General features: G+C 54.9%; 36 protein-coding genes, 5 tRNA genes, 2 rRNA genes, 1 pseudogene and 2 other annotated features. Of the genes and pseudogenes, 35 read left to right on the top strand and 9 right to left on the bottom strand.

Translation table 11 applies throughout. The annotated features are described in order from the left end of the window. Positions 1-423 (top strand) — a sequence feature (16S ribosomal RNA rRNA prediction is too short). A gap of 13 nt (positions 424-436) precedes the next feature. Then, positions 437-569: a sequence feature (16S ribosomal RNA rRNA prediction is too short), on the top strand. Between the two features lie 83 nt (positions 570-652). The 6 genes from L383_RS01165 (at position 653) to dkgB (ending at position 5,209) form a co-directional block, all read left to right on the top strand. Continuing rightward, positions 653-729 (top strand) — tRNA-Ile (locus L383_RS01165). A gap of 42 nt (positions 730-771) precedes the next feature. Continuing rightward, positions 772-847, top strand: a tRNA-Ala gene (locus L383_RS01160). Positions 848-1,028: 181 nt separating this feature from the next. Further along, positions 1,029-3,932: ribosomal RNA gene (locus L383_RS01155) — 23S ribosomal RNA — on the top strand. 64 nt (positions 3,933-3,996) lie between these two features. Beyond that, positions 3,997-4,112 (top strand): 5S ribosomal RNA (rrf, locus tag L383_RS01150). 56 nt (positions 4,113-4,168) lie between these two features. Next, a tRNA-Asp gene (locus L383_RS01145) sits at positions 4,169-4,245 on the top strand. Between the two features lie 160 nt (positions 4,246-4,405). Continuing rightward, complete coding sequence (dkgB, locus tag L383_RS01140; RefSeq protein ID WP_023332147.1) at positions 4,406-5,209, top strand: 2,5-didehydrogluconate reductase DkgB; 804 nt, start codon at positions 4,406-4,408, stop codon at positions 5,207-5,209. A gap of 29 nt (positions 5,210-5,238) precedes the next feature. Here dkgB and yafC read toward each other — a convergent pair whose 3' ends face one another. Further along, positions 5,239-6,144: a DNA-binding transcriptional regulator YafC gene (gene yafC / locus L383_RS01135; protein WP_023332148.1), complete on the bottom strand. Its 906-nt coding sequence runs from the start codon at positions 6,142-6,144 to the stop codon at positions 5,239-5,241. 104 nt (positions 6,145-6,248) lie between these two features. Here yafC and L383_RS01130 point away from each other — a divergent pair, with 104 nt between their 5' ends. The 3 genes from L383_RS01130 (at position 6,249) to L383_RS01120 (ending at position 9,210) form a co-directional block, all read left to right on the top strand. Further along, positions 6,249-7,424 carry an MFS transporter gene (locus L383_RS01130; RefSeq protein WP_023332149.1) on the top strand — a complete coding sequence of 392 codons (1,176 nt, stop codon included), beginning with the start codon at positions 6,249-6,251 and terminating at the stop codon, positions 7,422-7,424. A 135-nt stretch (positions 7,425-7,559) separates the two neighbouring features. Beyond that, entirely contained in the window at positions 7,560-8,360 is an 801-nt protein-coding gene (locus L383_RS01125) for an endonuclease/exonuclease/phosphatase family protein (protein WP_014882655.1), read from the top strand. Between the two features lie 76 nt (positions 8,361-8,436). Beyond that, complete coding sequence (locus L383_RS01120) at positions 8,437-9,210, top strand: class I SAM-dependent methyltransferase (RefSeq protein WP_023332151.1); 774 nt, start codon at positions 8,437-8,439, stop codon at positions 9,208-9,210. Positions 9,211-9,262: 52 nt separating this feature from the next. Here L383_RS01120 and mltD read toward each other — a convergent pair whose 3' ends face one another. Continuing rightward, positions 9,263-10,627 (bottom strand): murein transglycosylase D, encoded by a 1,365-nt coding sequence (mltD, locus tag L383_RS01115; protein WP_023332152.1) that lies wholly within the window; start codon positions 10,625-10,627, stop codon positions 9,263-9,265. Positions 10,628-10,695: 68 nt separating this feature from the next. Continuing rightward, positions 10,696-11,454, bottom strand: coding sequence for a hydroxyacylglutathione hydrolase (gene gloB, locus L383_RS01110; RefSeq protein WP_023332153.1), 759 nt, complete (start codon positions 11,452-11,454; stop codon positions 10,696-10,698). A gap of 32 nt (positions 11,455-11,486) precedes the next feature. On the opposite strand from gloB, the gene L383_RS01105 reads away from it, so the two are divergent. Further along, positions 11,487-12,203, top strand: a complete 717-nt coding sequence (locus L383_RS01105) for a class I SAM-dependent methyltransferase (RefSeq protein WP_014882659.1) — start codon at positions 11,487-11,489, stop codon at positions 12,201-12,203. On the opposite strand, the pseudogene rnhA reads toward L383_RS01105, so the two are convergent. Next, positions 12,204-12,781, bottom strand: a pseudogene (gene rnhA / locus L383_RS01100) (ribonuclease HI). It lies immediately after the preceding gene. Here rnhA and dnaQ point away from each other — a divergent pair. The 9 genes from dnaQ to L383_RS01055 all read left to right on the top strand — a co-directional run bounded on the left by dnaQ (position 12,735) and on the right by L383_RS01055 (position 21,832). Then, positions 12,735-13,466, top strand: coding sequence for a DNA polymerase III subunit epsilon (dnaQ, locus tag L383_RS01095; RefSeq protein WP_032629739.1), 732 nt, complete (start codon positions 12,735-12,737; stop codon positions 13,464-13,466). The pseudogene rnhA and the gene dnaQ sit on opposite strands and share 47 nt — an antisense overlap. Positions 13,467-13,598: 132 nt before the next feature. Further along, a tRNA-Asp gene (locus L383_RS01090) sits at positions 13,599-13,675 on the top strand. Between the two features lie 382 nt (positions 13,676-14,057). Beyond that, positions 14,058-14,777 carry a FadR/GntR family transcriptional regulator gene (locus L383_RS01085; RefSeq protein ID WP_014882662.1) on the top strand — a complete coding sequence of 240 codons (720 nt, stop codon included), beginning with the start codon at positions 14,058-14,060 and terminating at the stop codon, positions 14,775-14,777. Next, positions 14,774-15,787, top strand: coding sequence for an ABC transporter ATP-binding protein (locus tag L383_RS01080; RefSeq protein ID WP_023332155.1), 1,014 nt, complete (start codon positions 14,774-14,776; stop codon positions 15,785-15,787). Before L383_RS01085 ends, L383_RS01080 begins: the two co-directional genes overlap by 4 nt. Then, positions 15,784-16,866 carry an ABC transporter ATP-binding protein gene (locus L383_RS01075; RefSeq protein ID WP_023332156.1) on the top strand — a complete coding sequence of 361 codons (1,083 nt, stop codon included), beginning with the start codon at positions 15,784-15,786 and terminating at the stop codon, positions 16,864-16,866. The genes L383_RS01080 and L383_RS01075 overlap by 4 nt, the downstream gene beginning before the upstream one ends. A 2-nt stretch (positions 16,867-16,868) precedes the next feature. Next, entirely contained in the window at positions 16,869-18,383 is a 1,515-nt protein-coding gene (locus L383_RS01070) for an ABC transporter substrate-binding protein (RefSeq protein ID WP_014882665.1), read from the top strand. An 18-nt stretch (positions 18,384-18,401) separates the two neighbouring features. Next, entirely contained in the window at positions 18,402-19,343 is a 942-nt protein-coding gene (locus L383_RS01065) for an ABC transporter permease (protein WP_014882666.1), read from the top strand. A gap of 2 nt (positions 19,344-19,345) precedes the next feature. After that, on the top strand, positions 19,346-20,221 hold the full coding sequence (locus L383_RS01060; RefSeq protein ID WP_023332157.1) for an ABC transporter permease: 876 nt from the start codon (positions 19,346-19,348) through the stop codon (positions 20,219-20,221). 9 nt (positions 20,222-20,230) lie between these two features. After that, positions 20,231-21,832 (top strand): gamma-glutamyltransferase family protein, encoded by a 1,602-nt coding sequence (locus tag L383_RS01055; RefSeq protein ID WP_023332158.1) that lies wholly within the window; start codon positions 20,231-20,233, stop codon positions 21,830-21,832. A gap of 53 nt (positions 21,833-21,885) precedes the next feature. Here L383_RS01055 and L383_RS01050 read toward each other — a convergent pair whose 3' ends face one another. Further along, the gene (locus L383_RS01050) at positions 21,886-22,656 is read right to left on the bottom strand and encodes an amidohydrolase (protein ID WP_014882669.1); all 771 of its coding nucleotides are present in this window, start codon (positions 22,654-22,656) and stop codon (positions 21,886-21,888) included. A 108-nt stretch (positions 22,657-22,764) separates the two neighbouring features. Further along, positions 22,765-25,209 (bottom strand): acyl-CoA dehydrogenase FadE, encoded by a 2,445-nt coding sequence (gene fadE, locus L383_RS01045; protein ID WP_014882670.1) that lies wholly within the window; start codon positions 25,207-25,209, stop codon positions 22,765-22,767. Positions 25,210-25,448: 239 nt separating this feature from the next. Between fadE and lpcA the strand changes: the two genes are divergently transcribed. Further along, positions 25,449-26,027: a D-sedoheptulose 7-phosphate isomerase gene (gene lpcA / locus L383_RS01040; RefSeq protein WP_010427884.1), complete on the top strand. Its 579-nt coding sequence runs from the start codon at positions 25,449-25,451 to the stop codon at positions 26,025-26,027. Between the two features lie 46 nt (positions 26,028-26,073). Beyond that, positions 26,074-26,841, top strand: coding sequence for a class II glutamine amidotransferase (locus L383_RS01035; protein WP_014882671.1), 768 nt, complete (start codon positions 26,074-26,076; stop codon positions 26,839-26,841). Here L383_RS01035 and dpaA read toward each other — a convergent pair. Beyond that, a complete protein-coding gene (dpaA, locus tag L383_RS01030) occupies positions 26,812-27,552 on the bottom strand; it encodes a peptidoglycan meso-diaminopimelic acid protein amidase (protein WP_014882672.1) in 741 nt (246 codons plus the stop codon). The genes L383_RS01035 and dpaA overlap by 30 nt on opposite strands. 299 nt (positions 27,553-27,851) lie before the next feature. On the opposite strand from dpaA, the gene L383_RS01025 reads away from it, so the two are divergent. The 8 genes from L383_RS01025 to dinB all read left to right on the top strand — a co-directional run bounded on the left by L383_RS01025 (position 27,852) and on the right by dinB (position 35,057). After that, entirely contained in the window at positions 27,852-29,195 is a 1,344-nt protein-coding gene (locus tag L383_RS01025; RefSeq protein ID WP_023332159.1) for a Na(+)-translocating NADH-quinone reductase subunit A, read from the top strand. A 2-nt stretch (positions 29,196-29,197) separates the two neighbouring features. After that, complete coding sequence (locus tag L383_RS01020; RefSeq protein WP_014882674.1) at positions 29,198-30,433, top strand: NADH:ubiquinone reductase (Na(+)-transporting) subunit B; 1,236 nt, start codon at positions 29,198-29,200, stop codon at positions 30,431-30,433. Continuing rightward, positions 30,426-31,220, top strand: coding sequence for a Na(+)-translocating NADH-quinone reductase subunit C (locus tag L383_RS01015; RefSeq protein WP_014882675.1), 795 nt, complete (start codon positions 30,426-30,428; stop codon positions 31,218-31,220). The genes L383_RS01020 and L383_RS01015 overlap by 8 nt, the downstream gene beginning before the upstream one ends. Then, complete coding sequence (locus tag L383_RS01010) at positions 31,213-31,851, top strand: NADH:ubiquinone reductase (Na(+)-transporting) subunit D (protein WP_014882676.1); 639 nt, start codon at positions 31,213-31,215, stop codon at positions 31,849-31,851. Before L383_RS01015 ends, L383_RS01010 begins: the two co-directional genes overlap by 8 nt. Positions 31,852-31,857: 6 nt before the next feature. Beyond that, a complete protein-coding gene (nqrE, locus tag L383_RS01005; protein WP_006810004.1) occupies positions 31,858-32,454 on the top strand; it encodes an NADH:ubiquinone reductase (Na(+)-transporting) subunit E in 597 nt (198 codons plus the stop codon). Between the two features lie 10 nt (positions 32,455-32,464). Further along, positions 32,465-33,688: an NADH:ubiquinone reductase (Na(+)-transporting) subunit F gene (nqrF, locus tag L383_RS01000; RefSeq protein WP_014882677.1), complete on the top strand. Its 1,224-nt coding sequence runs from the start codon at positions 32,465-32,467 to the stop codon at positions 33,686-33,688. Positions 33,689-33,690: 2 nt separating this feature from the next. Continuing rightward, positions 33,691-33,891, top strand: a complete 201-nt coding sequence (nqrM, locus tag L383_RS00995) for a (Na+)-NQR maturation NqrM (protein ID WP_014882678.1) — start codon at positions 33,691-33,693, stop codon at positions 33,889-33,891. A gap of 107 nt (positions 33,892-33,998) precedes the next feature. Beyond that, positions 33,999-35,057 (top strand): DNA polymerase IV, encoded by a 1,059-nt coding sequence (gene dinB, locus L383_RS00990; protein WP_023332160.1) that lies wholly within the window; start codon positions 33,999-34,001, stop codon positions 35,055-35,057. Positions 35,058-35,112: 55 nt separating this feature from the next. Here dinB and pepD read toward each other — a convergent pair whose 3' ends face one another. Further along, positions 35,113-36,570 (bottom strand): cytosol nonspecific dipeptidase, encoded by a 1,458-nt coding sequence (gene pepD, locus L383_RS00985; protein WP_023332161.1) that lies wholly within the window; start codon positions 36,568-36,570, stop codon positions 35,113-35,115. A gap of 260 nt (positions 36,571-36,830) precedes the next feature. On the opposite strand from pepD, the gene gpt reads away from it, so the two are divergent. The 3 genes from gpt to crl all read left to right on the top strand — a co-directional run bounded on the left by gpt (position 36,831) and on the right by crl (position 39,097). Continuing rightward, entirely contained in the window at positions 36,831-37,289 is a 459-nt protein-coding gene (gpt, locus tag L383_RS00980; protein WP_003863205.1) for a xanthine phosphoribosyltransferase, read from the top strand. Positions 37,290-37,393: 104 nt separating this feature from the next. Continuing rightward, on the top strand, positions 37,394-38,638 hold the full coding sequence (gene frsA / locus L383_RS00975) for an esterase FrsA (protein WP_014882681.1): 1,245 nt from the start codon (positions 37,394-37,396) through the stop codon (positions 38,636-38,638). 57 nt (positions 38,639-38,695) lie between these two features. Beyond that, entirely contained in the window at positions 38,696-39,097 is a 402-nt protein-coding gene (gene crl, locus L383_RS00970) for a sigma factor-binding protein Crl (protein ID WP_014882682.1), read from the top strand. A 112-nt stretch (positions 39,098-39,209) separates the two neighbouring features. On the opposite strand, the gene phoE is transcribed toward crl, so the two are convergent. Further along, entirely contained in the window at positions 39,210-40,262 is a 1,053-nt protein-coding gene (gene phoE, locus L383_RS00965; RefSeq protein ID WP_014882683.1) for a phosphoporin PhoE, read from the bottom strand. Between the two features lie 305 nt (positions 40,263-40,567). On the opposite strand from phoE, the gene proB reads away from it, so the two are divergent. From proB to L383_RS00950, 3 genes are all read left to right on the top strand, one after another. Next, positions 40,568-41,671 (top strand): glutamate 5-kinase, encoded by a 1,104-nt coding sequence (proB, locus tag L383_RS00960; RefSeq protein ID WP_014882684.1) that lies wholly within the window; start codon positions 40,568-40,570, stop codon positions 41,669-41,671. An 11-nt stretch (positions 41,672-41,682) separates the two neighbouring features. Next, the gene (proA, locus tag L383_RS00955; protein WP_023332162.1) at positions 41,683-42,936 is read left to right on the top strand and encodes a glutamate-5-semialdehyde dehydrogenase; all 1,254 of its coding nucleotides are present in this window, start codon (positions 41,683-41,685) and stop codon (positions 42,934-42,936) included. A 111-nt stretch (positions 42,937-43,047) separates the two neighbouring features. Next, a tRNA-Thr gene (locus L383_RS00950) sits at positions 43,048-43,123 on the top strand. Positions 43,124-43,199 lie beyond the last annotated feature (76 nt).

Consider the following 43,199-nt stretch of genomic DNA (forward strand, 5'->3'; position numbering starts at 1 on the left):
TCGATGCAACGCGAAGAACCTTACCTACTCTTGACATCCAGAGAACTTTCCAGAGATGGATTGGTGCCTTCGGGAACTCTGAGACAGGTGCTGCATGGCTGTCGTCAGCTCGTGTTGTGAAATGTTGGGTTAAGTCCCGCAACGAGCGCAACCCTTATCCTTTGTTGCCAGCGGTCCGGCCGGGAACTCAAAGGAGACTGCCAGTGATAAACTGGAGGAAGGTGGGGATGACGTCAAGTCATCATGGCCCTTACGAGTAGGGCTACACACGTGCTACAATGGCGCATACAAAGAGAAGCGACCTCGCGAGAGCAAGCGGACCTCATAAAGTGCGTCGTAGTCCGGATTGGAGTCTGCAACTCGACTCCATGAAGTCGGAATCGCTAGTAATCGTAGATCAGAATGCTACGGTGAATACGTTCCCGGGCCTTGTACACACCGCCCGTCACACCATGGGAGTGGGTTGCAAAAGAAGTAGGTAGCTTAACCTTCGGGAGGGCGCTTACCACTTTGTGATTCATGACTGGGGTGAAGTCGTAACAAGGTAACCGTAGGGGAACCTGCGGTTGGATCACCTCCTTACCTTAAAGAACCTGCCTTTGCAGTGCTCACACAGATTGTCTGATGAAAAAACAGCAGTAAAAATCTCTGCAGGCTTGTAGCTCAGGTGGTTAGAGCGCACCCCTGATAAGGGTGAGGTCGGTGGTTCAAGTCCACTCAGGCCTACCAAACTCCTTTTAAAGGATGAGCGGTACAGAGATTACAAACGATGGGGCTATAGCTCAGCTGGGAGAGCGCCTGCTTTGCACGCAGGAGGTCTGCGGTTCGATCCCGCATAGCTCCACCATCTTTTACTGCGAACACAAGAAAACTTCAGAGTGAACCTGAAAAGGTGCACTGCGAAGTTTTGCTCTTTAAAAATCTGGATCAAGCTGAAAATTGAAACGACACACATGTTATGTGTGTTCGAGTCTCTCAAATTTTCGCAAGCCGATGGTGAATCGAAAAGAAACATCTTCGGGTTGTGAGGTTAAGCGACTAAGCGTACACGGTGGATGCCCTGGCAGTCAGAGGCGATGAAGGACGTGCTAATCTGCGAAAAGCGCCGGCGAGGTGATATGAACCTTTGACCCGGCGATGTCCGAATGGGGAAACCCAGTGCAATTCGTTGCACTATCGTTAACTGAATACATAGGTTAACGAGGCGAACCGGGGGAACTGAAACATCTAAGTACCCCGAGGAAAAGAAATCAACCGAGATTCCCCCAGTAGCGGCGAGCGAACGGGGAGCAGCCCGGAGTCTGAATCAGCTTGTGTGTTAGTGGAACGGTCTGGAAAGTCCGACGGTACAGGGTGATAGTCCCGTACACGAAAATGCACAGGTTGTGAACTCGAAGAGTAGGGCGGGACACGTGGTATCCTGTCTGAATATGGGGGGACCATCCTCCAAGGCTAAATACTCCTGACTGACCGATAGTGAACCAGTACCGTGAGGGAAAGGCGAAAAGAACCCCGGCGAGGGGAGTGAAAAAGAACCTGAAACCGTGTACGTACAAGCAGTGGGAGCCTACTTGTTAGGTGACTGCGTACCTTTTGTATAATGGGTCAGCGACTTATATTCTGTAGCAAGGTTAACCGAATAGGGGAGCCGAAGGGAAACCGAGTCTTAACTGGGCGTTAAGTTGCAGGGTATAGACCCGAAACCCGGTGATCTAGCCATGGGCAGGTTGAAGGTTGGGTAACACTAACTGGAGGACCGAACCGACTAATGTTGAAAAATTAGCGGATGACCTGTGGCTGGGGGTGAAAGGCCAATCAAACCGGGAGATAGCTGGTTCTCCCCGAAAGCTATTTAGGTAGCGCCTCGTGAACTCATCTTCGGGGGTAGAGCACTGTTTCGGCTAGGGGGCCATCCCGGCTTACCAACCCGATGCAAACTACGAATACCGAAGAATGTTATCACGGGAGACACACGGCGGGTGCTAACGTCCGTCGTGAAGAGGGAAACAACCCAGACCGCCAGCTAAGGTCCCAAAGTCATGGTTAAGTGGGAAACGATGTGGGAAGGCACAGACAGCCAGGATGTTGGCTTAGAAGCAGCCATCATTTAAAGAAAGCGTAATAGCTCACTGGTCGAGTCGGCCTGCGCGGAAGATGTAACGGGGCTAAACCATGCACCGAAGCTGCGGCAGCGACACTATGTGTTGTTGGGTAGGGGAGCGTTCTGTAAGCCGTTGAAGGTGGCCTGTGAGGGTTGCTGGAGGTATCAGAAGTGCGAATGCTGACATAAGTAACGATAAAGCGGGTGAAAAGCCCGCTCGCCGGAAGACCAAGGGTTCCTGTCCAACGTTAATCGGGGCAGGGTGAGTCGACCCCTAAGGCGAGGCCGAAAGGCGTAGTCGATGGGAAACAGGTTAATATTCCTGTACTTGGTGTTACTGCGAAGGGGGGACGGAGAAGGCTATGTTAGCCGGGCGACGGTTGTCCCGGTTTAAGCATGTAGGCGGAGGTTCCAGGTAAATCCGGTACCTTTTAACGCTGAGGTGTGATGACGAGGCACTACGGTGCTGAAGTAACAAATGCCCTGCTTCCAGGAAAAGCCTCTAAGCATCAGGTAACACGAAATCGTACCCCAAACCGACACAGGTGGTCAGGTAGAGAATACCAAGGCGCTTGAGAGAACTCGGGTGAAGGAACTAGGCAAAATGGTGCCGTAACTTCGGGAGAAGGCACGCTGATATGTAGGTGAAGCCCCTGCGGGTGGAGCTGAAATCAGTCGAAGATACCAGCTGGCTGCAACTGTTTATTAAAAACACAGCACTGTGCAAACACGAAAGTGGACGTATACGGTGTGACGCCTGCCCGGTGCCGGAAGGTTAATTGATGGGGTTAGCGGCAACGCGAAGCTCTTGATCGAAGCCCCGGTAAACGGCGGCCGTAACTATAACGGTCCTAAGGTAGCGAAATTCCTTGTCGGGTAAGTTCCGACCTGCACGAATGGCGTAATGATGGCCAGGCTGTCTCCACCCGAGACTCAGTGAAATTGAACTCGCTGTGAAGATGCAGTGTACCCGCGGCAAGACGGAAAGACCCCGTGAACCTTTACTATAGCTTGACACTGAACACTGGTCCTTGATGTGTAGGATAGGTGGGAGGCTTTGAAGCGTGGACGCCAGTCTGCGTGGAGCCGCCCTTGAAATACCACCCTTTAATGGCTGGTGTTCTAACGTAGACCCGTGATCCGGGTTGCGGACAGTGTCTGGTGGGTAGTTTGACTGGGGCGGTCTCCTCCCAAAGAGTAACGGAGGAGCACGAAGGTTAGCTAATCCTGGTCGGACATCAGGAGGTTAGTGCAATGGCATAAGCTAGCTTGACTGCGAGAGTGACGGCTCGAGCAGGTGCGAAAGCAGGTCATAGTGATCCGGTGGTTCTGAATGGAAGGGCCATCGCTCAACGGATAAAAGGTACTCCGGGGATAACAGGCTGATACCGCCCAAGAGTTCATATCGACGGCGGTGTTTGGCACCTCGATGTCGGCTCATCACATCCTGGGGCTGAAGTAGGTCCCAAGGGTATGGCTGTTCGCCATTTAAAGTGGTACGCGAGCTGGGTTTAGAACGTCGTGAGACAGTTCGGTCCCTATCTGCCGTGGGCGCTGGAGAATTGAGGGGGGCTGCTCCTAGTACGAGAGGACCGGAGTGGACGCATCACTGGTGTTCGGGTTGTCATGCCAATGGCACTGCCCGGTAGCTAAATGCGGAAGAGATAAGTGCTGAAAGCATCTAAGCACGAAACTTGCCCCGAGATGAGTTCTCCCTGAGACTTTAAGTCTCCTGAAGGAACGTTGAAGACGACGACGTTGATAGGTCGGGTGTGTAAGCGCAGCGATGCGTTGAGCTAACCGATACTAATGAACCGTGAGGCTTAACCTTACAACGCCGAAGGTGTTTTGGCGGTGAGAGACGATTTTCAGCCTGATACAGATAACAGAATTTGCCTGGCGGCTTTAGCGCGGTGGTCCCACCTGACCCCATGCCGAACTCAGAAGTGAAACGCCGTAGCGCCGATGGTAGTGTGGGGTCTCCCCATGTGAGAGTAGGGAACTGCCAGGCATCAAATTTAGTAGTAAGCCGGTGCATAAATCCGGTGGTTACAAGCAGTCTTCGGTGGAGCGGTAGTTCAGTCGGTTAGAATACCTGCCTGTCACGCAGGGGGTCGCGGGTTCGAGTCCCGTCCGTTCCGCCACTTATTGAAAGCCCTGAGTTAACGCTCAGGGCTTTTTTCTTATCTGCTGTTTAATTATTGCGAAATGAGCAAAAATCCTCTGCGTTTTACGATCTTTTTCAATATAACAACGCCAGCGATAATCCTCCTCAGTTTACGAACATAATGATTGAGGAATACTATGACTCTCCCTGCATTTGGTCTGGGCACTTTCCGCCTGAAAGACGACGTTGTTATCGCATCTGTTAAAACGGCACTCGAGTTAGGCTATCGCGCAATTGATACGGCACAGATCTATGAAAATGAAGCTGCCGTTGGACAGGCCATTGAAGAGAGTGGCGTACCGCGTAACGAGCTATTCATCACCACCAAAATCTGGATTGAAAACCTCAGTAAAGACAAACTGATCCCGAGCCTGAAAGAGAGTCTGAAAAAGCTGCGTACTGACTACGTGGATCTGACGCTGATCCACTGGCCATCACCAAACGATGCCGTTTCTGTAGAAGAGTTCATGCAGGCGCTGATGGAAGCGAAAAAGCAGGGATTAACGCGTGAAATCGGTATTTCAAACTTCACCATTCCGCTGATGGAAAAAGCCATTGCCGCAGTAGGTGCAGAAAATATCGCGACCAACCAGATTGAACTTTCACCTTACCTGCAAAACCATAAAGTCGTGGACTGGGCAAAGCAGCACGGTATCCACATCACGTCATACATGACGCTGGCTTATGGTAAGGCACTGAAAGATGAGGCGATTATACGTATTGCTGAAAAACATAACGCGACCCCGGCACAGGTCATTCTGGCATGGGCAATGGGCGAAGGTTATGCCGTGATCCCATCGTCAACCAAACGTGTAAACCTGGCCAGCAACCTGTCAGCGGTCGACCTTCATCTGGATGATGACGATAAAAAAGCGATCGCAGCACTGGAGTGCAACGATCGCCTGGTCAGCCCGGAAGGTTTAGCGCCTGACTGGGATTAAGTTTCACTAACCCTCTGTCACCTTAACCCTCATACAGCTCCTCCGGGAGCTGTTTTTATATGTTCACTCAGGAAGTCAATAAAAGCGCGAATCCGCGTACTCACCGCTCTGTCACTGTAATACACTGCGCTAAAAGGCATCTCGACCGGCAAACGTTTATCCGCCATCAGTTCCACCAGTTCACCTCGTGCAATCTCCTTATCTATCATATAGTCAGAGAGGCACGCGATGCCGTTCCCTTCAAGACACAGTTGCTTTAGCGTTTCTCCACTGTTTGACGATAACCCACTGGTAATTTCATGAAGCTGACCATCACGACAGGCGACAGGCCAGGTGTTCAGTGATACCGGTTCCGTAAAGCCCAGACAAAGATGCTGCTTCAACTCTTCAACGGTCTCCGGTTTACCGTGCTCAGCAATGTACTGCGGCGACGCGATAATTTTTCGGTAGCTGGCAAACAGCGGGCGGGCGCGCAAGCTTGAATCGGTCAGTGTACCGGCCCGGATAGCCACATCCACTTTACGCTCGATGAGGTTGATAAACGTCTCTGATGAGACCAAAGAAAGCGTCATCTCCGGATAGCGTTCACGAAAAGGTTTGATCAGCGGCATCAGAAAGTGCAGTACTACCGGCGTGGCCGCATCAATGCGCAGCAATCCCCGCGGCGTGCTGCGGCTTTCCATAATTTCTGTCTCTGCTGCAGCCATCTCCTGCAGCACCGACTGCACGCGGCGGAAATAACGCTCTCCTTCTTCCGTCAGGCTCAGTTGCCGCGTCGTCCGGTTGAGCAGGCTCACCCCAAGCTTCATCTCCAGCTTTTTCACTGAGCGGCTGATGGCCGAGTTAGCCTGTCCCAGCTGTTCGGCTGCCCGGCTAAAGCTACCGCTTTCAACAACGGCGACAAAGATTGTCAGCTCTTCTGACGTTGCTTTCATTGTTGCACCACCTGCAAAATTCTATTGATATTTTGACCATTTTTGTTATTTAAGCACTGGCGCATACTGCCTGTCATCTTAATCCTGATGATACGGAGTATTTTATGCCACTGGCGCTACTTGCCCTGACGATCAGTGCCTTTGCAATTGGCACGACCGAATTTGTTATCGTGGGACTGGTTCCCACCATTGCTAACCAGCTTGCGATCTCGCTGCCTTCCGCCGGATTGCTGGTGTCAATCTACGCCCTGGGCGTCGCCGTCGGTGCGCCTGTGCTGACGGCTCTGACCGGACGTTTTCCGCGTAAGCAGCTGTTAGTTGCGTTGATGGTGTTGTTCACCGCCGGTAATATTCTGGCCTGGCAGGCACCGGACTACACCACCCTGGTGATTGCCCGTCTGTTGACCGGCCTTGCACACGGCGTGTTCTTCTCAATTGGTTCCACCATTGCAACCAGCCTGGTCCCCAAAGAGAAAGCAGCCTCAGCTATTGCGATCATGTTTGGTGGACTGACCGTCGCACTCGTTACGGGTGTTCCGCTAGGCACGTTTATCGGACAGCACTTCGGCTGGCGTGAGACGTTTCTGGCCGTCTCCTTATTGGGGGTTATTGCCCTTGTTGCTAGCCTGCTGCTGGTACCGTCGACTATTCCAGGCCGGGCCAGCGCCAGCCTGAGCGATCAGCTAAAGGTGCTTACCCATCCGCGTTTGCTGATCATCTACGCGGTCACGGCTCTGGGCTATGGAGGCGTATTTACCGCCTTCACCTTCCTGGCACCGATGATGCAGGACCTGGCAGGCTTCTCCCCGAGTGCCGTGAGCTGGATTTTGCTGGGATACGGTATTTCCGTGGCGATTGGCAATATCTGGGGCGGCAAGCTTGCAGATAAACATGGTGCGGTTCCGGCGCTGAAATTTATCTTCGCCGCCCTGGTGGTTCTGCTGTTGATATTCCAGTTCACGGCGTCCATGCAATACGCCGCACTGATCACGGTACTGGTAATGGGTGTCTTCGCTTTTGGCAACGTGCCCGGGCTTCAGGTTTATGTTGTTCAGAAAGCGGAGCTCTATACGCCAAACGCCGTGGATGTGGCATCCGGACTGAACATTGCCGCGTTCAATATTGGGATCGCGCTGGGCTCCATTATTGGCGGACAAACCGTCGAACACTTTGGATTAACCCAGACTCCCTGGATTGGTGCGGTGATCGTCCTTGTCGCTTTCCTGCTGATAGGGCTGAGTGGCCGCCTCGATAAACCTACTCGCGTAGCACTGGGATAACATCAGTAAGTGCTTGCTTACAAAACTGGAAAGCGGTTTCTCAGAAATTGCGTTGAAAGTGTGACCTAAAGTCCCTATAACATTAGAACCAGTCCGTTTTCGGGCTGGTTCATGTTACAGAGGCCGTTTCCAAAAGTGCGAAAAAATACCTATGCCATGCGTTATGTTGCCGGAATGCCCGCGGAGAGGATCTTGCCTCCGGGGTCGTTTGCGAGCATAAGCCAGGCATTACCCGCAGGGACACCGTTAAGCAGCGATGACAAAATTCGGGTACTGGTCTGGAATATCTTTAAGCAGCAGCGTGCGGAGTGGTTATCGGTACTCAAGAATTTTGGTAAAGATGCTCATCTGGTTCTGCTTCAGGAGGCGCAAACCACACCTGAACTGGTTCGGTTTGCCACAACGAACTATCTTGCTGCCGACCAGGTGCCGGCGTTTGTCCTGCCGCAACATCCTTCAGGCGTGATGACCCTCTCTTCAGCACACCCGGTCTACTGCTGCCCGCTGCGTGAGCGCGAGCCTATACTGCGTCTGGCGAAATCGGCGCTGGTGACCGTCTATCCGCTGCCGGATACCCGGATGCTGATGGTGGTGAACATCCACGCGGTAAATTTCAGCCTGGGCGTGGATGTGTACAGTAAGCAGTTACTTCCCATTGGCGATCAAATTGCCCACCACAGCGGGCCTATCATTATGGCCGGTGATTTCAATGCCTGGAGTCGTCCGCGCATGAATGCGCTGTATCGCTTTGCGCGTGAAATGTCTTTGCGTGAAGTCCGTTTTAGTGACGATCAGCGTAAAAAAGCCTTTGGTCGACCTCTCGATTTTGTCTTCTATCGTGGTCTGAGCGTGCATGATGCCTCTGTTCTGGTCACGCGCGCCTCCGATCACAACCCTCTACTAGTCGAATTCAGTCCCGGCAAACCTGATAAATAATGGTGTGTCAGGTCTGCCGTGGGGCAGGCCTGCGCGGGTGCTGCCCTTTTATTTTTAACCAACAAAGGACAGTACGATGACAACAACACACTCCCATCATGACAACGTAGAAAAACAGTTTGGCTCCCAGGCAAATGCCTATCTGACCAGCGCCGTGCATGCTTCAGGTCGTGACCTGCTGCGTCTCGGCGAACGTCTGGCAGCATTCCCGCAGGCGCACGTGCTGGATTTAGGCTGTGGGGCAGGGCATGCCAGCTTTACGGCTGCGCAGCAGGTGGCGAAGGTCACCGCGTATGACTTATCCAGTCAGATGCTGGATGTTGTTACTGAGGCGGCGAAGGCGAAAGGGTTGAGCAACGTGGATACGCGCCAGGGGTACGCCGAGTCCTTACCGTTTGATGATGCCTCGTTTGAGGTGGTGATTAGCCGTTATTCCGCGCACCACTGGCATGATGTCGGCCAGGCGTTACGTGAAGTCAAACGTGTCCTGAAGCCGGGCGGGATCTTCATTATTATGGATGTGATGTCTCCCGGGCATCCGGTGCGCGATATCTGGCTGCAGACAGTAGAAGCGCTGCGTGATACTTCCCACGTACAAAACTACTCCAGCGGAGAGTGGTTATCGCTTATCACTGAAGCGGGGTTGATTACCCGAACGTTAACAACAGACCGTTTGCCGCTGGAATACCCTTCGTGGATTGCCCGTATGCGTACCCCGGAAGCATTAAGTCAGGCGATTCGCCTCTATCAGGAGAGTGCCTCTGCTGAGGTAAAAGCGTACTTTGAATTGCAGGAGGATGGATCGTTTACCAGCGATACCATCATGGCTGAAGCGCAAAAAGCGGGATAAACAAAAAAGGCACCGAGGGGAATCGGTGCCTTTTTATCTTTCGATCGTGTAATCAGGAGTCTGGCGTAGCGCTGTTCTTCACAAACAACGTCAACTGGTCGCCTGGTTTCAGATTGTCAGTATCATTGTTCCAGCGCATTACATCTTTGATGTTCACGCCATGTCGTTTTGCGATACTGGACAGTGAATCGCCTTTACGTACGCGATAAGTGATGCTATCGCTGTTGCTGGCGAGACGCTGTGCGCTGCTACCTGCGCCTACCGTCAGAGTTTGACCCACTTTCAGACCTGAGCTGCGCAGATTATTCCACTGCTGCAGATCTTTCGCCGTCACGCCAAGACGTGATGCAATGCCAGAAAGCGTATCACCTGAACGCACCTTATAGCTGCGGCTGTTAACGGATGAAGCATCGGCGATCAGCGTTGACTCAACGGCGGCAATCTCACCCGATGCTAAAGACTCACGCAATTGCTCAGCATGTTTCTGCGGAACCATCACATACTGCGGGCCGCTAGCCCCCAGCGTTGAGCCTTTAACGCCTGCATTAAAGGTTTTAAGTTTACTTACCGACATACCCGTCATATCAGCAACCTGTTGAATATCCACAGGGTTGTTGAGGCGAACGCGCGCCAGTGCACGACTTTCGTCTGGTGTTGGCAGTTGTACACCGTAACGCTTGCTGTTCTTGAGAATATCGCTCAAGGCCAGCATCTTCGGTACGTAAATCTTCGTTTCCTGTGGCAGTGAGAGCGACCAAAAATCGGTGGATTTACCCCGTGCTTTATTCGCTTTCATTGCCTTCAGTACACGACCCTCGCCACTATTATACGCCGCGACCGTTAACAGCCAGTCGCCGTCAAACATCTTATTCAGACGTTGCATCATGTCGAGAGCGGCTGTCGTTGAAGCGACAACATCCCGACGCGCATCATAGTTGCGGGTCTGTTTCAGACCATAGTTTCGCCCGGTGCTCGGAATGATCTGCCAAATGCCTGCGGCATTGGCGCCAGACGTCGCGTGTGGGTCAAAAGCGCTCTCCACTATGGGTAGGAGTACCAGCTCCATAGGCATGTTACGTTTCTTAACTTGCCCGGCTATCCAGTACATATACGGCTCTGCCCGTAACGTTACATCGTGGAGATAGCTCTTATTTCTTAAATACTTCTGCTTCTGTTCGCGAATCCGGCTGTTTTCCGGAATTCCCATCTTTAGCTCGTCGCCAATAGAGGTCCACAAGTCTTGCTCCTGCGCGAAAGATGTCCCATCGTCCATCCAGCGCGCCGAACTTGTAAACTTCCCTGCTTCCCCTTGACCAGCTGCAGAAAGGCTCTGTGCGTGCTGTTGTACGTTGCTGCCGTTCTGCGACTGGCAACCTACAAGCAGGACAGAGGCGAGTAATATCGCTTTTGCCTTCATGTGTGTGTCAATAGTTGCTTAAAAGACGAGCGATGATAACGGCGAAATTTTGAAAAGGCAACCCGCATTTATCTGAAGTTATCTTTCTTTGACCTTAACCATGCAAATCGCTGTTCTGGTTGTTGCAAATTTGTTTCTTGGTTAATTTTATTAATTAAATCAATATCATCTGTTCGCAGAAATAAATTAATTCGGCGCTCATTTTTCAGAATTGCGGGTAGTGTATTTTGGTTTTTTGCACGTAACTCCTTCACTTTGTGATAATAATCCTGAATCGCCCGATCCTCGGGTAAGAGGCTCTCCGCAAACTTCATATTCCCTAATGTATACTCATGGGCACAACAAATAAGTGTGTCATCGGGTAAAGCACTAATCTTTTGTAAAGACTGATACATCTGTTCTGGTGTGCCTTCAAAAAGTCTTCCGCAACCGCCTGAGAAGAGGGTGTCGCCACAAAAAAGATAAGGTTTACTGTAGAAACACAGATGTCCCAAAGTGTGACCTGGCGTAGCAAATACGGAAAACTCCCACTCACGGATGTGGATATTTTCGCCCTCCTGGACTACTTGCGTCGTTCCCTTATCTTGTGTCTCAGCCGGTCCGTAAACCACAAGATGCGGAAAATGAGCGCGCAGTTCCGGCACGCCGCCAGTGTGATCGTTATGATGGTGCGTCAACAGAATGGCTTCTGGCTGCCAGGCGTTCTCCTTTATTGCATCAAGCACAGGGGCGGATTCGCCGGGATCGACAATGACGCATCGACGATCGTTATCGACCAAAACCCAGATGTAATTGTCCTGAAAAGCAGGAATACTGATAAGATTCATACATTACCTCTTATAGCGTGGCGGGTGTTTTGATGAAACCGGCAAGGATACCTCAGACTGTCGCAGCACCGGAACGTTGGGCGGAATTGCCCTGGGGTGAATACTATCGCGAGGCGCTTGAGCAACAGCTGAAGCCCTGGCTCGCGAAAATGTATGGCTTTCACCTGCTTAAGATTGGCAATCTCAGCGCAGAAATCAATACCGAAAGCTGCGCCATCTCACATCAGGTCAATGTCTCTCTCGGCGGATCGCCGGTTCAGGTGAAGGCTGACCCATTGCATCTGCCGTTTGCGGAAAAATCCGTAGATGCGTGTCTTCTTGCCCACGCGCTGCCCTGGTGCAGCGATCCTCATCGTATGCTGCGTGAAGCCGATCGCGTGCTGATTGATGACGGCTGGCTGATACTCAGCGGTTTTAATCCGCTGAGTCTGATGGGGTTACGTAAGCTGGTGCCTGTATTGCGCCGAACGCCACCCTATAACAGCCGGATGTTCACCATGATGCGCCAGCTCGACTGGCTGTCACTGCTCAACTTTGAAGTGCTCAACTATGGCGGTTTTCAGGTACTGCCGTGGGCACGTCAGGGGGGAGTTTTATTGAGTACGCATTTGCCCGCATTAGGCTGCATGCAGTTTATCGTCGCGCGTAAGCGAACCATCCCTCTGACGCTTAACCCCATGAAGCAGAGCAAATCGAAAACGCCCATCCGCCAGACCGTTGGCGCAACGCGGCAGTACAGAAAACCCTGATCAGGATTCAGGCTGGTAGCCAGTATCCTCATGGGCCGGATTTGAGGCCGCCGCGCGCGCCAGTTCATCGCAGCGTTCGTTTTCCGGGTGGCCGGCGTGGCCTTTAACCCACTCCCACTTAATCTCGTGCTGGCCCAGTGCCGCATCAAGGCGCTTCCAGAGATCGACGTTCTTCACGGGCTTCTTGTCTGCAGTTTTCCAGCCGCGTTTTTTCCAGTTGTGGATCCACTGGGTGATACCCTGTCGCACGTACTGGCTATCCGTACTCAACACCACGTCGCAGTGTTCTTTTAAGGCTTCCAGCGCCACAATGGCCGCCATCAACTCCATACGGTTGTTGGTGGTCAGGAAATACCCTTCGCTAAAAGTTTTCTCATGCTGACGATAGCGCATAATCGCGCCGTAGCCGCCGGGTCCTGGGTTCCCGAGACAAGATCCATCGGTGAAAATTTCTACCTGTTTACGCATCTCTGGTAGACTTCCTGTATTGAAACGTTCAGTTAAACGATAAGTCTGACATAAATGACCGCTATGAGCACTGCAATTACTCGCCAGATTGTCCTCGATACCGAAACCACCGGTATGAACCAGATCGGTGCGCACTACGAAGGGCACAAGATCATTGAGATCGGTGCCGTTGAAGTGGTGAACCGTCGTCTCACGGGGAACAACTTCCACGTCTACCTCAAACCCGATCGGCTGGTGGATCCAGAAGCGTTTGGCGTTCACGGTATTGCCGATGAGTTCTTGCTGGATAAACCGACCTTCGCTGAGGTGGCAGACGAGTTTCTCGACTACATCAAAGGCGCTGAGTTAATCATCCATAACGCGTCGTTCGATATCGGCTTTATGGACTATGAGTTTAGTAAGCTCCATCGCGATATTCCGAAAACCAATACCTTCTGCAAAGTGACCGATAGCCTGGCGCTGGCGAGGAAGATGTTTCCCGGCAAGCGTAACAGCCTCGATGCACTCTGTTCACGTTATGAAATAGACAACACCAAGCGAACGCTGCACGGGGCACTTCTCGATGCCCAGATTCTGGCTGATGTCTATCTGGCGATGACCGGCGGTCAGACGTCGATGAAATTCAGCATGGAAAATGAGTCGCAGCAGGCGCAGGGCGAAGCGGGCATCCAGCGCGTGGTTCGTCAGGCAAGTCGTTTACGGGTTGTTTTAGCCAGTGATGAAGAGTTACTTAACCATGAATCCCGTCTCGATCTGGTACAGAAGAAGGGCGGCAGCTGTATGTGGCGCGCCTGAAAAAACGCCATAATGTCTGTAAAATCATCGGTTGGGCGATTTTTGCAGCAAACGATTCAAAGCGTGAGAAAAAGCGTTGACGAGATCGGAGGCACACCGTAATATGCGCCTCGTTCCCCAAACGGGAACAGTGGAGCGGTAGTTCAGTCGGTTAGAATACCTGCCTGTCACGCAGGGGGTCGCGGGTTCGAGTCCCGTCCGTTCCGCCACTATTCAGAAGGCCTGAATCAGAAATGATTCAGGCCTTCGTCGTTTCAACAGCCTGTGTCTTTTATCCCCCCCTTTCTTTTCATTAACAAAATGTTAATTTATGTGGTGCAATTAATTAACATTTGCACAACATTAGTGCGTGATTTGCACTGTGTTTGTGCATTCTTTCGCCCTGCCACTTTCCTGGCCTTCATCAGACTGTGTCGCATTGTAAAAATAATTTTCATGAAATCATTCGCTTACAGTGGATATCGTGAAAGTTTTTGAACCAATAAATAATTGGTTCGGTTATTGCTTAATCATTAGCACGATAAGGTTCATTCCATATCAATAACTTATCGTTAATAAAAAGAAAATAATGATGATAGCGAGCGAACCAATATGGAAAAACCGTCACGGTTTCTGGCCAATTCCAGTACCGCGCTTGAGCAATTGCGCGGGCTTATCAACCAGCATGAGTCAACACCAGGCACTCCGCTGCCCACGGAACGTGAGCTGTCGGAAACTCTCGGCGTAGGACGACGCGAAGTGCGTCGCGCGCTGGATGTGCTGGAAGAGGAAGGACGGATCTGGCGTAAACAGGGTAAAGGCACCTTTATTGGTCCCGCAGCCCCTGTTGAACCGCTGGCGCTTCAGGGATTGGTTCAGCAAACCAACCTGCTGGAAGTCATGGAAGCTCGTCTACAGCTCGAACCCGGCTTAGCCCGGCTTGCGGCACTGCGTGCCACCAGGGAAAACCTCGCGCTCATGCAGCGCATGCTGGAACGCATCGACAAGGTCAGCCCGGATGACCGCGATCTCAACGAACTGTGGGATAGCGCCTTTCACCGCGCTATTGCCGAGGCTGCGGGCAACCGCCTGATGCTCGGCCTGTTTGACGCGATTGATGCCGTGCGGCGCGAACCGGGCTGGCAGCATCTGCGCGAATTAGCCCGCACGCCCGAACGTGTCGACAGCTATAACGACCACCATCACAAGATCATGTCTGCGATTATCCATCGCCAGCCTAATGAAGCAGCTGCCGCCATGCGCGAACACCTGCTTAGCCTGCAAACCGCCCTGATTCAGGCGATCCACCTTGAGGACGACTTCACGCTATGACGACGATCCCGCTTAAGGACACCACGCCTGTACTTCGGCTGAATAATCTCAACGTTAAATTTTCCGGCTCGCCGGTTAGCGTACTGGACGGCATTTCACTAACGGTCAAAGCAGGCGAGACGCTGGCGCTGGTGGGAGAGTCCGGCTGCGGGAAAAGTATCACCTCACTGGCGCTGATGGGGTTACTGCCCGCCAGCGCGCAGATTGTCAGCGGAGAAATGCGGTTTCGCCGTCACGATCTGCGAAAGCTCTCGCCGCGGGACTATGCCGATTTGCGCGGCAGCGAGCTGGCGATGATTTTCCAGGAGCCGATGACCTCGCTCAATCCCGCTTTCACATTAGGCGATCAGCTCAGTGAAGCGGTCATGCGTCACCAGAGCGTTTCCCGCACAGAGGCGATGAAGGTCGCGCTGCAGATCCTGGAGAAGGTGCAGATCCCCGCGGCGGAGATGCGCCTCAAGGCTTACCCGCATCAGCTTTCCGGCGGTATGCGCCAGCGTGTGATGATTGCCATGGCGCTGATCAACCATCCTAAATTACTGATTGCCGATGAACCGACTACCGCGCTCGACGTCACCATCCAGGCGCAAATCCTCACCTTGCTCAACACCCTCAAAGAAGAAACCGGCACGGCGGTCCTGATGATCACCCACGATTTAGGCGTGGTGGCCGAAGTCGCCCAGCAGGTGGCGGTAATGTATGCCGGGCAGGTGGTGGAGCAGGGGAGCGTCGAGGCCATCTTTGCCGACCCGCAGCACCCGTACACCATCGGCCTGATGGGCTCAATCCCTTCGCTGGGTGCACGTAAAGGCCAGCTCTCCACTATTCCCGGGTCGGTCCCGCTCCCGGAATCCATGCCGAAAGGCTGTCGTTTTGCGACGCGCTGCCCGTTTGCGCAGTCTCGCTGCCATGATGAAAAACCGCCGCTCAACACGCTCGGCGCGGGTCATCAGGTCGCCTGCTTCCGCGTGCCGCTCGAACACCACATTGCCCTGGGAGAGACCACATGACTACGCCAATTCTTGAAGCCCGCGACCTCAGCAAGCGCTTCCCTGGTCCGAAAAAACTCTTTTCACCGGCCCGGTTTGTTACGGCGGTCGATCGCGTTTCGCTTGCCGTGATGCCGGGTGAAACGCTGGCAATTGTCGGCGAGTCTGGCTCCGGCAAATCCACCCTTGGGCGTCTGCTGCTGCGCCTGCTCGCCGCCAGTGAAGGGCGCGTGTTTTACCAGGGTGAGGAGATTACCGACGCCTCGGGCGCCCGTCTGAACCAGCTCCGGCGTGAGCTGCAAATTATTTTCCAGGATCCGTTTGCCTCGCTGAACCCGCGCATGACGGTGGAGCAGATCGTCGGTGAGCCGCTGTGGCTGCACCAGAATATGAAGAAAGCCGATCGTCAGTACCGCGTCGCCGAACTCCTCAAAACCGTTGGCCTGCCTGCCGCCTGGTCCGGGCGCTATCCGCATGAGTTTTCCGGCGGCCAGCGCCAGCGTATCGGCATTGCGCGCGCGCTGGCCTCGGGACCAAAACTGTTGCTTGGCGATGAACCCGTCTCTGCGCTGGATGTTTCCGTCCAGGCCCAGGTCGTCAATTTGCTGGAAAGCCTGAAGCACCAGTTGGGGCTGACGATGGTGATCGTTGCCCACGGCCTGGCGGTGATTCGCCATATGAGCGACCGCGTGGCGGTCATGTATCTCGGGCAAATCGTTGAACTTGCGACCGTCGACGAGATCTTTGACGCCCCGCTGCACCCTTATACCCAGGCACTGATCGCCTCGGCACCACAGATGCAGCCGGGCATTGAACGCGACGCACCGCTGCTGCAGGGGGATCTGCCGAACCCGGCGAGCCCTCCATCCGGCTGCCGTTTCCATACCCGCTGCCCGTATGTTACCGATGAATGCCGTCAGGTTGAGCCGATTAATCAGGTGCTGGACGGTGGACGTCAGGTTGCCTGTCACCGCTGGCAGGACATCAATCGCGATCGCAGTGTTATTCAGATAGCACCGCCATCCGCAGCTTTTCTGCGCCGCCGCGCGCTGTTTGAACACGCGGCCACTCACTCCTCCCTTCCTTCAAGGAACTCATGATAATGACAATGCGTAATTCTCTTTTGACCGTACTGGGAAGTGTTATGTTGCTTGGCGCGGCGCTGCCCGCCCATTCTGAAAGCGTGCTGCGAATTGGTCTGGGAGCTGACCCGGACATGCTCGACCCGCATCTGGCGCGCACCTACTATGGCCGCTTTGTCTTTGCTTCCCTGTGCGACAGGCTGGTGGATGTCGACGAGCATCTGAAAGTGGTGCCAGGTCTGGCGAAGTCTTGGGCCTGGAGCGATGACGGCAAAACGCTGACCATGGATCTCCGTGAGGGGGTGACCTTCCATGACGGCGAGAAATTCGACGCCGCTGCTGCGAAATACAACCTCGACCGTGCGTTGACCCTAAAAGGCTCCCTGCGCAAAAGCGAGATCTCCTCGGTGGAATCGGTTGAGGTCACCGGTCCGATGCAGATTGCGCTGCACCTGAAAACCCCTGACGCCGCGCTGCTGATGCAGCTGACTGACCGCGCGGGCGCGATGATGGCACCCGACGCGGCGAAAAAGCCTGACTTTGCCGCCCATCCGGTCTGTTCCGGTCCTTATAAGTTTGACAGCCGCGTGTCCCAGGACCGCATTGTTCTGACTCGCTTCGACAATTACTGGAATAAAGACGCCTACCACTTCGACAAAATTATCTATCTGCCGATCCCGGACGCCTCCGTGCGCCTCGCGAACCTGCGGGCAGGCGATCTCGACCTGACCGAAGGCATTGCGGCCAGCGACGTTAAAACCGTTGAAGCCGACAGCAAGCTGGCGCTGGCGAAGGTAACGGGTCTGGGTTACCAGGGTATTACCTTCAACATCAATAACGGCAAGGTCCCTGCGAACGATCCGTTCAGAGATGCCCGCGTACGCGAGGCATTTTCGCAGGCCATCGACCGTGATGCACTAAATCAGGTGGTCTTTGAAGGGCTATACACGCCGGCAAACCAGGCGTTTTCCACGGTGAGCCCGTATCACGTCAATTTGCCGGTTCCGCCCCGTGACGTCGATAAAGCCAAAGCGCTGCTCAAAGCGGCAGGCGTCACCACGCCGCTGACCGTCAACCTGCTGGTGCCGAACAACCCGACCTCGCAGCAGGTGGGCCAGGTTCTGCAGGCGATGGTTGCCGAGGCCGGCTTCACGCTCAACCTGCAGATGACCGAATTCGCGACGCTGCTGGATCGTCAGCAGAGTGGTGATTATCAGCTCAGTTTCTCCGGCTGGTCGGGCCGCCCGGACCCGGACGGCAGCATCTACGGCTTTGTCCATAGCAAAGGCACTCTGAATGACGGACGCTACAGCAACGCGCAGGTCGACGAATGGCTGACTCAGGCGCGCCAGAGCACCGACCAGGCCGCACGCCAGCCGCTGTATGACAAGGTGGTGAAACAGCTGCAAACCGACATGCCGATTGCCTACCTCTACTTCGAGCCGCGCATTTTTGGTCTGAACAAGCGCGTGCAGGGCTTTAAGCCTTACCCGGACGGCATCGTGCGTCTGGCGGGTTTGACGCTGGCGAAATAAACGTCCTGAGGAGAACCCATGCTGGAATTGATTTGCAAACGTCTGCTGCTGGCCATCCCGACCCTGCTGCTGGTGAGCATGATGGTGTTTGGCCTGCAAAAACTGCTGCCCGGCGACCCGCTGATCGCCATGGCCGGGGAGGAGCGCGATCCGGCGGTTATCGCCCAGCTGCGTGCTGAGCTCAATCTGGATGCGCCCATTCCTGTGCAGTATTTCAACTGGTTAACGCGCGCATTGCAGGGCGACCTGGGGGTCTCCTTACGCACGCACGAACCAGTGACGCAGCTGATTGCCAGTAAGCTGCCTGTGACGCTGGAGCTGTCGCTGCTGGCGATGATTATCGCGCTGGTATTTGGCATTAGCATGGGGATCCTCGCGGCAGTGAACAAAAACAGTTGGGTCGATCACGGGGCGAACTTTGTGGCGATCTCGGGGATCTCGATCCCCCATTTCTGGCTGGGGATCCTGCTGATTCTGGTCTTCTCGGTGAACCTGCAGTGGCTTCCCGCGTCCGGCTATGTACCGTTCAGTGAGGATCCGGTGCAAAACCTGCGCACGCTGCTGCTGCCCGCAGCCGTTCTCGGAACAGGGCTGGCGGCGACGCTGATGCGCCATACCCGAGCATCGATGATTGCGGTCCTGAAAGCGGATTACATCCGCACCGCGCGCGCGAAAGGATTACTGCCGAAAGCGGTGATCTTAAAGCACGCGTTTCGCAATGCGCTGGTGCCGGTGATCACCCTTACGACGCTGCTGTTTGGTGAGCTTCTGGGCGGTGCGGTGCTGACCGAGCAGGTCTTCACCATTCCCGGCTTCGGCAAGATGATCGTCGATTCGGTATTTAACCGAGACTACGCGGTGGTGCAGGGCGTGGTGCTGATCGTGGCGATCGGCTTCCTGCTGCTCAACCTGCTGGCTGACGTGCTCTACGTTCTTATCAACCCGAAAATGCGAGGTTAACCATGGCGGAACTGACGACGCAAACCGCTGTGCCCGCGCTGCCGCGCGCGCAAAACCGGGTGCTAAAGAAATTCCTCGCCAATAAAAGCGCGGTGATTGGCGCGGTGGTGGTGGGCTTCTTTGTGCTGGTGGCGCTGCTGGCGCCGTGGATTGCCCCGTTCGACCCGGTCAAAGCCAACTTCCTGGCGGTGCGTAAAGCGCCGTCGGCAATGTACTGGTTCGGCACCGACGAGCTGGGGCGCGACATTTTATCCCGCATTATCTGGGGGGCGCGAACCTCGCTGATGGCGGGCTGTATGTCGGTCGTTATCGCGGTAGCGATCGGCGTGCCGCTGGGGCTGGTAGCGGGGTATTTCCAGAAGATGTGGGATGGGGTGATCTCGCGCTTCATTGAAGCGCTGCTGGCCTGCCCGTTTCTGATCATGGCGATCGCGCTGGGGGCATTTTTAGGCCCAAGCCTGACCAACGCGATGATCGCCATTGGCCTTTCCGCGATGCCGATATTCGCCCGTCTGACGCGTGGGCAGGTGATCGCCATCCGCAACGAAGAGTACATCGACGGCGCGCGGGCGATTGGCCTGCCGGATCGCTGGATCATCATCAAATACGTGCTGCCCAACGTGATGTCACCGATCCTGGTACAGGCCACGCTGGCGATTGCCTCGGCGATTATCGCCGAAGCCAGCCTGTCGTTTTTAGGGTTGGGGCAGCAGCCGCCCAATCCGTCCTGGGGGTCAATGCTCAACATCGCGAAAGGTTTTCTTGAGCAGGCGCCGTGGATGTCCGTTTTCCCCGGCGTGGCAATTTTCCTTGCCGTGCAGGGCTTCAATTTACTTGGCGACGGGCTGCGCGATGCGCTCGATCCGCGCCACGACTAAGGAGTCATGATGACTAAAGCGCTTGATTTTACGTCCGGTTACGAATCACGACGCCCGCCGATGATGGGCCATAACGCCGTTGCCACTTCGCAACCGCTGGCGGCGCAGGCAGGAATGAAAATGCTGCAGCTGGGCGGTAATGCCGTTGATGCGGCGATCGCCACCGCGATGGCGCTGACAGTAGTCGAGCCGACCGGTAACGGGATCGGCAGTGATGCCTTTGCCATCGTCTGGGACGGTGAAAAACTTCACGGTCTGAACGCGTCGGGGCGCTCACCGGCCAGCTGGCATGCGGATCTCTTTGCCGGAAAAACGGCGGTACCCGAAATCGGCTGGGACGCCGTGACCGTGCCCGGTGCGGTATCCGGCTGGGTCGCACTGGCAGAGCGTTTCGGCACGCTGCCGCTGACCACGCTGGCGCAGCCAGCCATTGACTATGCGCGAAACGGTTTCCCGGTTTCGCCGCTGATTGGCCATCTCTGGCAGCGCGGCTACAACAAGCTGAAAGATCAGCCTGGCTTCAGCGCCTGCTTCGCGCCGGAAGGCCGCGCGCCGCGAGTGGGGGAGATCTTCCGTAATCCGGCGCAGGCGAATTCGCTGGAACTGATAGCGAAAACCAACGGCGACGCGTTTTACCGCGGCGAGCTGGCGCAGAAAATTGCCGCCTTCGCCAAAGAACACGGCGCGCATTTGACGGCTGAAGATCTCGCCAGCCACCGCGTGGACTGGGTAGACCTGCTGTCACGCGACTTCGCGGGTGGTTCGGTGCAGGAGCTGCCGCCAAACGGCCAGGGGATCGCCACGCTGATTGCGCTGGGTATTCTGGAGCAGTGCGGCATCGAGCAGCATCATCCGGACTCCGTGCAGTCTCTGCATTTGTCCATTGAAGCGATGAAGCTGGCGCTGGCGGATCTCGACCGCTACGTGGCGGATGAAGATCATATGGTGTTCGCGGCCAAAGAGCTGCTGAGCGATCATTACCTGAAATCGCGTGCGGCGCTGATCAACCACGAAAGCGCCTCTGATTTTGTCTACGGTTCACCCACCCAGAGCGGTACGGTCTACATCAGCACTGCGGATGCCAGCGGGATGATGGTCTCCTTTATTCAGTCCAACTATATGGGGTTTGGTTCAGGGATCGTGGTGCCAGATACCGGGATTAGCCTGCAAAACCGGGGCTGTGGTTTTTCGCTGGATCCTAATCATCCGAACGCGCTGGCGGGCAGCAAGCGTCCGTTCCACACCATCATTCCGGGCTTTGCGATGGACGGCAACGGCAAGCCGTTGATGTCCTTCGGCGTGATGGGCGGCCCGATGCAGGCGCAAGGACACATGCAGATGGCGCTGCGCATTATGCTGCACGGGCAAAACCCGCAGGCGGCGATTGACGCTCCGCGCTGGCGCGTGGTGCAGGGCAGGGAAGTGATCGTCGAATCAACGTTCGATCGCAATACTATCGCCGCGCTGCGCGAACGCGGACACCAGATCGTGGTGGAAGATCCGCTGCAGGATTATAACTTCGGCGGTGCGCAGGTGATTTATCGCCTTCCGGAAGGGCATTACGTGGCTGCGACGGAGAGCCGTAAAGACGGACAGGCGTTGGTGAGTTAAACGCTCGAGCAACATTTGTAGGCCGGGTAAGGCGTAGCCGCCACCCGGCTTTTTTACCCGATGCTAAACGGATCCGCATCCTGCCAGGCCGGAAACTTCTCCCGATACTCCTTCAGCGCGGTCAACGATAGCTCCGCATCAATTCGCGTTGCCTGATGCGGCTCGGCAGTCGCAATAATCTCGCCCTGCGGATTTACCACCCGGCTGTCGCCGCGGTAGTGATGCCCGTTGCCATCCGTCCCCACACGGTTACAGCCCACCACATACGCCTGGTTCTCAATGGCGCGCGCCACCAGCAGCGACTGCCAGTGCAGCGAGCGCGGTGCTGGCCAGTTGGCGACATACAGCGCCAGGTCATAATCGTTGCGGTTGCGCGACCACACCGGGAAGCGCAGGTCGTAGCAGACCAGCGGCAGAATGCGCCAGCCGCGCCACTCGAATACCACGCGCTCGTTACCCGCTTCATAGTGATGATGCTCATCCGCCATGCGGAACAGGTGGCGTTTATCGTAAAAATGCACTTTCCCTTCCGGCTCAACCAGCAGAAAACGGTTCACTGGCCCGCGCTCGGTTTGCAGGGCGGCACTACCCGCGATCAGCGCGTTTGTTTGCTGCGCTTTGGTATGCATCCAGGCGACCACGTCATCCTGAGGCATTGATTGTTTAGCTGCTTCCATGGCGAAGCCGGTGGTGAACATCTCCGGCAGGACAATCACATCTCGTCCGGTAATCTCTTCCAGTTGACGATCAAAGTGGCGCAGGTTGGCAGGGCCATCCATCCACACTAAAGGTTGCTGCAAAATCGAAATCTTCAAACCCGGCACGATACAGACTCCTCAAACGACCCCTTTTTGACACTGTAGCACGTCATTACGAGAAAATGTGGCAATAAAAAACCCCGCGCGCGGCGGGGTTTGTCAGAACGAAACGGGTTATGCCGCTTCAGGTTTACGGTGCTTCTCTGGCAGCTTTACCGGCTGTGTTGCCAGCTCGTCCGGTTCGAAATCATCGACGTTAATACTGCGCAGACGGCTCTCTTCGGCTTTTACCAGAATTGCTGCTTCAGCATTATCGATAATGCCACCTGACAGCGCCTGTTTCGCCAGTTCATCCAGACGGGTGAACGGCAGGTTTTTGCCCAGTTGTTTGCAGATCTTCTGATGAATTGGGTCGGCGGCCATTACATCAAGCAGCGCCTCTTCCAGCAGACCCACCGGGTTATGTGGCGTAGGGGCCAGGTACTGACCACGGCCGATACGGGAGCGTGTCGCGCTCGGTACCTGCAGGATTTTCGCCACTTTGTGGTCCAGCTTGTCGGACGGTGCCAGGTGGTGACGACCGGTCGGGAAGATCACCACGCGCAGGGCGCCCGCAACAAAGCGGTTCGGGAAGTTCGCCAGCAGATCGTCAATCGCCTGTTCTGCCTGATACATCGCATCCTGAACGCCCCAGTGTACCAGCGGCAGATCCGCTTCCTGACGCCCTTCGTCGTCGTAACGCTTCAGGACCGCAGACGCCAGGAAGATCTGGCTCAGCACATCCCCCAGACGGGCAGATATACGCTCGCGACGCTTCAGGCTACCGCCGAGAACGGCCATGGAAACATCCGACAGCAGAGCCAGGTTGGCGCTCAGACGGTTCAGATGCTGATAATAGCGTTTGGTCGCATCACCGGTTGGCGTCGCGCTGGTAAGACCGCGCGTCAGGCCGAGCCAGAAGCTACGCACCTTGTTGCTACCCACATGACCGATATGTTTGAACAGCAGCTTATCGAAAGCATCCACGTCATTATTCTGCGCAGCGGCCATCTCTTCCAGCACGTACGGATGGCAGCGAATCGCCCCCTGACCGAAGATCATCATGCTGCGGGTCAGGATGTTTGCCCCTTCCACGGTGATGGCAATCGGTGCGCCCTGATAGCCGCGCGCCAGGAAGTTGCCTTCGCCGAGCATAATGCCTTTACCGCCTGCGATATCCATCGCGTCAATGATCGACTGCTGCGCGCGGTGGGTACAGTGGTATTTCACAATCGCGGACAGCACGGCCGGTTTTTCGCCCAGCATAATGCCGTAGGTAATCAAAGATGCGGCGGCATCCATCACGTAGGCATTACCTGCGATACGCGCCAGCGGCTCTTCGATACCTTCCATCTTGCCAATGGAGATTTTGAACTGACGGCGGATGTGGGCGTATGCACCAATCCCCATCGCCACAGATTTCAGGCCACCGGTAGAGTTCGACGGCAGGGTAATGCCGCGGCCAACCGACAGACATTCCACCAGCATACGCCAGCCCTGACCGGCCATTTTCGGACCACCGATGATGTAATCAATCGGCACAAAGATGTCCTGACCGCGGGTTGGGCCGTTCTGGAACGGCACGTTCAGCGGGAAGTGACGGCGACCAATTTCAACGCCTGGGGTAGAGGTTGGGATCAGCGCACAGGTAATGCCCAGATCTTCTTCGCCGCCCAGCAGTTTTTCCGGGTCAGAGAGCTTAAAGGCCAGACCCAGCACGGTGGCGATTGGCGCCAGGGTGATATAACGCTTGTTCCAGGTCAGGCGCATGCCCAGCACCTGCTCGCCCTGCCACTCGCCCATGCAGACTACGCCGGTATCCGGGATCGCGCCTGCATCTGAACCCGCTTCCGGGCTGGTCAGCGCGAAGCAAGGGATTTCCTGACCACGCGCAAGACGCGGCAGGTAGTGATCTTTCTGCTCTTCGGTACCGTAATGCTGCAGCAGTTCACCCGGGCCTAAGGAGTTAGGCACGCCAACGGTAATCGCCAGGATCCCGGAGACGCCCGCCAGCTTTTGCAGCACGCGAGCCTGAGCGTAAGCGGAGAATTCCAGACCGCCATACTCTTTCTTGATGATCATCGCGAAGAAGCGATGTTCTTTCAGATACGCCCACAGCTCTGGCGGCAGATCGGCCATTTCATGGGTGATGGCAAAGTCGTTTGCCATGCGGCACGCTTCTTCCACCGGGCCGTCAATAAAAGCCTGTTCTTCAGCGGTCAGACGCGGCTGCGGATAGTTATGCAGCTTTTTCCAGTCCGGGTTGCCCTGGAACAGGTCGCCTTCCCACCAGGTGGTACCGGCATCAATCGCTTCTTTCTCAGTCCGCGACATTGGCGGCATTACTTTGCGGAAGCCTTTGAACACCGGCGCGGAGATCATCGACTTACGCATCGGGGTAAAGTTAAACGGCAGAAGAATGATGGCCAGCGGAACTAAAAGCCAGATATTCCACAGACCAGCGACGCCAAGTGCAGCCGTCCAGGCCAGCAGAATCACACTACTCAGGAATAAACTGACGCGGTGATAGAACAACACACCGAGCAGTACAACAGTTGCGAGAATGCTCAAAATCATCATAAAGAAAAGCTCCCTTGCTTGTAGGAGGTCTGACCACTTGTGATGATATGGTTGTAGTTGATGTTATTTCCTTTAGCAATGTGTTTACAAAATAATTACAACCGGGCTCACATTGTTCGTGTTTTCGCCGGCACGAAAAAGCAAAACGCCGGAGGATTCGCATGGCTTTAGCTTCTCGCTTTTCCCGCTATCCGGTACACTCCACTGTGTTATTTCATCAATACTGAAGGATTATCCTCATGTACCAGGATCTTATTCGTAACGAACTGAACGAAGCGGCGGAAACGCTGGCTAACTTTCTGAAAGATGATGCCAACATTCACGCTATTCAGCGCGCGGCGGTCCTGCTGGCCGACAGCTTTAAAGCGGGCGGCAAAGTGCTCTCCTGCGGTAACGGTGGTTCCCACTGTGATGCCATGCACTTTGCAGAAGAGCTGACCGGACGCTATCGCGAAAACCGTCCGGGCTACCCGGCGATTGCGATTTCCGACGTCAGCCACATCTCCTGCGTAGGCAACGACTTCGGTTACGACCACATCTTCTCCCGCTACGTTGAAGCGGTAGGCCGTGAAGGCGACGTGCTGCTGGGGATCTCTACCTCTGGCAACTCCGGCAACGTGATCAAAGCGATCGCCGCCGCGCGTGAAAAAGGGATGAAAGTCATCACCCTGACCGGTAAAGATGGCGGTAAGATGGACGGTACCGCGGATGTCGAAATTCGCGTTCCGCACTTCGGTTATGCTGACCGTATTCAGGAAATTCACATCAAAGTGATCCACATCCTGATTCAACTGATCGAAAAAGAGATGGTTAAGTAAGACTTTGCTGGGGGCACTCTTGCCCCCGCTGTTGTGGAGGTGATGTATGTGCGAACTGCTCGGGATGAGCGCCAATGTGCCAACCGATATCTGCTTTAGTTTCACCGGGCTGGTGCAGCGCGGTGGAGGAACCGGGCCGCATAAAGACGGCTGGGGCATTACCTTCTACGAAGGCAAAGGGTGTCGCACGTTCAAAGATCCACAGCCCAGCTATAACTCACCGATTGCCAAACTGGTGCAGGACTATCCCATCAAGTCCCGCTCGGTGATTGCGCACATCCGTCAGGCAAACCGCGGCGAAGTGGCGCTGGAAAATACCCATCCGTTTACCCGTGAACTGTGGGGGCGAAACTGGACCTACGCGCACAACGGGCAACTGACGGGCTATAAGTCGCTGGAGACGGGGAATTTCCGCCCGGTCGGCGAAACGGATAGCGAAAAAGCCTTCTGCTGGCTACTGCACAAGCTGACGGAACGTTATCCTCGTACGCCCGGCAACATGACCGCCGTGTTTAAATACATCGCGACGCTGGCATCTGAGCTACGTGAAAAAGGCGTGTTTAACATGCTGCTGTCAGACGGACGCTATGTCATGGCGTTCTGTTCGACGAACCTGTTCTGGATCACGCGCCGTGCGCCGTTTGGCGTTGCAAAGCTGCTCGATCAGGATGTGGAGATAGACTTTCAGAAAGAGACCACACCGAACGATGTGGTCACAGTCATTGCGACGCAGCCGCTGACGGGCAACGAAGCCTGGCAAAAGATCATGCCAGGCGAGTGGGTGCTATTTTGTCTCGGGGACCGTGTAATTTGACGCCAGCTGTGGATGGACGACTTCGTGGCTCAGCGGTTTGCTGACCACGTAACGGCCATCTACGATAGAAACCACAGGCGGCTTGTGGGTCTGCTCAAAGTAGTCGTAACCCGGCTTCAGCTGTTTCCAGAAATCGGCGTAATAGGAGTACTTATGGCGGGCCATGTTGGCATCCGTCATACGGAACGGATAAATGCTGACCTGAACGTTAGGCTGCCCGAACACCAGCGCGCCTGTTACGAACTGGAAAATTTCATCAATGCCGGCATCGGTCATCGCATAACAGCCGATAGACACGCAGGCACCGTGAATCATCAGGTATTTCCCTTCATAACCGTGAGCACGGTCATAGGCATTGGGGAAACCGATGTTAATGGCTTTATAGAAGCGGCTGTCCGGTTTGAGCTGGCTACGCTGAACGTTATAAAACCCTTCCGGACTTTTAAAATCACCCTGGCGCTGTTTTGGCCCCAGCCCGCCGGAGTAATTACAAATTTTGTAGCTATCAAGCAGCTGATATGTCTCGCCCATTTTCACAAATAGATCGAGCGTGCGTTCTTCCTTGAAGATTTGAATATAAACCGGCGATCCCATTAACTGCTGTTTATATTCTTTGCTGATCGGCGTCGTGGAGCTGTTGCTGCTGAGCAGCCCGGCAAACGACATGCACGGAATCAGAAGCATCGCAATGAACAATGCGATTTTACGCATACTACAAGTTCCTTGATAAAACGTAGACCAACTTGCCAGGGCGGCAAAAGAGACCCGAAATCAGATTATTCTGTTAGGAGCGCTCACATTAGCACCGCTATAGATTTTCGCAAGAGTCGGGCGATGAGTTTACAAATTAGTTTTACTTTATAAACCATCAAAAATCACGCTGGCTCCAGGAACTTTGCGTATTAGCTCGCAATTTGGCGCGCCCGAAGGCGGATCCCCTGCCCGTGAGAAGGGGAAAATGGTACACTTCGCGCCCACTGGATTGTTGTTTATGGAAACCTGCTAACCACATGTTTAAAATAAAAAAAGGACTTAATCTGCCGATTGCAGGCGTGCCCGAGCAGCACGTTTCGCCCGGTGCAAGTGTCCGTCATGTCGCCATCGTAGGCGACGATTATCTGGGAATGCGTCCCTCGATGCTGGTTCAGGAGGGCGATCGCGTTATCAAAGGGCAGGCGCTCTTTGAGGATAAAAAAAATCCCGGCGTGCTGTTCACTGCTCCTGCCAGCGGCACCGTTGTGGCGATCAATCGTGGCGAGCGCCGTGTCCTTCAGTCGGTGGTGATCCGCATTGAAGGCGATGAACAGCGTGAGTTTGCCCATTACGACGCCGCAGAACTCGCGTCGCTTAGCCGGGAAACTGTGCAGGCTCAACTGCTGGCATCCGGTTTGTGGACGGCACTTCGCACGCGTCCTTTCAGCAAATCCCCCGCTCCTGATACGGCCCCGGCTGCCATATTCGTGACGGCCATCGACACCAACCCGCTCAGCGCAGACCCGCAGCCCGTTATTCTGGCGCAGCGTAAAGCCTTCGATGCCGGGCTGACGGTTTTAACGCGCCTGACGCCCGGAAAAGTTCACGTCTGCCAGGCCGGCGGTGGCAAGCTTGGCGGCCATCCGCAGGGGCAGGTCACGTTTAATGAATTTTCGGGTCCACATCCGGCTGGGCTGGTCGGCACCCATATTCACTTCCTTGAGCCGGTGAGTCTGAAAAAACAGGTCTGGCATCTTAATTATCAGGACGTCATTGCCATTGGTAAGCTCTTTACCACTGGCGTTCTCTGCGCTGAACGGGTCATCGCTATCGGCGGTCCGCAGGCTGCAAACCCGCGCCTGGTAAAAACGCTTCTGGGAGCCGATCTTAATGACCTGCTTTCCGGGGAAACGAAAGAGGGTGAAAACCGCCTGATTTCCGGTTCAGTACTCAGTGGGCGCCGTGCAGTTGATGCGCATGCGTATCTGGGCCGTTTCCATCTTCAGGTGAGCGTTGTGCAGGAAGGGCGTGAGAAAGAGCTGTTCGGTTGGGTGCTGCCGGGTGCAGAGAAATACTCCGTGACCCGCACTACGCTGGGTCACTTCCTGCGTCATAAGCTCTTTAATTTCTCCACCAGCACGAACGGCGGGGAGCGCGCAATGGTCCCGATTGGCAACTACGAACGCGTGATGCCGCTGGACATTCTGCCAACCGTGCTGCTGCGCGATCTCCTTGCCGGTGATACCGACGGCGCGCAGGCGCTGGGCTGTCTCGAGCTGGATGAAGAAGATTTGGCGCTGTGTACCTATGTGTGTCCAGGTAAATACGAATATGGACCCGTATTGCGCGAGGTGTTAACCCGCATTGAGCAGGAAGGATAACGATGGGCTTAAAACACCTCTTTGAAAAAATAGAGCCGCATTTTACCGAGGGTAAACTGAAGAAGTACTACCCGCTGTACGAAGCGACGACGACCATTTTCTACACGCCGGGTCTGGTGACGAAAGGGGCGGCGCACGTTCGCGATGCCATCGACCTGAAACGCATGATGATCCTGGTGTGGTTTGCGGTCTTCCCGGCTATGTTCTGGGGCATGTACAACGTGGGGCTGCAAACCATTCCGGCGCTGCATCATCTCTATGATGCGCAGCAGCTGGCGCAGGTCATTCAGTCTGACTGGCACTACCGCCTGGCACAGTCGTTAGGCGTGAGCTTCGCGGCGGACGCGGGCTGGCTCAGCATGATGACGCTGGGGGCGGTATTCTTCCTGCCGATTTATATGACTGTCTTTATCGTGGGCGGTTTCTGGGAAGTGCTGTTCGCCATCATCCGCAAACACGAGATTAACGAGGGCTTCTTTGTTACCTCTATCCTGTTTGCGCTGATTGTGCCACCTACGCTGCCACTCTGGCAGGCGGCGTTGGGGATAAGCTTTGGCGTCGTGATTGCCAAAGAGATCTTCGGCGGGACCGGGCGTAACTTCCTGAACCCGGCGCTGGCGGGGCGTGCGTTCCTGTTCTTTGCCTACCCGGCGCAGATCTCAGGTGACCTGGTGTGGACGGCTGCGGACGGTTTCTCCGGTGCGACACCCCTTTCCCAGTGGGCGGCAGGCGGCGGTGAAACGCTGGTCAATAATGCGACCGGCCAGCCGGTGACCTGGTTTGATGCGTTTATTGGCAACATTCCGGGCTCCATCGGGGAAGTGTCTACCCTGATGATTTTGCTCGGTGGGGCGATCATTCTCTTTGGTCGCGTGGCCTCCTGGCGCATCGTCGCAGGCGTGATGCTCGGGATGGTGCTTACTGCCACCCTGTTCAATCTCATTGGTTCAAACACGAACCCGATGTTCTCTATGCCGTGGTACTGGCACCTTGTGCTGGGCGGTTTTGCGTTTGGCATGATGTTCATGGCCACCGATCCCGTCTCGGCCTCGTTTACCGACAGAGGTAAATGGTGTTACGGCGCGCTCATTGGGGTGATGTGTGTATTGATTCGCGTGGTCAACCCGGCCTATCCGGAAGGGATGATGTTGGCCATTCTGTTTGCCAATCTGTTTGCGCCGCTGTTCGACTATCTGGTCGTGCGCGCCAACATTAAGCGGAGGAAGGCGCGTGGCTGAAGTCAAAAATAACGACAGCATCAGCAAAACATTGCTGGTGGTTCTGGTGCTTTGCCTGGTCTGTTCCATTGTCGTCGCCGGTTCTGCCGTCGGGTTAAAACCGCTGCAGCAGGAGCAACGGGCGCTGGATAAACAGCGTAACATCCTGGCCGTGGCCGGGCTGATGCAGGAAGGCATGACGAAGGACGACGTCTCAGCCGTGTTTGCTGAACGCATTACCGCACGGCTGGTGAATTTAAAAACCGGTGAACTGATGGATAAAGACCCGGCGAAATATAACCAGGCGCTGGCGCTGAAAGATCCGCAGATGAGCACTTCGCTTGATGCCTCTCAGGATCCGGCAGGGATTAAGCGCCGCAGCAATATTGCGGAGATTTATCTCGTTCGTGACGAGCAAAAACGCGTGCAGGAAGTGGTTTTGCCCATCTATGGTAACGGCTTGTGGTCAATGATGTACGCCTTTGTGGCGCTGGACACCGATGGCCGCACGGTCAAAGGCATTACTTATTATGATCAGGGCGAAACGCCGGGGCTGGGTGGCGAAGTTGAGAACCCTAACTGGCGTGCGCAGTTTGTCGGTAAAAAAGTACTCGACGATAACGGTCAGCCTGCGCTTAAGGTGGTGAAAGGGGGCGCGCGTCCCGGTGATGACTTCGCCGTTGACGGCCTTTCCGGGGCCACGCTCACCTCTAACGGGGTGCAGCACAGTTTTGATTTCTGGATGGGTGAACTGGGCTTTGGTCCCTTCCTGAAAAACGTACGTGAAGGAGCGCTAAACAATGGCTGATACGGGTGAACTGAAAGAAGTTAAAAAGGTGCTGATTGGCCCACTTTTAGCCAATAACCCGATAACGCTGCAGGTGCTGGGCGTTTGCTCTGCCCTGGCGGTGACGACCAAACTGGAAACGGCGGTAGTGATGACGCTGGCAGTTACGCTGGTGACAGCGTTCTCCAGCATGTTTATCTCAATGATCCGCCACCACATACCCAACAGCGTAAGGATCATCGTCCAGATGGCGATCATCGCTTCGCTGGTGATCGTCGTTGATCAGCTGCTGCGCGCGTTTGCTTATGAAACCTCGAAGCAGCTTTCGGTGTTTGTCGGCCTGATTATCACCAACTGTATCGTGATGGGACGCGCTGAAGCCTACGCCATGAAAATGCCGCCGCTGGCGAGCTTTATGGATGGGATCGGCAACGGTCTGGGCTACGGCGTGATCCTGCTGACGGTCGGTTTCCTGCGCGAGCTTATTGGCAGCGGCAAGCTGTTTGGCATCACGGTGCTGGACACGGTACAGAACGGCGGCTGGTATCTGCCAAACGGACTGTTCCTGCTGGCCCCAAGCGCATTTTTCATTATCGGTTTGCTGATCTGGCTGATTCGTACGTTGAAGCCCGAACAGCAGGAAAAGGAGTAACCGACAATGGCTCATTACCTGAGTTTATTTGTGCGCGCGGTGTTTGTTGAAAACATGGCGCTCGCCTTCTTCCTGGGCATGTGTACGTTCCTTGCCGTTTCCAAAAAGGTCTCGACGGCATTTGGTCTGGGCGTGGCGGTCACCGTGGTGTTGGGGCTTTCCGTTCCGATTAACAACCTGGTGTTCAACTTTGTACTGCGGGACAGTGCGCTGGTGGAGGGGATTGATCTCAGCTTCCTGAACTTCATCACCTTTATCGGGGTAATTGCGGCGCTGGTGCAAATCCTGGAGATGATCCTCGATAAGTATTTCCCGTCGCTGTACAACGCGCTGGGGATCTTCCTGCCGCTCATCGCCGTAAACTGTGCCATCTTTGGTGGCGTCTCATTCATGGTTCAGCGTGATTACAACTTCAGTGAATCCGTGGTGTATGGCTTTGGATCCGGTATCGGCTGGATGCTGGCGATTGTTACCATGGCGGGGATCCGCGAAAAAATGAAATATGCCAACGTCCCTGCCGGGCTGCGTGGCTTAGGGATCACCTTTATCACCACCGGCCTGATGGCGTTGGGCTTTATGTCCTTCTCCGGTGTGCAGCTATAAGGGCTAAAAGATGGAAATTATTCTTGGCGTGGTGATGTTCACGCTGATAGTACTGGTGCTCTCAGGGCTGATTCTGGCGGCGCGCGCGAAGCTGGTCAATTCCGGTGATGTGGTCATTGATATCAATGACGATCCCCAGAATCAGATCCGTACCCCGGCAGGGGATAAACTGCTTAATACGCTCTCCGGCAACGGGATCTTTGTCTCGTCAGCCTGCGGTGGCGGCGGCTCATGCGGGCAATGCCGTGTGACGGTGAAAGAGGGTGGCGGTGATATTCTGCCCACAGAACTGTCGCATATTACGAAACGTGAAGCGAAAGAGGGTTGTCGTCTGGCATGCCAGGTCGCGGTGCGTCAGAACATGAAGATTGAGCTGCCGGAAGAGATCTTCGGCGTGAAAAAATGGGAGTGCGAGGTTATCTCTAACGATAACAAAGCCACCTTCATTAAAGAGCTTAAGCTGCGTGTGCCTGAAGGGGAGAGCGTCCCGTTCCGTGCGGGGGGCTATATCCAGATTGATTGTCCGGCACACACCGTGGCGTATGCCGACTTCGACGTGCCTGAAGAGTACCGTGCCGACTGGGATAAATTTAATCTCTTCCGCTTTGTTTCCGAGGTCAAAGAGCCCGCGCTTCGCGCCTATTCCATGGCTAACTACCCGGAAGAGAAGGGCATCATTATGCTCAACGTGCGTATCGCCACCCCGCCGCCAAACGTGCCACATGCCCCGCCGGGCGTGATGTCGTCGTACATCTGGTCCCTCAAGCCTGGCGACAAAGTCACCATCTCCGGTCCGTTCGGGGAGTTCTTTGCCAAAGATACCGACGCAGAAATGGTCTTTATCGGCGGGGGCGCGGGTATGGCGCCAATGCGCTCACACATCTTTGACCAGCTCAAGCGTCTTGGGAGCACGCGTAAGATCAGCTTCTGGTATGGGGCGCGTTCCCTGCGCGAAATGTTCTATGACGATGAGTTCGAACAGCTGGCGCGTGAGAACCCTAACTTTACTTTCCACGTGGCGCTTTCCGACCCGCAGCCGGAAGATAACTGGACAGGCTATACGGGCTTCATCCACAACGTGCTGTATGAAAATTACCTCAAACAGCACCCGGCACCAGAAGACTGCGAGTTCTACATGTGTGGTCCGCCAATGATGAATGCCGCTGTGATCAAGATGCTGAAAGATCTCGGCGTGGAAGATGAGAACATCCTCCTTGATGATTTCGGAGGCTGATCATGTTGACCTTTCTGGCGACCTTTGCGGTGTTTGTGCTGGTGGTATTCGGCATGTCATTAGGTTGGATCATCAAGCGTAAAAGCATTCAGGGCAGCTGCGGCGGGATCTCTTCTCTCGGAATGGAAAAGGTCTGCGACTGCCCGGAACCGTGCGATGCACGGAAAAAAAGAATGGCCCGCGAACAGCAGCGCATTATTTAGTCTTGTTAGTCGGGTAAGGCGAAGCCGCCACCCGACAATTCCCACGTACACTTCTCAACCCTCATTTATTTACTGTATACTTATCCAGTAATGAGTGAGGGCTTACTATGCGCAAAATAATCCATGTCGATATGGACTGCTTTTTTGCCGCAGTGGAGATGCGTGACAACCCGGCGCTGCGGGATATCCCCATCGCCATTGGCGGCAGCCGCGTACAGCGTGGGGTGATCAGCACCGCCAACTACCCTGCGCGCAAATTTGGCGTGCGCAGCGCCATGCCGACGGCGATGGCGTTAAAACTCTGCCCGCACCTCACCCTTTTGCCTGGGCGCTTTGAAGCCTATAAAGAAGCGTCGAACCATATACGGGAAATCTTCTCACGCTATACCTCACTGATTGAGCCGCTATCCCTGGACGAAGCCTATCTTGACGTCACCGACAGCCTTCACTGTCACGGCTCCGCCACCCTGATGGCGCAGGAGATCCGCCAGACTATTTCCAGCGAGCTGAATCTCACCGCATCGGCAGGGGTCGCGCCGGTAAAATTTCTCGCTAAAATCGCCTCCGATTTAAATAAACCCAACGGTCAGTACGTCATTACCCCCGAAGAGGTGCCTGCGTTTTTGAAAACGCTTCCGCTTGGCAAAATCCCCGGCGTAGGCAAAGTCTCCGCCGCGAAGCTGGAAAGTATGGGATTACGCACCTGCGAAGATGTGCAGCGAAGCGATCTGGCTATGCTACTCAAGCGTTTCGGAAAGTTTGGTCGCGTGCTGTGGGAACGCAGTCAGGGCATTGATGAACGCAGCGTAAGCAGCGAGCGGTTGCGTAAATCGGTTGGTGTTGAACGCACGCTGATGGAAGATATTCACGACTGGTCCGAATGTGAATTCATCATCACTGAACAGCTTTATCCTGAGCTGGAAAGGCGCTTAGCGAAGGTTAAGCCCGATCTGCTCATCGCCCGGCAGGGCGTGAAGCTCAAGTTTAACGACTTCCAGCAGACTACGCAGGAGCACGTCTGGCCGCGTCTGAACAGAGACGATCTTATCGCGACGGCAAAAAAAGCATGGGAAGAACGGCGGGCAGGGCGCGGAGTACGACTGGTGGGGCTGCACGTCACACTGTTGGATCCACAGTTAGAGCGTCAGTTGGTTTTGGGATTGTAGATTACGCCAATCGTAGGCCCGGTAAGCGTAGCGCCACCGGGCAACAGACGACGAATTACTTAGCAGGAATCGCCTTTAGCAACTCGGTCAGCAGGGTCCAGTAATGGCCCACGCTTTCGATATGAACTTGCTCATCCGGCGAGTGCGGCCCGGTAATGGTTGGCCCGATAGAGACCATGTCCATGTTCGGATACGGTTTCTTGAACAGACCACACTCCAGACCCGCGTGGATCACCTGAATGTTCGGCGTGCTGTTGAACAGACGCTGATAGGTTTCGCGCACCAGCGCCATCACCGGAGAACTGGCATCCGGCTGCCAGCCCGGGTAGCTGCCTTTAGCGGAGGTTTTGGCACCCGCCAGCGTCCCCAAAGATTCCAGCATGCTCACCACGTACTCTTTACCGCTGTCGATCAGGGAACGGATCAGGCAGATAATTTCTGCACTGTCGTCGCTCATGGTGACCACGCCCACGTTCAGTGAGGTTTCTACCACGCCTTTCGCCACGTCAGAGTTGCGGATCACGCCGTTTGGCGTCGCGTTCAGCAACTGAACAAAGGTTTCACGAGACTGCACGGTCAGCGCGGCTTTGTCGGTAGTAACAGACTCCAGCACCACGGTCAGGTTTTTCTCTTTCGCTGACAGTTCGTTTTTCAGGATATCCAGGTAGACGCTGGAGAGTTTTTTCAGCTCGTCCGCTTTTGCTGCTGGTACTGCAACGGTGGCGAAGGCTTCGCGTGGGATCGCGTTGCGCAGGGTACCGCCGTTGAAGTCTACCAGGCGCAGATCCAGCTCAGCCGCGTGGCCCGCCAGGAAGCGTGCCAGCAGTTTGTTGGCGTTGCCCAGGCCCAGGTGAATATCACCGCCTGAGTGGCCGCCTTTCAGCCCTTTCAGCGTCAGCTTGAAGGTCTGGTAACCCGCAGGCACCGCTTCGCGTGACAGTGGCAGGGTAGAGATGAAATCAATCCCGCCCGCGCAGCCCATGTAGATCTCACCTTCTTCTTCGGAATCGGTGTTGATCAGGATATCAGCCTGCAGCCAGTTCGCCTGCAGACCGAATGCGCCGTCCATGCCTGCTTCTTCGGTCATGGTCAGCAGCACTTCCAGCGGACCGTGCTCAACGCTGTCATCCGCCAGCACGGCCAGCGCAGAGGCCATGCCGATGCCGTTATCTGCACCCAGGGTGGTGCCGCGCGCTTTCACCCAGTCGCCGTCGATGTAGGGCTGGATCGGGTCTTTAGTGAAATCGTGAACGGTATCATTGTTTTTCTGTGGCACCATGTCCAGGTGCGCCTGCAGGACAACCGGTTTGCGGTTTTCCATGCCTGCGGTGGCCGGTTTACGGATAAGAATGTTACCAACCTGGTCGCGTTCAGCGTGCAGACCTTTTTCCTTCGCCCAACCCATAATATGTTCGGCAAGCTGTTCTTCATGGTAGGAAGGGTGTGGAATGGAACAGATTTTGGCAAAAATATCCCACAGCGGCTGCGGAGATAATTGAGACAGTTCAGACACGATAAGTCTCCTTGTCGATGCTCTGCAAACAAGGTTGCAGGTCACAGGGTTAGCAGGTTAATAGTTACCACAAGACAGGCTTGCGAGATGCAACTGAGAATACCACTTTCTCTGCGGGCTGGTAGCATAAAGCATGTAAAAACTCAGGCAGAGGGCGCTAAACACTGGTTTTTAGTGCGTCAGATCTCTATAATCTCGCGCAACCTATTTCCCCCTCGAACACTTTTTAAGCCGTATAAAAACAGGCTGGGACACTTCACATGAGCGAAAAATACGTCGTCACCTGGGACATGTTGCAGATTCACGCCCGCAAACTGGCTGCGCGTCTGATGCCTTCCGAACAGTGGAAAGGCATTATTGCCGTCAGCCGTGGCGGTCTGGTACCGGGGGCGCTGCTGGCACGTGAGCTGGGTATTCGTCATGTCGATACCGTTTGCATCTCCAGCTATGACCACGACAACCAGCGTGAGCTGAAAGTGCTGAAACGCGCTGAAGGCGACGGTGAAGGCTTTATCGTCATCGACGATCTGGTGGACACCGGTGGTACCGCGGTGGCTATCCGCGAAATGTATCCAAAAGCGCATTTCGTCACTATCTTCGCGAAACCGGCGGGTCGCCCACTGGTTGACGATTACGTGATTGATATCCCTCAGGATACCTGGATTGAACAGCCATGGGATATGGGCGTGGTCTTTGTACCGCCTATTTCAGGCCGTTAATTTCCGCACGTAACTTTACACGCCCGGCTATGTCGGGCGTTGTTCTTTTTATCCTGCCACGCGTTACAATGGACGTTATATGACGTATCCATGGAGGCAACGCAATGACGCAGGCGAATCTCACCGAGACACTCTTCAAACCCCGTTTCAAACACCCTGAAACGTCGACGCTGGTCCGTCGGTTCAATCCGGGTATCCAGCCTGCCGTCCAGTCTGCCTTAGACGGCAAAAACGTCCCCCACTGGTATCGCATGATTAACCGCCTGATGTGGATCTGGCGCGGTATTGATCCGCGTGAAATCCTGGATGTGCAGGCGCGTATCGTCATGAGCGAGTCGGAGCGCACAGACAGCGAACTCTACGACACGGTGGTCGGCTATCGCGGCGGCAACTGGATCTATGAATGGTCTAAACAGGCGATGCTCTGGCAGCAAAAAGCCAGCCAGGAGGAAGATGCTACGCGGAGCGGCAAGCACTGGCTCCATGCGGCCAATCTCTACGCCATTGCCGCCTACCCGCATTTAAAAGGTGATGAGCTGGCTGAGCAGGCTCAGGCGCTGGCGAACCGAGCCTATGAAGAAGCGGCTCAGCGCCTTCCGGGCCAGATGCGCGAACTGGAGTTCACCATTCCCGGCGGTGCGCCCGTCACCGGGTTCCTTCATATGCCTGAAGGAGACGGCCCGTTCCCGACCGTCCTGATGTGCGGCGGGCTGGATTCGCTGCAAATCGACTATTACAGCCTGTATGAGCGTTACTTCGCACCAAAAGGGATCGCGATGTTGACGCTTGATATGCCCTCAATTGGTTTCTCATCCAAATGGAAGCTGACTCAGGATTCCAGTCTGCTGCACCAGCATGCGCTAAAAGCGCTGGAAAACATTCCTTGGGTTGACCACACCCGCGTGGCGGCATTCGGCTTCCGATTTGGGGCGAACGTCGCAGTGCGTCTGGCTTACCTTGAATCATCGCGCCTGAAGGCCGTCGCGTGCCTGGGCCCGGTAGTCCACGCCCTGCTTAGCGATCCTGCCCGTCAGGGCAGCGTGCCGGAAATGTACCTTGACGTGCTGGCCAGCCGCCTTGGCATGCATGATGCATCAGATGAAGCGCTGCGCGTTGAGCTCAATCGTTACTCGTTAAAAACGCAAGGTTTGCTGGGACGCCGTTGCCCGACGCCGATGTTGTCCGGCTTCTGGAAAAACGATCCGTTCAGCCCGGAGGAAGAGTCACGCTTAATCACTTCGTCATCTGCGGATGGTAAATTGCTTGAGGTGCCGTTCAGCCCGGTATATCAGAATTTCGACAAAGCACTGAAAGAGATTACGCGCTGGATCGCTCAGAGATTGTGTTAATAGATTGCTAAATTTTGCTGGTTTGGTAAAACAGTGGCTTCACAAAAGGAGATCGCAATGACGTTACCGAGTGGACACCCGAAAAGTAGGCTGATTAAGAAATTTATGGCTCTCGGCCCATATATTCGAGAAGAGCAGTGTGAAGAGAATCGCTTTTTTTTCGACTGCCTGGCTGTTTGCGTCAACGTGAAGCCTGCACCCGAAAAACGTGAATTCTGGGGCTGGTGGATGGAAATGGAAGCTGAGGAGAAACGTTTTACCTATAGCTACCAGTTTGGCCTGTTTAATAAAGACGGCAACTGGCAGGCCACCACCATCAACGATCAGGAAGTGATTGATCGCCTGGAATATACCCTCAAAGAGTTCCACGACAAAGCGAGCGCACTGCTGGCCTCTCTGGAGCTGAAGTTCGAACCCGCGGATAACTTTTCCAGCGAAGCGGTGAAGCTGACCGCGTAATGCTTTTCTCCCTCTCCCTGTGGGAGAGGGCCGGGGTGAGGGCATCAGACCGCATTCATTTCGGGCAAAAAAATCCCGGCACATCTGCCGGGATTTTCTTATTCGGATAATCTTAGAACTGGTACGTCATACCCAGCGCAACAATATCATCGCTGCTTACGCCCAGTTTATTATCGTCGTCAATCTGGTTGATTTTATAATCAACAAATGCGGACATATTTTTGTTGAAGTAATAGGTCGCGCCGACATCGATATATTTCACCAGGTCTTCGTCACCAATCCCTTCGATATCCTTGCCTTTAGACTGGACATAACCCAGAGACGGGCGCAGGCCGAAATCGAACTGATATTGTGCAACAACTTCAAAGTTCTGCGCTTTATTAGCAAAGCCGCCGGAAATTGGCGTCATATTGCGGGTTTCGGAATACATGGCTGCCAGATAAATATCGTTCGCGTCGTATTTCAGACCGGTAGCCCAGGCTTCTGCTTTCTGGCCCTGACCACGCGCCAGCAGGTTCTGTGCGTTGGTGCGGTCAGAGTTGGTGTACGCACCGCTGACGGCGAAATCGCTACCGCCGAAGTCATAGGTCAGAGAGGTACCGAAACCGTCACCGTTCTGTTTTTTGGCGTCACGGTTTTCGTTTTTGCCCTGGTACTGCAGCGTCATGTCCAGGCCATCAATCGCACCGAAGAAATCGGTGTTACGGTAGGTTGCAAGACCGCTGGCACGCTTGGTCATAAAGTTGTCGGTCTGTGCGGAAGAGTCGCCGCCGAACTCAGGGAACATATCGGTCCACGCTTCGACGTCGTACAGGGCACCCAGGTTACGACCATAATCCAGGGAACCAAAGTCTTTCAGTTTCAGACCCGCAAACGCCAGGCGTGTTTTCTGAGAAGAGTCGCTTTCGGCTTTGTTACCGGCAAATTCAGCTTCCCAACGGCCATAGCCCGTCAGCTGATCGTTAATCTGGGTTTCACCTTTAAAACCGAAGCGAACGTACGTCTGGTCACCATCTTTGGTGTCATCATCGCTGATATAGTGCATCGCTTTAACTTTGCCGTACACGTCCAGTTTATTACCGTTTTTATTATAAACTTCAGCTGCGTGAACGGATGCAGAAGCCACCACGCCCATAACCACTAATGCCAGAGTGCTCTTTTTCATTTTCGATCCTGTCTTATAAACGCGCTAAAAAAATTCGCTGGACGATAAGCTCATGCTTAAGTCCCGTGAAAAAACAGGAAGGGTTTTATCGTTCTGGAATGAAACTTTTATGACAAACTAAGAATAATTTTAAAAAACTGTGATTTATTATTTCGGTAATAAATCCGTCAAATTTTGCCGCTACGCTTCCTGATCCCGCGCAACAAAGTGCTTTGTGATGTACTAAGGCAGTTGGCAACCGGGCTGACTCCTGTTAAAACGTTCGTTCGACATTACTTTCCCTTATCGTTGAACGGCAGAGAATCATGAGTGACAGCCAGACGCTGGTGGTAAAACTCGGTACCAGTGTGTTAACAGGCGGATCGCGCCGCCTAAATCGCGCCCACATTGTTGAGCTTGTACGTCAGTGCGCTCAACTGCATGCCGCAGGGCATCGTATTGTGATTGTGACTTCCGGGGCGATTGCCGCCGGGCGTGAACATCTGGGTTACCCCGAACTTCCCGCGACGATCGCCTCTAAACAGCTGCTGGCCGCCGTGGGACAAAGCCGACTCATTCAACTCTGGGAACAGCTGTTCTCCATCTATGGTATTCACGTCGGGCAGATGCTGCTGACGCGCGCGGATATGGAAGACAGAGAGCGCTTCCTGAACGCGCGCGATACCCTGCGCGCGCTGCTGGACAACAACATTGTTCCCGTCATCAACGAAAACGATGCCGTTGCCACCGCTGAAATCAAAGTGGGGGATAACGATAATCTCTCTGCGCTGGCCGCCATTCTGGCCGGAGCTGATAAACTCCTGCTTCTGACCGATCAGCAAGGGCTGTTTACCGCCGATCCGCGCTCCAACCCGGAAGCCGAACTGATCACCGACGTTCATGGCATCGACGATGCGCTGCGTGCCATCGCCGGTGACAGCGTTTCAGGGCTGGGAACCGGTGGCATGGGAACCAAGCTGCAGGCTGCTGACGTGGCGTGCCGTGCCGGTATCGACACCATTATTGCGGCGGGCAGCCGCCCGGGCGTGATTGGTGACGTGATGGAAGGCATCTCTGTCGGCACCCGCTTCCACGCGCAGGAATCCCCGCTGGAAAACCGCAAGCGCTGGATATTTGGCGCGCCTCCTGCCGGTGAGCTCACCGTTGATGAAGGCGCGACGGCGGCGATTCTGGAACGAGGGAGTTCATTGCTTCCTAAAGGAATTAAAAGCGTGACAGGCAACTTCTCCCGTGGTGAAGTGATCCGCATCCGTAACCTTGAAGGTCGCGATATAGCCCATGGCGTAAGCCGCTATAACAGCGACGCGCTGCGCCGCATTGCGGGCCACCATTCGCAGCAGATCGACGCCATTCTGGGCTATGAATATGGCCCGGTTGCCGTTCACCGCGATGACATGATTATTCGTTAAGGAGCCAGAACATGCTGGAACAAATGGGCGCAGCCGCGAAGGCCGCCTCTTATAAACTGGCGCTCCTTTCCAGCCGTGAGAAAAACCGCGTGCTGGAAAAAATCGCTGATTATCTGGAATCGCAATCCGCTGAGATCCTGCGAGCCAACGAACAAGATTTAGCTGAGGCGCGTGAAAACGGCCTGAGCGAAGCGATGCTCGACCGCCTGGCGCTGACGCCAACGCGCCTGAAAGGCATCGCTGATGATGTCCGTCAGGTTTGTAATCTGGCTGACCCGGTAGGGCAGGTGATTGACGGTGGGCTGCTTGACAGCGGTTTGCGTCTGGAGCGTCGCCGCGTGCCGCTCGGCGTCATTGGTGTGATTTATGAAGCCCGTCCAAACGTGACGGTTGACGTTGCCTCTCTGTGCCTGAAAACCGGTAACGCTGCCATTCTGCGCGGCGGAAAAGAGACCTGGCGCACCAACGCCGCGACGGTAAACGTCATTCAGCAGGCGCTGGAAGAGTGTGGCTTACCGGCGGGAGCCGTGCAGGCGATCGAGAGCCCAGACCGTGCGCTGGTCAACGAAATGCTGCGCATGGATAAATACATCGACATGCTGATCCCACGCGGTGGCGCAGGTCTGCACAAGCTGTGCCGTGAACAGTCCACTATTCCGGTCATTACAGGCGGTATCGGCGTATGCCATATCGTTGTCGATGACAGCGCAGAGATTGCCCCGGCGATGAAGATTATCGTTAACGCCAAAACTCAGCGTCCAAGTACCTGTAACACCGTGGAAACGCTGCTGGTGCATCAGGGTATTGCAAATACCTTCCTCCCGGCGCTGAGCAAACAGATGGCGGAGAGCGGCGTAACGCTGCACGCGGATGCCAATGCGCTCACACTGCTCCAGGATGGCCCGGCTAAGGTAGTGCCAGTCAAAGCGGAGCAGTACGATGACGAGTTCCTGTCGCTGGATCTGAACGTGAAGATTGTTAGCGATCTCGATGACGCGATTGCCCACATCCGTGAGCATGGTACCCAGCATTCTGACGCGATCCTGACGCGTACGCTGCGCAATGCCGATCGCTTCGTGAACGAAGTGGACTCCTCTGCGGTGTATGTCAACGCCTCAACGCGCTTCACCGACGGTGGCCAGTTTGGACTTGGCGCAGAAGTGGCGGTCAGCACGCAGAAACTGCACGCGCGCGGCCCTATGGGCCTCGAAGCTCTGACCACGTACAAATGGATCGGCTTCGGTGACGATACAATTCGTGCGTAAATAATCACGGGTGATGCAAAAATAGCCGTTTGATTCAAAAGGGCATTGACGCATCACCCGGTTAGATCTAACCTTTTGCCCCGTGGTTACACTCGTAACCGGCCTCTCAGGGCCGATATAGCTCAGTTGGTAGAGCAGCGCATTCGTAATGCGAAGGTCGTAGGTTCGACTCCTATTATCGGCACCATCATTTCATCCAGCACCATCCCCAATCGTCCATTTTTCCTTGTTTTTCGCGGTGTTGGCTGTTCTGTTTGTCCGCC

It is taken from the genome of Enterobacter sp. MGH 37, assembly GCF_000534515.1.
GTDB lineage: Bacteria > Pseudomonadota > Gammaproteobacteria > Enterobacterales > Enterobacteriaceae > Enterobacter > Enterobacter kobei.

Coding starts and splice junctions, on each gene's coding strand:
- dkgB (WP_023332147.1), top strand. CDS start 4,406: ATGACTCTCCCTGCATTTGGTCTGGGCACTTTCCGCCTGAAAGACGAC.
- yafC (WP_023332148.1), bottom strand. CDS start 6,144: ATGAAAGCAACGTCAGAAGAGCTGACAATCTTTGTCGCCGTTGTTGAA.
- L383_RS01130 (WP_023332149.1), top strand. CDS start 6,249: ATGCCACTGGCGCTACTTGCCCTGACGATCAGTGCCTTTGCAATTGGC.
- L383_RS01120 (WP_023332151.1), top strand. CDS start 8,437: ATGACAACAACACACTCCCATCATGACAACGTAGAAAAACAGTTTGGC.
- mltD (WP_023332152.1), bottom strand. CDS start 10,627: ATGAAGGCAAAAGCGATATTACTCGCCTCTGTCCTGCTTGTAGGTTGC.
- gloB (WP_023332153.1), bottom strand. CDS start 11,454: ATGAATCTTATCAGTATTCCTGCTTTTCAGGACAATTACATCTGGGTT.
- L383_RS01105 (WP_014882659.1), top strand. CDS start 11,487: ATGAAACCGGCAAGGATACCTCAGACTGTCGCAGCACCGGAACGTTGG.
- dnaQ (WP_032629739.1), top strand. CDS start 12,735: ATGAGCACTGCAATTACTCGCCAGATTGTCCTCGATACCGAAACCACC.
- L383_RS01085 (WP_014882662.1), top strand. CDS start 14,058: ATGGAAAAACCGTCACGGTTTCTGGCCAATTCCAGTACCGCGCTTGAG.
- L383_RS01080 (WP_023332155.1), top strand. CDS start 14,774: ATGACGACGATCCCGCTTAAGGACACCACGCCTGTACTTCGGCTGAAT.
- L383_RS01075 (WP_023332156.1), top strand. CDS start 15,784: ATGACTACGCCAATTCTTGAAGCCCGCGACCTCAGCAAGCGCTTCCCT.
- L383_RS01070 (WP_014882665.1), top strand. CDS start 16,869: ATGACAATGCGTAATTCTCTTTTGACCGTACTGGGAAGTGTTATGTTG.
- L383_RS01065 (WP_014882666.1), top strand. CDS start 18,402: ATGCTGGAATTGATTTGCAAACGTCTGCTGCTGGCCATCCCGACCCTG.
- L383_RS01060 (WP_023332157.1), top strand. CDS start 19,346: ATGGCGGAACTGACGACGCAAACCGCTGTGCCCGCGCTGCCGCGCGCG.
- L383_RS01055 (WP_023332158.1), top strand. CDS start 20,231: ATGACTAAAGCGCTTGATTTTACGTCCGGTTACGAATCACGACGCCCG.
- fadE (WP_014882670.1), bottom strand. CDS start 25,209: ATGATGATTTTGAGCATTCTCGCAACTGTTGTACTGCTCGGTGTGTTG.
- lpcA (WP_010427884.1), top strand. CDS start 25,449: ATGTACCAGGATCTTATTCGTAACGAACTGAACGAAGCGGCGGAAACG.
- L383_RS01035 (WP_014882671.1), top strand. CDS start 26,074: ATGTGCGAACTGCTCGGGATGAGCGCCAATGTGCCAACCGATATCTGC.
- dpaA (WP_014882672.1), bottom strand. CDS start 27,552: ATGCGTAAAATCGCATTGTTCATTGCGATGCTTCTGATTCCGTGCATG.
- L383_RS01025 (WP_023332159.1), top strand. CDS start 27,852: ATGTTTAAAATAAAAAAAGGACTTAATCTGCCGATTGCAGGCGTGCCC.
- L383_RS01020 (WP_014882674.1), top strand. CDS start 29,198: ATGGGCTTAAAACACCTCTTTGAAAAAATAGAGCCGCATTTTACCGAG.
- L383_RS01010 (WP_014882676.1), top strand. CDS start 31,213: ATGGCTGATACGGGTGAACTGAAAGAAGTTAAAAAGGTGCTGATTGGC.
- nqrE (WP_006810004.1), top strand. CDS start 31,858: ATGGCTCATTACCTGAGTTTATTTGTGCGCGCGGTGTTTGTTGAAAAC.
- nqrF (WP_014882677.1), top strand. CDS start 32,465: ATGGAAATTATTCTTGGCGTGGTGATGTTCACGCTGATAGTACTGGTG.
- nqrM (WP_014882678.1), top strand. CDS start 33,691: ATGTTGACCTTTCTGGCGACCTTTGCGGTGTTTGTGCTGGTGGTATTC.
- dinB (WP_023332160.1), top strand. CDS start 33,999: ATGCGCAAAATAATCCATGTCGATATGGACTGCTTTTTTGCCGCAGTG.
- gpt (WP_003863205.1), top strand. CDS start 36,831: ATGAGCGAAAAATACGTCGTCACCTGGGACATGTTGCAGATTCACGCC.
- frsA (WP_014882681.1), top strand. CDS start 37,394: ATGACGCAGGCGAATCTCACCGAGACACTCTTCAAACCCCGTTTCAAA.
- crl (WP_014882682.1), top strand. CDS start 38,696: ATGACGTTACCGAGTGGACACCCGAAAAGTAGGCTGATTAAGAAATTT.
- phoE (WP_014882683.1), bottom strand. CDS start 40,262: ATGAAAAAGAGCACTCTGGCATTAGTGGTTATGGGCGTGGTGGCTTCT.
- proB (WP_014882684.1), top strand. CDS start 40,568: ATGAGTGACAGCCAGACGCTGGTGGTAAAACTCGGTACCAGTGTGTTA.
- proA (WP_023332162.1), top strand. CDS start 41,683: ATGCTGGAACAAATGGGCGCAGCCGCGAAGGCCGCCTCTTATAAACTG.